At 70.6% G+C, this 57,271-nt stretch carries 46 protein-coding genes, 3 tRNA genes and 1 pseudogene (2 of these 50 only partly in view); 20 read left to right on the forward strand and 30 right to left on the reverse strand.

All coding sequences use genetic code 11. From position 1 onward, the window contains the following. Positions 1-417, forward strand: the 3' portion of a protein-coding gene (locus OG246_RS35895) for an enoyl-CoA hydratase/isomerase family protein (protein ID WP_266472922.1). Its footprint begins 339 nt before the window's first position; 417 of the gene's 756 nt are visible here — the last part of the coding sequence; its start codon lies beyond the left edge, outside the window; the stop codon is at positions 415-417. On the opposite strand, the gene OG246_RS35900 is transcribed toward OG246_RS35895, so the two are convergent. Next, complete coding sequence (locus OG246_RS35900; RefSeq protein ID WP_266472923.1) at positions 404-1,039, reverse strand: DJ-1/PfpI family protein; 636 nt, start codon at positions 1,037-1,039, stop codon at positions 404-406. The two genes, OG246_RS35895 and OG246_RS35900, sit on opposite strands and share 14 nt — an antisense overlap. A 10-nt stretch (positions 1,040-1,049) precedes the next feature. After that, positions 1,050-2,003 (reverse strand): GlxA family transcriptional regulator, encoded by a 954-nt coding sequence (locus OG246_RS35905; protein ID WP_266472925.1) that lies wholly within the window; start codon positions 2,001-2,003, stop codon positions 1,050-1,052. A 124-nt stretch (positions 2,004-2,127) separates the two neighbouring features. Between OG246_RS35905 and OG246_RS35910 the strand changes: the two genes are divergently transcribed. The 3 genes and pseudogenes from OG246_RS35910 to OG246_RS35920 all read left to right on the forward strand — a co-directional run. Then, positions 2,128-2,994, forward strand: a complete 867-nt coding sequence (locus tag OG246_RS35910; protein ID WP_266472926.1) for a hypothetical protein — start codon at positions 2,128-2,130, stop codon at positions 2,992-2,994. 121 nt (positions 2,995-3,115) lie between these two features. Beyond that, positions 3,116-5,494, forward strand: a complete 2,379-nt coding sequence (locus OG246_RS35915; protein WP_266472928.1) for a Tex family protein — start codon at positions 3,116-3,118, stop codon at positions 5,492-5,494. A 36-nt stretch (positions 5,495-5,530) separates the two neighbouring features. Continuing rightward, positions 5,531-5,687: pseudogene (locus OG246_RS35920) on the forward strand (cobyrinic acid a,c-diamide synthase); the annotation flags it as partial. 93 nt (positions 5,688-5,780) lie between these two features. Here OG246_RS35920 and OG246_RS35925 read toward each other — a convergent pair. Together OG246_RS35925 and OG246_RS35930 are read right to left on the reverse strand one after the other, a co-directional pair. Next, entirely contained in the window at positions 5,781-7,421 is a 1,641-nt protein-coding gene (locus OG246_RS35925) for an ABC-F family ATP-binding cassette domain-containing protein (protein ID WP_266472929.1), read from the reverse strand. A gap of 61 nt (positions 7,422-7,482) precedes the next feature. Continuing rightward, positions 7,483-8,502, reverse strand: a complete 1,020-nt coding sequence (locus tag OG246_RS35930) for an oxidoreductase (protein ID WP_266472930.1) — start codon at positions 8,500-8,502, stop codon at positions 7,483-7,485. Positions 8,503-8,568: 66 nt separating this feature from the next. Between OG246_RS35930 and OG246_RS35935 the strand changes: the two genes are divergently transcribed. Beyond that, positions 8,569-9,561, forward strand: coding sequence for an FAD-dependent oxidoreductase (locus OG246_RS35935; protein ID WP_266472931.1), 993 nt, complete (start codon positions 8,569-8,571; stop codon positions 9,559-9,561). A 60-nt stretch (positions 9,562-9,621) separates the two neighbouring features. On the opposite strand, the gene OG246_RS35940 is transcribed toward OG246_RS35935, so the two are convergent. From OG246_RS35940 to OG246_RS35950, 3 genes are all read right to left on the reverse strand, one after another. Next, entirely contained in the window at positions 9,622-11,295 is a 1,674-nt protein-coding gene (locus OG246_RS35940) for a BCCT family transporter (protein WP_266472932.1), read from the reverse strand. Positions 11,296-11,375: 80 nt separating this feature from the next. Next, positions 11,376-12,659 (reverse strand): M14 family metallocarboxypeptidase, encoded by a 1,284-nt coding sequence (locus OG246_RS35945; protein WP_266472933.1) that lies wholly within the window; start codon positions 12,657-12,659, stop codon positions 11,376-11,378. Further along, the gene (locus OG246_RS35950) at positions 12,656-14,617 is read right to left on the reverse strand and encodes a Xaa-Pro dipeptidyl-peptidase (protein ID WP_266472934.1); all 1,962 of its coding nucleotides are present in this window, start codon (positions 14,615-14,617) and stop codon (positions 12,656-12,658) included. Before OG246_RS35950 ends, OG246_RS35945 begins: the two co-directional genes overlap by 4 nt. A 182-nt stretch (positions 14,618-14,799) precedes the next feature. On the opposite strand from OG246_RS35950, the gene OG246_RS35955 reads away from it, so the two are divergent. Continuing rightward, positions 14,800-16,311, forward strand: a complete 1,512-nt coding sequence (locus tag OG246_RS35955; protein ID WP_266472935.1) for a M1 family metallopeptidase — start codon at positions 14,800-14,802, stop codon at positions 16,309-16,311. Here OG246_RS35955 and OG246_RS35960 read toward each other — a convergent pair. Continuing rightward, positions 16,305-17,246 (reverse strand): adenosine kinase, encoded by a 942-nt coding sequence (locus tag OG246_RS35960; protein ID WP_266472936.1) that lies wholly within the window; start codon positions 17,244-17,246, stop codon positions 16,305-16,307. The two genes, OG246_RS35955 and OG246_RS35960, sit on opposite strands and share 7 nt — an antisense overlap. A gap of 332 nt (positions 17,247-17,578) precedes the next feature. On the opposite strand from OG246_RS35960, the gene OG246_RS35965 reads away from it, so the two are divergent. Next, a complete protein-coding gene (locus tag OG246_RS35965) occupies positions 17,579-18,277 on the forward strand; it encodes a MerR family transcriptional regulator (protein ID WP_266472937.1) in 699 nt (232 codons plus the stop codon). A 21-nt stretch (positions 18,278-18,298) separates the two neighbouring features. Here OG246_RS35965 and OG246_RS35970 read toward each other — a convergent pair whose 3' ends face one another. Next, positions 18,299-19,024: an SDR family NAD(P)-dependent oxidoreductase gene (locus OG246_RS35970; RefSeq protein WP_266472938.1), complete on the reverse strand. Its 726-nt coding sequence runs from the start codon at positions 19,022-19,024 to the stop codon at positions 18,299-18,301. Positions 19,025-19,165: 141 nt separating this feature from the next. Between OG246_RS35970 and OG246_RS35975 the strand changes: the two genes are divergently transcribed. The 3 genes from OG246_RS35975 to OG246_RS35985 all read left to right on the forward strand — a co-directional run bounded on the left by OG246_RS35975 (position 19,166) and on the right by OG246_RS35985 (position 22,861). After that, on the forward strand, positions 19,166-20,224 hold the full coding sequence (locus tag OG246_RS35975; protein WP_266472939.1) for an ABC transporter permease: 1,059 nt from the start codon (positions 19,166-19,168) through the stop codon (positions 20,222-20,224). A 104-nt stretch (positions 20,225-20,328) separates the two neighbouring features. Then, a complete protein-coding gene (locus tag OG246_RS35980; protein WP_266472940.1) occupies positions 20,329-21,372 on the forward strand; it encodes a sugar ABC transporter substrate-binding protein in 1,044 nt (347 codons plus the stop codon). A gap of 1 nt (position 21,373) precedes the next feature. Further along, positions 21,374-22,861 (forward strand): sugar ABC transporter ATP-binding protein, encoded by a 1,488-nt coding sequence (locus OG246_RS35985; RefSeq protein ID WP_266472941.1) that lies wholly within the window; start codon positions 21,374-21,376, stop codon positions 22,859-22,861. Between the two features lie 142 nt (positions 22,862-23,003). On the opposite strand, the gene OG246_RS35990 is transcribed toward OG246_RS35985, so the two are convergent. The 7 genes from OG246_RS35990 to OG246_RS36020 form a co-directional block, all read right to left on the reverse strand. Next, positions 23,004-23,744 (reverse strand): IclR family transcriptional regulator, encoded by a 741-nt coding sequence (locus OG246_RS35990; protein WP_266472942.1) that lies wholly within the window; start codon positions 23,742-23,744, stop codon positions 23,004-23,006. 63 nt (positions 23,745-23,807) lie between these two features. Beyond that, positions 23,808-25,433, reverse strand: coding sequence for a thiamine pyrophosphate-binding protein (locus OG246_RS35995; RefSeq protein WP_266472943.1), 1,626 nt, complete (start codon positions 25,431-25,433; stop codon positions 23,808-23,810). A 107-nt stretch (positions 25,434-25,540) separates the two neighbouring features. Then, positions 25,541-27,757 carry a 3-hydroxyacyl-CoA dehydrogenase NAD-binding domain-containing protein gene (locus OG246_RS36000; RefSeq protein WP_266472944.1) on the reverse strand — a complete coding sequence of 739 codons (2,217 nt, stop codon included), beginning with the start codon at positions 27,755-27,757 and terminating at the stop codon, positions 25,541-25,543. Positions 27,758-27,789: 32 nt separating this feature from the next. Continuing rightward, a complete protein-coding gene (locus tag OG246_RS36005; RefSeq protein ID WP_266472945.1) occupies positions 27,790-29,004 on the reverse strand; it encodes an acetyl-CoA C-acetyltransferase in 1,215 nt (404 codons plus the stop codon). 21 nt (positions 29,005-29,025) lie between these two features. Beyond that, the gene (locus OG246_RS36010) at positions 29,026-30,168 is read right to left on the reverse strand and encodes an acyl-CoA dehydrogenase family protein (protein WP_266472946.1); all 1,143 of its coding nucleotides are present in this window, start codon (positions 30,166-30,168) and stop codon (positions 29,026-29,028) included. Beyond that, positions 30,165-31,304 carry a CaiB/BaiF CoA-transferase family protein gene (locus tag OG246_RS36015; protein WP_266472947.1) on the reverse strand — a complete coding sequence of 380 codons (1,140 nt, stop codon included), beginning with the start codon at positions 31,302-31,304 and terminating at the stop codon, positions 30,165-30,167. Before OG246_RS36015 ends, OG246_RS36010 begins: the two co-directional genes overlap by 4 nt. A 186-nt stretch (positions 31,305-31,490) precedes the next feature. Beyond that, entirely contained in the window at positions 31,491-31,871 is a 381-nt protein-coding gene (locus tag OG246_RS36020) for an MmcQ/YjbR family DNA-binding protein (protein ID WP_266472948.1), read from the reverse strand. A gap of 130 nt (positions 31,872-32,001) precedes the next feature. Here OG246_RS36020 and OG246_RS36025 point away from each other — a divergent pair, with 130 nt between their 5' ends. Next, positions 32,002-33,210, forward strand: coding sequence for a trans-acting enoyl reductase family protein (locus tag OG246_RS36025; RefSeq protein WP_266472949.1), 1,209 nt, complete (start codon positions 32,002-32,004; stop codon positions 33,208-33,210). Positions 33,211-33,246: 36 nt separating this feature from the next. Here OG246_RS36025 and mmpA read toward each other — a convergent pair whose 3' ends face one another. The 3 genes from mmpA to OG246_RS36040 all read right to left on the reverse strand — a co-directional run bounded on the left by mmpA (position 33,247) and on the right by OG246_RS36040 (position 35,312). Then, complete coding sequence (gene mmpA, locus OG246_RS36030) at positions 33,247-33,393, reverse strand: morphogenic membrane protein MmpA (protein WP_266475083.1); 147 nt, start codon at positions 33,391-33,393, stop codon at positions 33,247-33,249. 62 nt (positions 33,394-33,455) lie between these two features. After that, positions 33,456-34,175, reverse strand: coding sequence for an endonuclease V (locus OG246_RS36035; RefSeq protein WP_266472950.1), 720 nt, complete (start codon positions 34,173-34,175; stop codon positions 33,456-33,458). Between the two features lie 72 nt (positions 34,176-34,247). After that, on the reverse strand, positions 34,248-35,312 hold the full coding sequence (locus tag OG246_RS36040; RefSeq protein WP_266472951.1) for an oxidoreductase: 1,065 nt from the start codon (positions 35,310-35,312) through the stop codon (positions 34,248-34,250). A gap of 295 nt (positions 35,313-35,607) precedes the next feature. Here OG246_RS36040 and OG246_RS36045 point away from each other — a divergent pair, with 295 nt between their 5' ends. Then, positions 35,608-36,024, forward strand: a complete 417-nt coding sequence (locus OG246_RS36045) for an SsgA family sporulation/cell division regulator (RefSeq protein ID WP_266472952.1) — start codon at positions 35,608-35,610, stop codon at positions 36,022-36,024. Between the two features lie 141 nt (positions 36,025-36,165). Here OG246_RS36045 and OG246_RS36050 read toward each other — a convergent pair whose 3' ends face one another. Beyond that, positions 36,166-36,843, reverse strand: a complete 678-nt coding sequence (locus tag OG246_RS36050) for a GPP34 family phosphoprotein (protein ID WP_266472953.1) — start codon at positions 36,841-36,843, stop codon at positions 36,166-36,168. 338 nt (positions 36,844-37,181) lie between these two features. On the opposite strand from OG246_RS36050, the gene OG246_RS36055 reads away from it, so the two are divergent. The 3 genes from OG246_RS36055 (at position 37,182) to OG246_RS36065 (ending at position 40,947) form a co-directional block, all read left to right on the forward strand. Next, a complete protein-coding gene (locus OG246_RS36055) occupies positions 37,182-38,816 on the forward strand; it encodes an ABC-F family ATP-binding cassette domain-containing protein (RefSeq protein ID WP_266472954.1) in 1,635 nt (544 codons plus the stop codon). 152 nt (positions 38,817-38,968) lie between these two features. Then, on the forward strand, positions 38,969-39,745 hold the full coding sequence (ddaH, locus tag OG246_RS36060) for a dimethylargininase (protein WP_266472955.1): 777 nt from the start codon (positions 38,969-38,971) through the stop codon (positions 39,743-39,745). Between the two features lie 224 nt (positions 39,746-39,969). After that, the gene (locus OG246_RS36065; RefSeq protein ID WP_266472956.1) at positions 39,970-40,947 is read left to right on the forward strand and encodes an acyl-ACP desaturase; all 978 of its coding nucleotides are present in this window, start codon (positions 39,970-39,972) and stop codon (positions 40,945-40,947) included. A gap of 36 nt (positions 40,948-40,983) precedes the next feature. Here OG246_RS36065 and OG246_RS36070 read toward each other — a convergent pair whose 3' ends face one another. Next, a complete protein-coding gene (locus OG246_RS36070) occupies positions 40,984-44,661 on the reverse strand; it encodes a hypothetical protein (protein ID WP_266472957.1) in 3,678 nt (1,225 codons plus the stop codon). 83 nt (positions 44,662-44,744) lie between these two features. Here OG246_RS36070 and OG246_RS36075 point away from each other — a divergent pair, with 83 nt between their 5' ends. Then, positions 44,745-45,650 (forward strand): hypothetical protein, encoded by a 906-nt coding sequence (locus OG246_RS36075; RefSeq protein WP_266472958.1) that lies wholly within the window; start codon positions 44,745-44,747, stop codon positions 45,648-45,650. 44 nt (positions 45,651-45,694) lie between these two features. Here the strand turns inward: OG246_RS36075 and OG246_RS36080 are convergent. After that, positions 45,695-45,777 (reverse strand) — tRNA-Trp (locus OG246_RS36080). 87 nt (positions 45,778-45,864) lie between these two features. Here OG246_RS36080 and OG246_RS36085 point away from each other — a divergent pair. Then, positions 45,865-47,265, forward strand: a complete 1,401-nt coding sequence (locus OG246_RS36085; RefSeq protein WP_266472959.1) for a hypothetical protein — start codon at positions 45,865-45,867, stop codon at positions 47,263-47,265. A gap of 125 nt (positions 47,266-47,390) precedes the next feature. After that, complete coding sequence (locus tag OG246_RS36090) at positions 47,391-49,127, forward strand: AAA family ATPase (RefSeq protein ID WP_266474958.1); 1,737 nt, start codon at positions 47,391-47,393, stop codon at positions 49,125-49,127. 129 nt (positions 49,128-49,256) lie between these two features. Here the strand turns inward: OG246_RS36090 and OG246_RS36095 are convergent, their stop codons facing one another. The 3 genes from OG246_RS36095 to OG246_RS36105 all read right to left on the reverse strand — a co-directional run bounded on the left by OG246_RS36095 (position 49,257) and on the right by OG246_RS36105 (position 50,781). Then, positions 49,257-50,594, reverse strand: a complete 1,338-nt coding sequence (locus OG246_RS36095) for an SDR family NAD(P)-dependent oxidoreductase (protein WP_266472960.1) — start codon at positions 50,592-50,594, stop codon at positions 49,257-49,259. A 35-nt stretch (positions 50,595-50,629) separates the two neighbouring features. Further along, positions 50,630-50,701: transfer RNA gene (locus OG246_RS36100), tRNA-Asp, on the reverse strand. An 8-nt stretch (positions 50,702-50,709) separates the two neighbouring features. Next, positions 50,710-50,781: transfer RNA gene (locus tag OG246_RS36105), tRNA-Ser, on the reverse strand. A 187-nt stretch (positions 50,782-50,968) separates the two neighbouring features. Here OG246_RS36105 and OG246_RS36110 point away from each other — a divergent pair. Then, positions 50,969-51,544, forward strand: coding sequence for a hypothetical protein (locus OG246_RS36110; RefSeq protein WP_266472961.1), 576 nt, complete (start codon positions 50,969-50,971; stop codon positions 51,542-51,544). Positions 51,545-51,624: 80 nt separating this feature from the next. Here the strand turns inward: OG246_RS36110 and OG246_RS36115 are convergent, their stop codons facing one another. Both OG246_RS36115 and OG246_RS36120 read right to left on the reverse strand, forming a co-directional pair. After that, positions 51,625-51,873: a WhiB family transcriptional regulator gene (locus OG246_RS36115; protein WP_266472962.1), complete on the reverse strand. Its 249-nt coding sequence runs from the start codon at positions 51,871-51,873 to the stop codon at positions 51,625-51,627. A gap of 200 nt (positions 51,874-52,073) precedes the next feature. Next, the gene (locus tag OG246_RS36120; RefSeq protein WP_266472963.1) at positions 52,074-52,865 is read right to left on the reverse strand and encodes a VOC family protein; all 792 of its coding nucleotides are present in this window, start codon (positions 52,863-52,865) and stop codon (positions 52,074-52,076) included. Positions 52,866-52,959: 94 nt separating this feature from the next. On the opposite strand from OG246_RS36120, the gene OG246_RS36125 reads away from it, so the two are divergent. Further along, positions 52,960-54,426 carry a hypothetical protein gene (locus tag OG246_RS36125; protein WP_266472965.1) on the forward strand — a complete coding sequence of 489 codons (1,467 nt, stop codon included), beginning with the start codon at positions 52,960-52,962 and terminating at the stop codon, positions 54,424-54,426. 209 nt (positions 54,427-54,635) lie between these two features. On the opposite strand, the gene OG246_RS36130 is transcribed toward OG246_RS36125, so the two are convergent. The 3 genes from OG246_RS36130 to OG246_RS36140 all read right to left on the reverse strand — a co-directional run. Beyond that, the gene (locus OG246_RS36130; RefSeq protein WP_266472966.1) at positions 54,636-54,851 is read right to left on the reverse strand and encodes a DUF6243 family protein; all 216 of its coding nucleotides are present in this window, start codon (positions 54,849-54,851) and stop codon (positions 54,636-54,638) included. Between the two features lie 378 nt (positions 54,852-55,229). Continuing rightward, positions 55,230-56,276 carry a LacI family DNA-binding transcriptional regulator gene (locus OG246_RS36135; protein WP_266472968.1) on the reverse strand — a complete coding sequence of 349 codons (1,047 nt, stop codon included), beginning with the start codon at positions 56,274-56,276 and terminating at the stop codon, positions 55,230-55,232. 100 nt (positions 56,277-56,376) lie between these two features. After that, positions 56,377-57,271, reverse strand: partial view of a multicopper oxidase domain-containing protein gene (locus OG246_RS36140; protein ID WP_266472969.1) — the 3' portion only. 59 nt of this gene lie beyond the right edge of the window; only the last 895 of its 954 coding nucleotides appear in the window; its start codon lies beyond the right edge, outside the window — the gene reads right to left on this strand; it ends in the stop codon at positions 56,377-56,379.

Genomic DNA, 57,271 nt, shown 5'->3' on the forward strand with positions numbered 1-57,271 from the left:
GATCTGCGGTTCGCGGAGGAGGGGGCGCTGTTCGGGGTGACTCCGGCGAAGCTGGGGATCGTCTATCCGTCCTCCTCCACCCGGCGGTTGGTGTCGCTGGTGGGTCCGGCCACCGCGAAGTACCTGCTGTTCTCGGGCGAGTTGATCGACGCGGAGCGGGCCCTGCGTACCGGCCTCGTCGACGAGGTGCTGCCCGGGGGCGAACTCGACAAGCGCGTCGGGGAGTTCACGCGCGTACTGGCCGGGCGCTCGCTGCTGACACAGGCGGCGGCCAAGGAGTTCGCGAACGGGCGGACGGACCGGGACGCGTACTGGGCGGAGCGGGCGCGGGGCAGCGGCGACACCGCGGAGGGGGTCGCCGCCTTCCTGGAGCGCCGGCCGCCGCGCTTCACATGGAGTGTGTCTACGTCAGGGTGAAGCGGCTGTTGGCGCGGAACTCCTCGACGAGGTGCGCGGGCGCCTTCTGGGGGGATCCCGCGTCATAGGGCGGCTGGGGGTCGTACTCGGTCAACAGCTGTACGGCCTGGGCGTGTTCGTCGCCCGCGATCCGGCCGAGCAGGGTGAGGCCCATGTCGATGCCGGCCGAGACACCGGCCGCGGTCACGTACTTGCCGTCGAACACGACCCGCTCCCCCGTCGGCTCGGCACCGAACTGCTTGAGGAAGTCGAGCGCCAGCCAGTGCGAGGTGGCGCGGCGGCCATCGAGGAGCCCGGCGGCGGCGAGGAGCAGTGAGCCCGTGCACACCGATGTCGTCCAGGTGCTCGTGGCGTCGACGGCCCGCATCCAGTCCAGGAGGGCCCGGTTCTCCATCTGCGGGGTCTGGCCCGGGCCGCCGGGGACCACGACGATGTCGGGGTGCTCCACCTCGGCCAGAGTCTTGTCCGCGGTGAGCGCCAGGTTGCCCGTGTCGGTGCGGACGGGACCGGTCTGCTCGGCGACGAAGACGACCTCCGCGCCGGGCAGCCGGCCGAGGGTTTCGTACGGACCCACCGCGTCCAGGGCGGTGAAGCGGTCGAACAGGACGATGGCGATCTGCATGAGGTTCTCCTCAGCGGGTGGATGCCGGGCTGAACCGGCGTCGGTACTCGGCCGGTGCCGAGCCGAGGGTTTTGACGAAGGCGCGGCGCATCGCCTCAGGGGTGCGGTAGCCGCAGGTGCGGGAGATCTCCTCGATGCCGTCGGCGGTGTCCTCCATCAGGCGCCGGGCGTGTTCGAGGCGGACCCGTTCGACGTACCGGCCCGGCGTCATGCCGGTCTCGGCCTGGAAGGCGCGGGCGAAGTGGCGGGGCGAGAGCCGGGCGCGGGTGGCGAGGGACTCGACGCTCAGGTCGGCGTCGGGGTGTTCGGTGATCCACTGCTGGACTTCGCGCAGGGGTTCGCGCTGGGCCGTCTGGGCGGCGAGCTGGGCGCTGAACTGGGCCTGGTTGCCCGGACGCCGCAGGAAGACGACCAGGTAACGCGCCACCATGAGTGCGGCGTCCCGTCCCAGGTCCTCCTCGACGAGGGCTAGGGCCAGGTCGATGCCCGAGGTGACGCCCGCCGAGGTGGAGACCTGGCCGTCGCGTACGTAGATGGGGTCCGGGTCGACGTCGATCGCCGGGTGGTCGCGGGCGAGCTTGTCGCAGTACGCCCAGTGGGTGGTGGCGCGGCGGCCGTCCAGGAGACCCGCCGCGGCGAGCGGGATGGCTCCGGTGCAGACGGAGACGAGCCGCTCGGCGCGCGGCCCGTGCTCGCACAGCCAGTCGGTCAGGCGGGGGTCGAGGTGCCGGGTGCCCGCGCCGCCGGGGACGAGCAGGGTGTGCGGGGCGGGTGCGTCGGCGAGCGCGTGGTCCGGGACGAGGGTGAGGCCGCTGGAGGTGCGCACCGGGGCGCCGTCCAGGGAGGCGGTGAGGATGCGGTACGACCCGGCGCGGCCGCCCTCGGCGCCCGCGAACACCTCCACGGGGCCCGTGACGTCGAGGCTCTGTACGTTGTCGAAGAGGACGACCAGGACGGTTCGCATGTCCTCGATTGTTGGCGGGCACTGCGATGTCCGCAATGACGAGTACCCCTCCTTTCCTGCCATGTGCGTGCCCTTGGGTCCCCCGGGATTCCCCCCGTACCAACCAGTCGGTAACGTGCGGGGCATGACGACACCTCTGCCGGAGCGCGCCGGGCGGCGCTGCCACAACGTCCTCAATTCGATCGCGGCGACGCTGTACTTCTCACCCGACCTGGGCCGGGAACTGGCCGCTGTCGGGATCGAGGACAGCAACGGCGCGTACTTCGCGACGCGGGCGGCGGCCATGGGCGCGGTGGGCCCGGGCACGGTGACGGCGACGTTCTACAACTTCCGCCACGAGCTGATCGCTGAGCACGTGCCCGCGGTGTGGCAGGTGGCCTCCCCTGAGGCCGTGCTCGCGGCACGCACGCGTGCCGTCGACGCGACGCTGCGGCGGCTGCTCGGCGAGGACGTCATCGCCTCCAAGGAGCTGGCCGAGGCGGCGGACCTCGCGCTGCGGGCGGCCGAGGCCTGCGGCAGGTCCGCGCGCCCCCTGTACGCGGCCCACGCGGACCTGCCCGTCCCCGACGCGCCGCACCTCGCGCTCTACCACGCGGCCACCCTGCTGCGTGAGCACCGCGGCGACGGTCACCTCGCGGTGCTGCTCGACGCGGAACTCGACCCGGTCGAGGCCCTGGTGAGCCACACCGCCACCGGCAGGGGCATGACCCCGAAGTGGGCGCTCGGCACGCGCGGCTGGTCGCGCGGGGACTGGGAGGCGGCGGTCACACGGCTGCGGGAGCGCGGACTGCTCGACGCGGAGGGCGAGTTGACCGACGCCGGTACCGCCCTGCGCAAGGACATCGAGGCACGCACGGACCGCCTGGACCGTGCGCCGTACGAGCATCTCGGCGCCGCGGGCGTGGAACGGCTCACCGAGCTGGCGAAGGAACTGCTGATGACGGCGTTCGCCGCCGGTGCGTTCCCGGAGGGCATGATCGGCAAGGGGTGAGCCGCCGGCACCGCTCCGTTTCCGGGGCGGTCCCCGCGCCCCGTGCCGCCCTGATCCACCGTTGTCGGTGTCACCTGCCACAATTGCCGCGCAACCTCAGTGGAGAAGGCGGTACGGGATCGTGACGACACCCCTCGTAGGGTCCATCGAAGGCAGGATCGCCGAGGAACTCGGCGTACGGGAGCGGCAGGTCAAGGCCGCCGTCGACTTGCTCGACGGCGGATCGACGGTGCCCTTCATCGCCCGCTACCGCAAGGAAGCGACCGAGATGCTCGACGATGCGCAGCTGCGCACCCTCGATGAGCGGCTGCGCTATCTGCGGGAGCTGGAGGAACGGCGCACCGCGATCCTCGAGTCGGTGCGCGAGCAGGGCAAGCTCACGGAGGAGCTCGAGGCGCAGATCCGGGGCGCCGACACGAAGGCGCGTCTCGAGGACATCTATCTGCCGTTCAAGCCGAAGCGGCGCACGAAGGCGCAGATCGCGCGCGAGGCAGGCCTGGAGCCGCTGGCCGAGGGCCTGCTCGGCGATCCTTCGGTCGATCCGCTCGCCGCGGCCGCGGCCTTCGTCGACTCCGACAAGGGCGTCGCCGATCCGCAGGCCGCGCTCGACGGTGCCCGGTCGATCCTCACCGAGCGGTTCTCCGAGGACGCCGACCTGATCGGCGAGCTCCGTGAGCGCATGTGGGTGCGCGGACGGCTCGTCGCCAAGGTGCGGGACGGCAAGGAGGAGGCGGGCGCGAAGTTCTCCGACTACTTCGACTTCGCGGAGCCCTTCAAGGCGCTGCCCTCGCACCGTGTCCTGGCCATGCTGCGCGGCGAGAAGGAGGACGTCCTCGACCTCGTCCTGGAGCCCGAGGAGCCTGCCGAGCAGCCAGGACCGTCCTCGTACGAGGGGATCGTCGCCCACCGTTTCCAGATCGCCGACCGTGGCCGTCCCGGCGACAAGTGGCTCAAGGACACGGTCCGCTGGGCCTGGCGGACCCGCCTTCTGGTGCACCTCGGCATCGACCTGCGCCTGCGGTTGCGTACGGCCGCCGAGGACGAGGCGGTCAACGTGTTCGCGTCGAACCTGCGGGACCTGCTGCTGGCCGCCCCGGCGGGCACACGCGCGACGCTGGGCCTCGACCCCGGGTTCCGCACGGGCGTGAAGGTCGCCGTGGTCGACGCGACCGGCAAGGTCCTCGCCACGGACGTCATCTACCCACACGTCCCCGCCAACAAGTGGGACGAGGCCATCGCCAAGCTCGCACGGCTCGCCAAGGAGCACACGGTCGAGCTGATCGCGATCGGCAACGGCACGGCGTCCCGCGAGACGGACAAGCTCGCCGGTGAACTCATCACCAAGCACCCGGAGTTGAACCTCACCAAGGTGATGGTCTCCGAGGCCGGGGCGTCCGTGTACTCGGCGTCCGCGTTCGCCTCGCAGGAGCTGCCCGACATGGACGTGTCGCTGCGCGGCGCCGTGTCCATCGCCCGCCGGCTCCAGGACCCGCTGGCCGAGCTGGTGAAGATCGACCCGAAGTCCATCGGGGTCGGGCAGTACCAGCACGACCTGTCCGAGGTGAAGCTGTCCCGGTCCCTTGACGCGGTAGTCGAGGACTGTGTGAACGGCGTGGGTGTGGACGTGAACACCGCGTCGGCGCCGCTCCTCTCCCGCGTCTCCGGCATCACCTCCGGACTCGCCGAGAACATCGTGTCCCACCGTGACGCGAACGGGCCTTTCCGGTCCCGTACCTCCCTCAAGAACGTGGCCCGGCTCGGACCGAAGGCGTACGAGCAGTGCGCGGGCTTCCTGCGGATCCGCGGCGGGGACGATCCGCTGGACGCGTCCAGCGTGCACCCCGAGGCGTACCCCGTGGTGCGGCGCATGGTGAAGACGGCGGGGAACGAAGTCGCTTCCCTGATCGGCAACTCCGGGGTGCTGCGGTCGCTCAAGCCCGTCGACTTCGTGGACGAGAAGTTCGGTCTGCCGACCGTGACGGACATCCTGAAGGAGCTGGAGAAGCCCGGGCGTGACCCCCGGCCCGCCTTCAAGACGGCGACCTTCAAGGACGGCGTCGAGAAGCTGTCCGACCTCGTGTCCGGGATGGTGCTTGAGGGGGTCGTCACGAATGTCGCCGCGTTCGGGGCGTTCGTGGATGTGGGCGTCCACCAGGACGGGCTTGTGCACGTGTCCGCGATGTCCAAGACCTTCGTCAAGGATCCGCGGGATGTGGTGAAGCCTGGCGACATCGTCAAGGTGAAGGTGCTTGAGGTCGATATTCCGCGGAAGCGGATTTCGTTGACGCTGCGGTTGGATGACGAGGCGGTGGCTGCGGAGGCTCAGGGTGAGCGGCCTCAGCGTGGGGGGCGGCCGCCTCAGCAGCGGCAGCAGCAGGCGCGTCAGGGGCAGGGCCGTTCCGGCGGGGGGTCTCGGCAGGCGGCGCCGCCTGCCAACAGTGCGATGGCGGATGCTTTGCGGCGGGCGGGGTTGACGGATCCCAAGCGGGGGCGGGGCTGACGTTTCTGTGGCGCCGGGGCTGGGGTGGAGGGTTTTTCGCCCCCTCCGCCCCTACCCGTCCCGTTTCCGGGGGCTGCCGCCCCCAGACCCCCGCTTTCGGCCTGAACGGCCTCGTCCTCAAACGCCGGACGGGCTAAAAGATCCTCCCCGGCCGGGGCGAAAGATTTCAGCGGCGGCCGGGGAAATCTTCAGCCCCTCCAGCGTTTGAGGAGCGGGGGTTTGGGGGCGGAGCCCCCAAGCGACGGGAATGGGCAGGGGCGGAGGGGGCGAAAAACCCCACCCGCCGCTAGCGCTCGGTCACCTTGCCGGCCGCGACTTCCAGCCTTCGGGTCGTGTGGACCGCGTCCAGCATTCGGCGGTCGTGGGTGACCAGCAGGAGTGTGCCCTCGTACGAGTCGAGGGCCGATTCCAACTGCTCGATCGCCTGTAGGTCGAGGTGGTTCGTCGGTTCGTCCAGGACCAGGAGGTTGACGCCTCGGCCCTGGAGGAGGGCGAGGGCGGAGCGGGTGCGTTCGCCCGGGGAGAGGGTGGCTGCCGGGCGTAGGACGTGGTGGGACTTGAGGCCGAACTTGGCCAGGAGGGTGCGGACTTCGGCGGGCTCGGTGTCGGGGACGGCCGCGCAGAACGCGTCGAGCAGCGACTCGGTGCCGAGGAAGAGCTTGCGGGCCTGGTCGACCTCACCGACGACGACACCGGGGCCGAGGGAGGCATGGCCGGCGTCCAGCGGGACGCGGCCGAGCAGGGCACCCAGGAGCGTCGACTTGCCCGCACCGTTCGCGCCGGTGACCGCGACCCGGTCCGCCCAGTCGATCTGCAGCGTCACCGGGCCGAAGGCGAAGTCACCGCGACGCACCTCCGCGTCACGCAGCGTGGCGACGACCGCGCCGGATCGCGGTGCCGCCGCGATCTCCATGCGCAGCTCCCACTCCTTGCGCGGCTCCTCGACGACATCGAGCCGTTCGATCATGCGCTGGGTCTGCCGCGCCTTCGAGGCCTGCTTCTCGCTGGCCTCGCTGCGGAACTTGCGGCCGATCTTGTCGTTGTCGTTGCTCGCCTTGCGCCGGGCGTTCTTCACGCCCTTGTCCATCCAGGAGCGCTGCATCTGGGCTCGGCCTTCGAGCGCCGACCGCTTGTCGGCGTACTCGTCGAAGTCCTCGCGGGCGTGCCGTCGCGCGGTGTCGCGCTCTTCCAGGTATGCCTCGTAACCGCCGCCGTACAGCGTGATCTGCTGTTGCACCAGGTCGAGTTCGAGCACCTTGGTGACCGTCCGGGTCAGGAACTCGCGGTCGTGGCTGACGACGACCGTGCCCGCGCGCAGACCGCTCACGAATCGCTCGAGCCTCTCCAGGCCGTCCAGGTCCAGGTCGTTCGTCGGCTCGTCGAGGAGGAACACGTCGTAGCGGGAGAGCAGGAGCGAGGCGAGTCCGGCGCGGGCCGCCTGGCCGCCGGACAGGGAGGTCATCAGCTGGTCGAGGCCGACGCCGAGCCCGAGGGAGTCGGTGACCTCCTCGGCGCGCTCGTCGAGGTCTGCGCCGCCGAGGTCGAGCCAGCGCTCCAGACTGGTCCCGTACGCGTCGTCCGAGCCGGGCGCGCCGTCGACGAGCGCCTGCGTGGCCTCGTCCATCACACGCTGCGCCTCGGCCACACCCGTGCGGCGCGCGAGGAAGTCCCGTACGGTCTCGCCCTCCCGCCGCTCCGGTTCCTGCGGCAGGTGCCCGACGGTGGCGGACGGCGGGGAAAGCCGCAGCTCGCCCTGTTCGGGGGTGAGGAGACCGGCGAGCAGTCGGAGCAGCGTGGACTTGCCCGCGCCGTTGGCACCGACCAGCCCGATCACGTCGCCGGGCGCGACGACCAGGTCGAGCCCGGCGAAGAGGGAGCGGTCGCCATGTCCGGCGGCGAGATTCTTGGCGACGAGGGTGGCAGTCATCAGGAGGCCGATCCTAACGGCCCGGCCGCCCTCCCCTCGCCCCGGTTTTCCGTGCGCACAGTCAGTGGGCCATCGGCTCCACCAGCACACTCCCCGAGGTCCGCGCCACGATGAAGGACTCTCCCCGCACGGCCCTGGCATCCAGCGCGAGCCGGTGCCGGCCCGTCTCCAGGACTCCGTCGAAGACCTCCTGCGCGTGGGTGCGGTACAGGCGGTCGAGGCGGTACGCCGTCAGCTGGACGCGGCAGGTCGAGGTGACCTCGATGCCCGCCTCGCCGTCGGCGGCGACCAGGCGCGTGAGCCGGCGCAGCTCGCGCGGGCTGCGGTCCAGGGCGTGTTCTATCTGGGCGACGAGGAGCGGAATGATCGGGGCGAGGCCTTCGACGTACGCCACCTCGACGTTCGCATGTTCGAAGGAGCGGCGTACGGCGGCACGTTCCTCCTCTCCGACGGCCCGTCCGAAGGCCACCGCGCCGTATGTACGGAGTTCGTCGGCCGGGACGTTCGTGGCGTCCCGTGTGATGTCGGCGCCGATGCCGATGGTGCGCAGGGCGGCGGCGAGCTTGGCGAGGACGGCGACGCGCGCGCCGATGAGGAGGACGCGGCGGCGGGGTCCTGCGTCGCCGTTCAGCAGGGAGTTCAGGGCGCTGCGGTACTCGGCGCCGTGGAAGCGGAACGGCCCTATCCCGTGGTAGCCGTTGAGCTCCAGATCGGGCCGCTCGTCGGTCTGCCAGGCGAAGTCGCGCCACACATAGTCGTCGCCCGCCTTCTCGATGACGGCGGTGACGGCACCGCATTCGAGGCCCTCGCACTCAGGGCAGCCGTAGATGACGTACCGGCCGCCGGTGAGCGGAGCGTCGGCCTCCAGCAGGAGGCTGCGCACCTGCGCGGTGAAGATGGCGGGTGGTACGTCGGAGGCGAGCGGGGACACCGCGTCGAGGTCGGAGAGGTGGAAAAGCAGCGGGCGTCCGTCGACGATGAAGTCGACGAAGTCCCGGTGCACTTGGTAGTCACCGTTGGCGAGGACTCCACCGGCACGCATCGCCGGTGCCAGGCCGAAGGTCGCGTACTCGGCAGACATGGTGTGAGTATCCCCAGAGTGGGAGTGATCTGAGCACGGCATGACATATTCCGCTACCGTCCCCGCGTGGGGATCGATCCGAGCGGCGATGTGATCGTGGTGGGCGGCGGTGTCATCGGGCTGACGACGGCCGTGGTGCTGGCGGAGAGCGGCAGACGCGTACGGGTGTGGACGCGGGAGCCCGCCGAGCGGACCACCTCGGCGGTTGCGGGTGCGCTGTGGTGGCCGCACCTCATCCGGCCCAAGGCACTTGCCCGCCACTGGGCTCTTCAATCACTCTCCGTGTACGAGGAGTTGGCGGCGCGGCCCGAGGAGACGGGCGTACGCATGGTCGAGGGCGTACTGGGCGAGTCACGGCTGGACGAGCAGGGTCCATGGGCCGCCGCCCGGGTGCCTGGGCTGCGGGCCTCGACGGCCGAGGAGTACCCGGGGACCGGGCTGTGGGCCCGGCTGCCGCTGCTGGACATGCCGGTGCATCTGCGGTGGCTGCGTGAGCGGTTCCTGCGGGCGAGCGAAGCGAGATGGGGGTCCCCCCGGACGAAGTCTGGGGGAGGGGCGGTCGAGGTTCGCCTGGTGACCGACCTCGCGGACGTGGCGGCGCCCGTCGTCGTCAACTGCACGGGGCTCGGCGCCCGCGAGCTCGTCCCGGATCCGGCCGTACGGCCCGTGCGCGGGCAGCTCGTGATCGTGGAGAACCCCGGTGTCACCACCTGGCTCGCCTCGACCGATTCGGACACCGGGAACAGCACCTACTTCTTCCCGCACGGGGACCGGCTGGTCCTTGGCGGTACGGCGGATGAGGACAACTGGTCGCTGACGCCCGATCCGGCGGTGGCCGCCGAGATCGTCAAACGGTGTGCGGCGCTGCGCCCCGAGATCGCCGGGGCTCGTGTGCTCGGCCACCGGGTGGGGCTGCGGCCGGTGCGTGACACGGTCCGGCTGGAGCGTGAACCGCTGCCGGACGGCCGGGTGTTGGTGCACAACTACGGTCACGGCGGTGCGGGCGTCACGGTGGCGTGGGGGTGCGCGCGGGAGACGGCGGCGCTCGCCTCCCGCTGACGGTCGACTGCGATCACACCCGATGTCGCCGATCGCGGCGCCGCCGAAGAGCAGACCTGGTCACCCGTGGTCGTGACCGATCGGATCCCCCTCCGTGTCCGTACCGGGCCCCGGACCGATACTGATCTCGAACTCGCCGTCGTACTGCTTGTGGCCCTCGATCACGGCGAGTTCGATGGCCTCTGAGGCCATCTCCCCCCGCACCATGAGCGGGTCCTTGCGCAGGTCACGCATGAGCGCGACGCACATGCCGATCATGACGAGGACGAATGGGGCGGCGGCGAGGATCGTGAGGTTCTGGAGGCCGGTGAGCGCGTCGCCCTCGCTGCCGACGAGCAGCATGATGGCGGCGACGGCACCGGTCAGGACACCCCAGAACACCACGACGAACCGGCCGGGTTCGAGCGCGCCCTTCTGGGAGAGCGTGCCCATCACGATGGACGCGGCGTCTGCTCCGGAGACGAAGAAGATGCCGACCAGGATCATCACGAGGAGGCTGGTGGCGGTGGCGACGGGGAACTCGGCGAGCACACCGAAGAGTTGGCCCTCGGGTGTCGACTCCCCCGCGAGCTGTCCGCTCTCCTTCAGCTTCATCGCCGTACCGCCGAAGACCGCGAACCAGACCAGACTGACGGTGCTGGGGACGAGGATCACGCCGCCGACGAACTGCCGGATGGTGCGGCCGCGGCTGATGCGGGCGATGAACATGCCGACGAACGGCGTCCAGGAGATCCACCACGCCCAGTAGAAGACGGTCCAACTGCCCAGCCAGGCCGCGACGCCCTCGCCGCCGCTGGCCTCGGTGCGTCCGGCGAGCTGGGGCAGGTCACCGAGGTAGGCGAAGATCGAGGTGGGCAGCAGGTCGAGGACGATGATGGTCGGGCCCGCGATGAACACGAAGACCGCGAGGATCAGGGCCAGCACCATGTTGATGTTGGACAGCCACTGGATGCCCTTCTCGACGCCGGAGACGGCCGAGGCGACGAACGCCACCGTCAGCACGGCGATGATCGCGACGAGCAGACCGTCGCTCACCTTGTCCATCCAGTCCAGCTCGGTGAATCCGGATCCGATCTGGAGCGCGCCCAGGCCGAGGGAGGCGGCGGAGCCGAAGACGGTGGCGACGATCGCGAGGATGTCGATCACCCGGCCCGCGGCGCCGTTCGCGTGCCGCTCGCCGATGAGTGGGGTGAAGACCGCGCTGATCGTCTGGCGCCGGCGTTTGCGGAAGGTGCTGTAGGCGATGCCGAGGCCGACCACCGCGTAGATCGCCCAGGGGTGCAGTGTCCAGTGGAAGAGGGTCGTGGCCATCGCCGTCTCCATGCGCTCGCCGGAGTCGGCGGGGGTGGTGCCCGGCGGGGGCGTCGTGTAGTGCGACAGCGGCTCGCTCACGCCGTAGAACATCAGGCCGATTCCCATGACTGCGCTGAACATCATCGCGACCCACGACACCGTGCGGAACTCGGGTTCCTCGCCCTCGGCGCCCAGGTGGATCCTTCCGTAGCGGCTGATCGCGAGCCAGAGGGCGAAGACCACGAAGCAGGAGGCGGCCAGCATGAAGGCCCAACCGCCGTTGTGGATCAGCCCGTTGAGCATCCTGGTCGAGGCGCTCTCCAGCGAGTCCGTGGCGACCGAGCCCCAGATCACGAACGCCAGGGTGAGCACGGCGGTGACGCCGAACACCACGCGATCGGTCCGCCCGCCGTGGGCCGTCTCGTCTTCTTGCCCCGTCATGGGCAGCGCCTTTCGCGGTAGGGCGTATGGATGCTATTGCACCCATACGCCCTATCACAGGCACGGCCGTTCTCCGCGTCTCAGCAGTCGGTGTCGGGCTCCCCGGCCGTGAGGTGGTACGGAGCGCGCTCGTCGAGGAGCAGCGGGACGAGTGCGCGCAGGGACTGCCGAAGGGGTACGAGTACGCCGTCGGCCTCCTGCCGTACGCGGACGCCGTGGAGGGCGAGTTCGTCGCTCAGGTCCGTGTACTGGTCCGCCGTGAGCCGGTATCCGCAGGGCGGGTCCTGGATCACCTCGGCGGGTTCGGCCGGGTCGTTGTCCGCGCCGCCGAGGTAGACCGGGCCGGCGTCCAGATATCCCGCGAGCCGGGCGGCCGAGGTGGCTGCCTCGACCTGCTGCCGGCGCTCACCCGTGAAAGTGAACAGGCCCCCGAGCGCGGCCAGTTGGGAGTCGACTCGGCGACGGTTGTTCAGGGCCGGGTCGGCCTGTTCGGCATCCGTGAGGGGGTCGACGCGGCTCTCGATGAGGAGTCCCGCGGAGTGTTTGACGCCCGACATGTTCCGCAGGATGCGTTCCTGGCCGTCCCCCGCCACCTGCTGGATCGGATCGCCGGTCACGGGGTCGGTCCAGATGCCGTAAGTGCCCGTCGAGTACCCCTCCTCCTGGGCGGCGGGGCGGACGTAGTCCAGCGACAGGGTGTGCGCCTCGTCGTGCACGGCCGTGTCCGTGTTGAGGTTGCGCGGCCAGAGGTCGAAGAGGTCCTTGTCGTAGTACGGGGGCGTGGCGCCGTACTCGTGCAGGTCGTAGACGACGTCGGGTTCGCGGTCGCGGACGACCGCTGCCATCGCGCGGGCCTCGGCGGTCTGGAGCGCGAGGTGGTCGCGATTGACGTCGAGACCGTCACTGTTGCCGCGGGTGTCGGCGGCGCGGCCGTCAGGGTTGGCGGTGGGCACCACCAGCAGGGTGGTTCTCTGCAGGAAGCGCTGGGTGCTCTGGTCGTTCGCGTACGCCAGGTCGCGGATCGTGGTGAGACAGGCCTCGCGCCCGGACGGCTCGTCGCCGTGCTGGCTGCACACCAGGAGCACGGTGGTGGCCGCTCGTTGGGCGCCCACGCGGACCAGTTGCAGCGGGCGGCCCTGTTTGGTCGTGCCGATCCGGGCCACCGAGACGCGGTCGCTCGCCCGGTCGACGGCCGCCAGGAAGTCCTGCTCCTCGGGCTGGCTGGTCCAGCGGGCGCCGTCGGTCTGCTCGAAGCCGGTGCGCGGCGGGGTCTCCGCCGCGTACGCCGGTGCGGTCAGCAGGGGCGCGGCCAGGGCCGTGGCGGTGACCGCCACGGCCAGGGCGCTGATACGTAAGCCGGTCAACTGGTCTCTCCCGGGACTCGGAGGGCGGTGCTCGGGTCGCGTACGCCGTCGAGGACGGAGCCGCTCGGAGCCGCGACGGAACCCGACGTGGCCTTGGCGAAGGCCTTGGCGCCGCCGACCAGCGGGACCTTGGCCGAGGTACGGGCCAGGTCGAGCGTCAGGGTCGGCGTGCTCGACGGCGGGTCGATGAGGTCCTTGTCGGTACCCGCGACGATCAGGGCGAGCCGGTGGCCCTTGGGGACGACGTGGTCGGTGAAGGCGAGGTCGAGGGTGATCGTGTACGCCTTGCCGGGGGTGAGCGGGACGCCCTTCTTCGCCGAGGCATAGTTGCCGAGGTCGGCCCAGCCGCGGCTGAAGACCGTGTAGTCGACGTCCGCGTTCTTCGACTGCGTCACCTTGAAGCAGGAGCTGTCGCCGGTCGTGCTCGGGCCCCAGCAGGTGCGGTCGGTGAGGGTGCTGATGCCCTCACCGGAGGCGGCGTAGTCGCGGATGGTGTCCGGGCCGAGGTCGACAAGTACAGCGGTGAGATGGGCCGTTGAGGTCGTCGGGGTGGCGGTGACCGTCACCTTCGACGAGCCGGACAGACGCAGGTCCTTCGTCAGCGGCTGGGTGACGAACCCGGCCTTCTCGGGGGTCGGCTGGTCGATGTAGGCGGCCCAGTCGGTCTCGCTCAGCTGCGGGTTGTCGGTGAAGGTCTCGGTTCCGGAGCCCTTGGTCAGCCCGAGGGTGCCGACGCCTGCCGCGGAGCCCGTGGCCGGGCGGAGGGTGGTCGTGTCGGTGGCGCGCGGCGGCCAGACGCTGGAGGTCACCCACTGGTCGGGGTGGCGCTCGATGTCGGCCATGGGCTCGTCGTCGATGCCGTTGTCGTAGCCGAGGAGTTCGTGGTCGAACCAGCGGTGCAGGGTGTCGACCCACTCGGCGCGGCGGAAGTCGAAGGGGTCGACGTGGCCGGTCTGCGAGATCCAGATCTTGCGGTCGACGCCGTTCTCGGCGAGGGCGTCCCACCACGGGCCGACGTGCTGGGTGCGGACGTTGAGGTCCTGAGCGCCGTGGATCAGGAAGACGCTGGCCTTGACCTTGCTCGCGTCCTTCACGTAGTCGCGCTCGGTCCAGAACGGGGTCCAGTCACCGGTGCGCGGCGCCCCGTCGACGATCTTCTGCTGGACGGCGGCGCACTTGGTGCGGGCGTCGGGGCTGTCGACGTAGTCGGACAGCCAGTCCGGGCCGGAGTCGTAGAGCGGGGCGCCCTCGCTGAAGTAGTAGTCGTACCAGGAGGAGATGGCGCTGATCGGCACGATGGTTTCCAGGCCCTTGACGCCTGTGGCGGCAACGCCGTTGGCGATGGTGCCGTCCCAGCTCTTGCCGATCATGCCGGTCTTGCCGTTGGTCCAGGTGGCCTTGGACGTGGCGGTCCCGGTGCGGGTGGTGTACGCCTTGGCCCGGCCGTTGAGCCAGTCGACGACGGCCTTCGCGGACTGGATGTCGGAGCGGCCTCCCACGTCCACGCAGCCGTCGGAGCGGTTGGTGCCGGCCAGGTCGACGCCGACGAAGGCGTAGCCGCGGGGCACGAAGTAGTTGTCGTAGAACAGCGGCATCTGGACGACATTGCCGTTCGCGTCGTACGTCTTCTTCTGGCTCTCGTTGCCGCGTCCGCAGCACGAGTAGTAGGGACTGGCGTCCATGATCACGGGTATCTTGCGGCCCTGCGCGGCGAGTTCGCGGGGCCGGACGATGTCGACGGCGACGCGGTCGGCCTTCCCGTCGCTGTCGCCGTCGAGGCCGGTGTCCACCCACACGGATTCGCGGATCGCGTTGTCGTACGAGTAGATCGGGGTGCTCTCCCGCGGGGCACTGTGTGCAGCGACCGGGGTGAGCAGGGTTGCCATCAGGGCGGCCGTGGCCGCCGTCGCGAGCGTTCTCCAGGTCGTGAAGCGCATACGGCGCGCACGTATCGGCATGCGCGGAAGGTACCCCGGTCAACTCCCGTGCAAAAGAGGGTCCGTGAAAGGTCCCTGGGGCGGGATTGCTCATGACGGCCGAATGGCGATCGTGTGACAGGGGTGGCCGTGGACATGACCGGGGCCACAGGGTCTGAATAGGCTCCGAACAGACTTCACGGCCCTACGACTTGGAGCTTGACGTGCACCGCAGACTCATCGCCCCGGGCGCTCTCGCGGCCTCCTTCCTGCTGGCGATCCCAGCATCGGCGGCCAGCTACTCCCCCGGAGCGCCGGGCATCGGCGACCCCTACTACCCGGCCTACGGCAACGGTGGATACGACGTCTCGCACTACGATCTGCGGCTCCAGTACCAGCCGCAGACGGATGAGTTGGAGGGTACGGCGACCCTCCTGGCGACCACCAAGCAGGATCTCTCCCGCTTCAATCTGGACTTTCTGCTCGATGTGAGCGAGGTGCGGGTGAACGGCGTGAAGGCGTCGTTCGCCACGTCCGGCGAGCACGAGCTGGAGATCACCCCGAAGACGCCGCTGGCCAAGGGCAAGACCGTGACCATCGTGGTGCGTTACAGCGGTGTGCCGTCGTCGAAGACGGCGTACGGCTTCACCAGCTGGCACCGCACGCCGGACGGCGGCGTCGGCGCGAACGAGCCCGAGGCGGCGTGGTGGTGGTTCCCGAGCAACGACCACCCGCTCGACAAGGCGACGTACGACGTGTCCGTGGCCGTTCCCGACGGCACCCAGGCCATCTCCAACGGCACGCTCCAGTCGACCAGTTCACGGCTCGGCTGGACGCGCTACAACTGGCGGTCCAACAAGCCGCAGGCCACGTATCTCGCGACGCTCGCGGTGGGCAAGTTCGACATCACGACCGGGACGACCGAGAGCGGTATCCCGGTCATCAACGCGTACAGCAAGGACCTGGGCGACAACGCCGGGGCGGCGCGGGCGAGCATCGAGCGCACCGGTGAGGTCGCCGACTTCCTCACGGAGTACTTCGGTCCTTACCCCTTCAACGCGCTCGGCGGGTACGTCCCCAACACCACCACCGGGTACGCGCTGGAGACGCAGACGCGGCCGTTCTACAGCCCGCGCCAGTTCGCGAACGGCTCGAACGTGTCGGTCGTCGTCCATGAGCTCGCCCACCAGTGGTACGGGGACGAGGTGTCCGTCGCCGGGTGGAAGGACATCTGGATCAACGAGGGCTTCGCCCGGTACGCGCAGTGGCTGTGGTCGGAGCACGAGGGTGAGGGGACGGCGCAGGAGCTCGCGGACTACGTGTACGCGTCGCACCCGGCGGACGACGCCTTCTGGACGGTCGCGCCCGGGGATCCGGGTCCGGAGAACCAGTTCGACATCGCGGTCTACGACCGAGGGGCACTCGCCATTCAGGCGCTGCGCAACGAGATCGGGGACGACGCGTTCTTCGCCATCCTGAAGGGGTGGCCGAGCGAGCACGCGTACGGGAACGCGTCGGTCGGCGACTTCCAGAAGTACGCGGAGGACGTGTCCGGCCAGTCGCTCGGCTCGCTCTTCGACACCTGGCTGTTCCAGCCGTCGAAGCCGGGGGCGCCTGCGGCGCAGGGCGCGTCGATCCCTCGGGCCGCGGGGACGGACGGGGCTGCTTCGGGGACTCCTTCTCAGCCGAAGTCCTGGAAGAAGATCGCCGCGACCGACTCGGTGCACGATCACTGAGGTGTGACGTGAGGCGGGTGGGCGCCATCGGCTTCCAACTCCTTGACGCGGGTCAGGAGTTCGTCGCGGCTGATGGCGTCCGCCCGCGTCGACGGCACGGTGCAGGCGTGGGCGCCGGCCACCGCGCCGTACAGGGCGCAACGCCTGGGCGGCTCGCCGGCCAGCCATCCGAGGAGGAAGGCGGAGGCGAAGGCGTCGCCCGCGCCGTTGGAGTCCACCACCGGGGCGGGGGGTGTGACCGCCGGGATGTGGGTCACCTCGTTGTCCGCCAGCAGGTACGCGCCGTCGGCTCCCGCCATGGCGACGACCACCTCGGCCCGGCCCCGCTCGACGATCTGCCGCATCGTCCGCTCCGGGTCGGGCAGCGCGGTGGTGGATACGAACACGACGTCGGCGGCGTAGGCGAAGGGCTCGTGGTAGGGATTCTCGCCGTCCCAGTTGTGCAGGTCGGTCGAGAGGGTCACCCCGGCCTCCCGCAGCGCGGGGAGCGTGAAGGCGCACGGGTAGGTGATGACGACATGGGCGTGACGGCTGGCCCCGGCCAGCGCCCGGACCGTCTCCTCCGGGAGCCGGTCGGTCTCCCGCGAGCGGCTCTCGTCGTACAGCGACAGTCGCCGTCCTTCGGGGTCCACGAGATTGACCGCGCGCTTGGTGCCGCCGGGCTGGTGGACCTCGGTGAGCGGGATGCCCCGGTCGCGGTGCAGCGCGCGGATCAGCTCGCCCTCGTGGTCGTCGCCGATCATGTCGAGGTGGTGCGTGCGCAGGCCCAGGCTGTGCACGCCGAGGGCGACGAAGTCCCCGCTCTGGCCGGCGCGGGTCTCGATGCCGGGCCGGATCATGTAGCTGTCGGCGTACGGGAGCGGGAGTTCGGGGACGTACACGATCGTGTCCACGCCCGCGCCTCCCAGGACGAGGACGTCGATCTCGGTACTCATGGGGTTCCTCTCGGCTCTGAGCAGGTGAGTCAAGCAGGGTCCGCCAGGCCCGGCAATGACTTGCAGAATCTTTCCGCAAGTCATTTCTGTTGCTCTGCATGGCCGTTGGCGGTTCTCAGTCCCCGTGGTCGTACACCGTCACAGCGATCCCCGGCTTCACCAGCCGCTCCATGACGAGCTGCTCCACACCCAGCAGTCCGAGGGCGGCGTCAATGGCCTACTGACAGTGACTGTCGACCGGGCGGACAGCGGGGCGCGGCTTTCACAACACTGGTGAGACAGCAATACTGTTGCACCTGGCCGCTGTACAACCCGGAGAGGCAGGATCCGCCATGACCACGGACACCGAGGAGCCGGCGCTCACGGTCGATGAGCTGGCCGCGCGTGCGGGGGTCACGGTCCGTACGGTCCGTTTTTACAGCACCAAGGGGCTGCTGCCGCCGCCGGTGATCGGTCCTCGGCGCGTGGGGCACTACAGCCAGGAGCATCTGGCCCGGCTCGCGCTCATCGAGGAGTTGCAGCGCCAGGGCATGACGCTGGCCGCGATCGAGCGTCATCTCCAGCAGCTGCCGGCCGGCCTGAGCGCCCACGACCTCGCCATCCACCGTGCCGTGGTGGCCTCCTGGGCGCCCGACGCGGCGGAGGACGTGACGCGCGAGGAGTTGGAGCGGCGGGCAGGGCGCTCACTGGGCGAGGAGGAGCTGGACCGGCTCGCCGCGATGAGCGTCATCACTCGGACCGCGGACTCGTTCCGCGTGGACCCGGGGTTGCTGCGGCTCGGCGTACAGCTCCTCGACGTACCCATCGCGCACGAGACGATCCTCGCGGCCCGGACCGTACTCCTTGAGCACTCGCGCGCGGCGGCCCACGAGCTGTCCGCGCTGCTGCGTGACGCGGTGGGCAAGCGCGAGTCCGTGGCGGCGGTGAAGTCACTGTCGGCGCACATGCAGCCACTGGTGGTGCAGGCGCTGCTGACCACGTTCCAGCGCTCGCTGAAGGAAGAGCTCCGGGAGTGGCTCAAGGAGTCCTGAGCCACCCGGCTCCGCAAGCAACTACAAGTAGGCGGAACCGCCCGCCACATTGAGGGTCTGGCCGGTCAGGAAGCCGCTGCCCTCGTCGACGACGTACAGCAGGGTCGAGACGAGATCGGACGGCTCCTGGGTCCTGGGGACGGCCTGCTGGGCGCGGACGTGCTCGAAGCCGCCGTCCGCGCCGACGGTCCGCTCGGCGGTGGCGGTGCGGACCATGCTCGGCGCGATCGCGTTGACGGTGATCCCGCAGGGCCCGAGCGCGGAGGCCAGCGAGCGCGTGAAGCCGATCAGGCCCGCCTTCGAGGAGACGTACGCGACCATCGTCGGGGGCGCGGTCAGCACGGCCGCCGACACGATGTTCACGATCCGGCCCCAGCCCGCCTCCTTCAGATACGGCAGCACGGCGCGGGACAGCAGGAACGGCGCCTCCAGATTGACTCGCATGACCCGACGCCACTCCTCGGGCGTGGTGTCCTCGAAGTCCAACTCCGGGTACACGCCAGCGTTGTTGACGAGGACGTGCAGTGTCCCGAACCGGTCGATGACACGCTCCAGCGCGTCCCTGATCTGCTCCTCGTCGGTGACGTCGGCGATCAACTCCACGTAGTCCAGTACCCGTTTGGCCGTCTCGGGCTGCGGAACGAGATCGATCCCCGCGACTCGATAGCCACGCCCGGCGAGCGCGACGGCGAACTCCTGCCCGAGGCCCTGTGCCGCTCCGGTCACCAGGGCGGTACGTGTCTCCATGGGGCGAGTGTGATGAACCGTCAGTCGGTCGGCAAGAGCGCATTCCACTCGCCGGAACGGCCCTGTTGCCGCGGGCGTTTGAGAGGCCCAGTCTGCGGGGCGAACGCCCAGCCAGCGTCAGCCGTACGGGAGCCGTGCCCGATGACCGAGACCGAGCGTGCCGTGGACGACGCCGAGCGCGCCCGTGAACAGGGCGGCGACGAGCGGCGGTTGAGGCTGCCGTCCGGCTGGCCCCGGCCGCACTGGTCCCGAGTCCGGAGACTGGTCCCGGACGAGCTGGGCGTGCTGGTCGTCCTCGGGCTGCTGATCGCCGGGATCGGTATCCCGTACCCGGACTTCCTCGACACCGACAACCTGCTCACCACCGCCCACAACTCCGTCTACATCTCGCTGATGGCGTGCGGAATGGTGTTCGCGCTCGCCATGCGCGAGGTCGATCTGTCGGTGGGCGGCACCTACGCGATGTGCCTGGTCGTCGGGGCGCTGCTGATACGGGACGGCACGGCACCGTGGCTGGCGGTCCCCGCGATCCTGCTCACCGGGACCCTGCTCGGTGTCTTCAACGCGCTGGTCACGACGCTGCTCGCGCTGCCCTCGTTCATCGTGACGCTGGGCACGCTGATGCTGTTCCGGGGCGTGGGGCTCGCGCTCGCCGACGGCAAGCAGATCACCGATCTCCCGCTGAACGACTCATTCTTCACGCTCGCGGGCGGCGACGCGGGCGGGGTGCCGTTCGCCCTGTGGGTGCTGGTCGCGGTGGTCGTGGTGCTGACGGTCGTACTGACCCGGACGCGCTTCGGCGCCCGGGTACGGGCGATCGGATCCAACCCGGACGCCGCCGAGTTCAGCGGTATCCCCGTCGTCCGCACCCGTGTCCAGGCGCTCGCCCTGTCGGGGCTGACCACGGCCTGCGCGGCGTCGCTCGCGCTCGCGTTCTACGGCGCCGGTGACCCGACTCTGGGCCAGGGCTACGAGTTGCAGGCCATCGCCGCCTGCATCATCGGCGGCACTCCGCTCGCGGGAGGGCGCGGATCGGTGGTCGGGGCGGTGGCCGGAGCGATGATCCTGTCGGTCGTCGCCTCGGGGCTCGTGTTCTTCGAAGTACCCATCAACTGGACGTCGTTCGCGACCGGCGGAGTGATTCTCGTCGCCGTGGCGGCGGACAGCGCGCTGCGCCGCAGCGGACGGCGACGCCGATGAAGGCCGCCGGTCACAAGGACCAAGCACCGTCGGATGTGGACCGGTCACAAGGACCGTCTGATGTGGAGGCCGTGATGCACCCCCGATTGCGTACGTTGTTCGCCGTGCCCGCCGCGCTTGCTCTCCTCGCTGCCGCCGCCGGCTGCGGCGACGGGAACGGCTCGGGCTCAGGCTCGGGCGGAAAGCTGAACATGGGCATCGCGGTCGCCAACATCAGCCTGAACTTCGCCCATGAGATGGTCCTCGGCGCCGAGAGCGCGGCGGACCACGCGGGGAAGATCGACTTCAAGGCGGTCGGTCCGCCCAACACCGACGGGCCCGCCGAGGTGCAGCTCTTCCAGAACCTCACCGCACGCGCCAAGGACGGCATCGTCCTGGAGAACCTCGACCCGCCGATCTTCACCCGGCCCGCCGCGCGCGCCGTCGACCAGGGCATCCCGATCGTCGCCCTGGACACCTCGCCGACCGACGGAAGCAAGGTGAACTTCTATGTGGGCAACGACAATTACGCACTCGGCGAGCTCATGGCGACGGAGGCGCTGAAGCGGCTCGGCGGCGACCCGAAGGGCGAGATCGTCATCGGCGTGCCCAACCCGGGGACGCCAGTGCTCGACAACCGGGCCAAGGGCATCTCCGACACCTTCGCGAAGGAGGCCCCGAACGTGAAGGTCCTGGGCCCCTTCCAGACGTACAGCGACCCCGGGCAGAACTACAGCTCCTGGTCGGCGCAGGTGAACGCGCACCCCGACGCGCTCGCCTTCCTGGGCGTCGGTGACGCCGACAGCTACAACCTCGCGAAGATCAAGAAGGCCGAGCAGGGCACCTGGCTCACGGCGGGCTTCGACGTCGACCCGAAGACCCTCGACGCGGTCAAGGACGGCTCGAACTTCGTCACCATCGACCCGCAGCACTTCCTCAAGGGCTATCTGTCGACCGCGATGCTGATCGAGGCGGTGCGCGAGAACGACGGCAAGCTGCTCGACGGCTGGTTCCTGTCCCCCGGCGGGGTCGTGGACAAGACCAACATCGACGACATCATCGCGCGGCAGAAGACCCCAGAGGCGGCGTACGACTGGTACAAACCGACGATCGACAAGCTGCTCGGCGACCAGGAGGCCCAGCTCAAGCCCCTGAAGGACGCGCGCTGAGATGAGTGAAGGCGACGACATGCTCGTGGCGCGGGACCTGGTCAAGTCCTACGGCGGGGTCAAGGCGCTGGACGGAGCGGGCATCAGGCTGCGCGGCGGCGAAGTGCACGCGCTCGTCGGCGAGAACGGCGCCGGTAAGTCGACGCTGGTGCGGATCCTGTCGGGCACGGTGGCGGCGGACGCCGGGACCGTTGACCTCGCGGAGGAGGCGCGGGCGGGTGGAATCGCCGTCGTCTCCCAGGAGTTGAGCCTCTTCCCCGACCTCACCGTCCGCGAGAACCTCTACCCCTACCGGCCGCCCCGCCGCTTCGGCCTGCTCGACCGGCGCGCCATGGACCGCGCCGCCGGTCCGGTCCTCGCCGAGCTCGGACTCGACGTCGACCCCGGTGCGGGTCTCGGCGAACTCACCCTGGCCGACCAGCAGTTGACGGAGATCGCGCGGGCGCTGCTGCGGCGCCCCAAAGTACTGGTCCTCGACGAGCCGACCTCCGCACTGCCCGCCGCCGCCGTCGACCGCCTCGAACAGGTGCTGCGCACCCTCACCGGGCAGGGCATCGCGGTCCTGTACGTCACCCATTTCCTGGAGGAGGTGATGCGCTTCGCGCAGCGCGTGACCGTGATGCGGGACGGGCGCGTCGCACTGGCCGGTGCGCGTCGCGAGGAGGTCGACGTGCCGGAACTGGTGACGGCGATGCTGGGCGGACAGCCGCCTCCGCCCGTACGCCGCACGCGGGTCGTCGCCGACGGGCCGCCGCCGGTGGTGCTGTCCGAGGTGAGTGTGCCGGGGCGGCTCTCCGACGTCACCTTCACCGTGCGCGCCGGGGAGGTGGTCGGTGTGGCCGGGCTCCAAGGGGCGGGCCATCTCGACGCGTTGGAGGTGGTGTGCGGGCGTGCGTCGATCTCGGCGGGGCGTGTCGATGTGGGTGGCAAGGGGCTGCCGCGCTCTCTGCGGGACGCCGTCCGTGCGGGGGTCGCTTTCGTGCCCAGTGATCGTAAGCGGTATGGGCTGATGGCCGAGCGTACGGTCTGGGAGAACGCGACCTCGGTGAGCTGGCTGGCTCTGGGGCGTGGTGGAGTGCTCCCCTCGCAGGGTGAACTGGTCAGGCGTACCGGTGACTTGACGCAGCGGTTGCGGCTGCGTGGCGGTCCCTACGACGTCGTCGGCCGGCTGTCCGGGGGCAATCAGCAGAAGGTCGTCTTCGCCAAGTGGCTTGCCACCGAGCCGCGGGTTGTCGTTCTGGACGATCCGACGCGGGGTGTGGATGTCGGGGTGCGGGCCGAAATGCATCGCATCGTGGGTGAGTTGGCTGCGGGTGGGGCGGCGGTTCTGCTCGCGTCGACGGATTTGGCGGAGCTGACCGAGGTGTGCGATCGGGTGTTGGTGTTCGTGCGGGGGCGGGTGGTGGGTGAGGTGTACGGGGAGCGGCTCACGGAGCATGCGTTGGCTGTGGCGGTGCAGTCGGGGGTTGCGCGGTTGGCTGGGGGCTAGGTTTTTCGCCCCCTCCGCCCCTACCCGTCCCTTGTTCCTGGGGGCTGCCGCCCCCAGACCCCCGCTTCGGCCTGAACGGCCTCGTCCTCAAACGCCGGACGGGCTGAAAGATCTCCCCCGGACGGGCTAGAAGATTTCCAGCTCAAGCCGACAACGCTCGCGTCAGCGCCCGTGCCGCCGCGCACACCCGCGCGCTTATCCGGTCCACGTCCAAACGCCGCGTGCCCGCGGTGACGGAGATGGAGGCTATGGGGCGGGGGCCGCGGGCGCGTTCGTAGACCGGGGCGGCTACCGCGGAGATGCCGATCTCCGCTTCCTCCAGGTTGACGCCGTAGCCGCGGACTCGGGTCGCGGCGAGGTCGCGGGCGAGCTGGCCCGGCAGGGTGAGGGTGCGCGGGGTGAGGCGGGGCAGGGAGAGGTGCGGGGGTCTGGGGTCGTGGGCGAGGAAGACCTTGCCGGTGGCGGTGCAGTGGGCCGGGAGGCGGCCGCCGGCGCGCGAGACGATCGGGGTGGCGCGGCGGCCGGTGATCTTCTCCAGGAAGAGGGTGTCGGTCCCGTCGGGGACGGCGAGGTGCACGTTCTCGTGCGTCTCCTCATGGAGGTCGCCGAGGTAGGGCAGCGCGATGTCCCTCAACTCCCGTGCGGACGGCGCTGATTGGCCGAGTACGAAGAGGTCGAGCCCGATCCGGTAGTGGCCGTCGTCGGTGCGCTCGACGAGTTCGAGCCGGACCAGCTCGCCGATCAGGCGGTGCGCGGTCGGCTTGGGCAGCCCTGTGCGGAGTGCGAGCTCGGCGAGGCTCAGCGCACCCTCGGAGTCCCCGCAGGCACGTAGCAGCGCCGCTCCGCGAGCGAGCACCGACTTGGGCGCCGTCCCGTCCGTCATGGACCGATGGTGGGGCGCCCAGGGGAAGTTGACAAGGTGCGGGTCAGTGTTGGTCGGCCGCGCTCACCGAAGTGGTACGTCGATCAGCATGGGGCGGGTCAACTCGCCTGCGTCGGAGACGAGTTCGCGCAGCTGGTCCGCGCTCGCCGCCCGCACCGCGTCGATCCCGAAGAACCGTGCCGCCTGTGTGAAGTCGAGTGCGCCCAACTCGGTGCCGGGGCAGGGGCCCTGGCCGCCCATGGCCTCGTAGGTGTCCTGAAGGGTGCGGTAGGCGCCGTTGTTCAGCACCACGAACAGCACCGGTGCCGCACTGCGCGCCGCGCTCCACAGCCCCTGCAGCCCGAACAGCGCGCAGCCGTCGCCGAGTACCGCGACCACCGGCCGCTCCGGTTCGGCGAGAGCACGGCCGACAGCGGCCCCGATCCCCCAGCCGAGACCGCCGCCGACTGTGTGCGTATAGCTGCCGGGACGGTCGAGGCGCACGAGCCGCCGCAGCAACAGGCCCACGGTGATGGCCTCTTCGACGACCACGGCGTCGGGTGGCAGGCCGCGCGCCACGGCGTGGGCGGCGGCCCAGGGCGCGAGCGGCGCCGGGGAGTACGCGGCGCGGGCTGCAGCTTCCGTACGGTTGCGCTCGGCCGTGTGCCGTTCACCCGCCCGCAGCACCCGGGCCTTCGCGGTGTGCGCGGGCACTCGCTGGGCCAGCAGCTCGGCCAGCCGGTCGAGCGAGGGCGCGAGGGCGCCGACGAGCCCGGTGTCGGCGGGGAAGTTGCGGCCGATCTCGTCCGGGTCGGAGTCGAGCTGCACGACCGTGATGCCGGGCGGCAGCGGAGGGCCCGGGCTGTAGTGGTGCGGGGTGAACGCGTGCGCACCGGCGATGAGGACGGTGTCGTACGGCTTGAGGGCCTCGCGGATCGCCTCGTGACGCGGCGGCAGCATGCCCGCGTACAGGGCGTGTGTGGTCGGGAAGTCCAGGAAGTCGGCCATCGGCTGATGGTGGACGGGCGCGCCGCAGGCCTCGGCGGCGCGTACGAGCGCAGGGAGGGCGTTCTCCCGGCCCACGCCGTCCCCGGCGACGATCACCGGGCGGGCCGCGCCGCCGAGCAGGACGGCGGCACGGTCGAGGCCGACGGCCGCTCCGGTGCGGGGTGTCGGGGTGCGGGCCGGAACCTCGACCTCGGTGTCCTCGGTGAGCAGGTCCATGGGTACGGAGAGGAACACCGGCCCCGCGGGCGGCCGTACGGCGAGGGCGAAGGCGCGGCGCACGGCGAGTGGCAGGTCACGGGCGTGCTGGACATCGAAGGTGGCCTTCACGGCGGGTGCGGCGAGGCCGGTCAGATCGCCCGACAGCATGGGGTCCTGCTGGAGGTGGCGCCGGTCCTGCTGTCCCGCCATCACCACCAACGGGGTGCGGGAGCGGCGGGCGTTGAGCAGTCCGATGAGACCGTTGGCGAGCCCGGCCGCTATGTGCAGGCTGACGAACGCGGGCCGGCCGGTGGCGCGGGCGTACCCGTCGGCCATGGAGACAACGGCGCCCTCGTGGATGCCGAGGACGTACTCGGGTGCGTCCTCGGCGTCCATCAGCGCGGCGAGGAAGGGCAGTTCGGTGGTGCCGGGGTTGCCGAAGACGCGGTCCACGCCCTCGCCGCGCAGGATCTCCAGCAGGGCGAGGGCGGGGCGGCGACCCATGGGGAACTCCTCGGCAGGGGGCGGGGACCGGTTCGCGGTCAGCGTCGGGTCCCCGAACCACCGGGAGCAAGGGCGGCATGTCACTCAGCGACACGTCATCGCCGTCGTCAGCGGGCGTCGGTGAACCGCTCCCCCTTCTCCGCCTTCTCCACCAGCAGCGCCGGAGGCGTGAACCGCTCCCCGTAGCGCTCGGCGAGTTCACGCGCGCGTGCCACGAATCCCGGCAGGCCGGTACCGGCCCCGCCGCCCGTACCTGCCCCGGCGCCGCCGTCGTACCCGTTGATGTACTGCAGGACGCCGCCAGTCCAGCCCGGGAAGCCGATCCCGAAGATGGACCCGATGTTGGCGTCCGCGACGGAGGTCAGCACGCCCTCCTCCAGGAGCCGGACGGTGTCCAGCGCCTCGGAGAAGAGCATGCGCTCCTGCATGTCGCGGAAGGGGATCTCGGATCCCGGCTTCGTGAAGTGCTCGCGCAGGCCGGGCCACAGCTTGCCGCGCTTGCCGTCCGCGCCGTACTCGTAGAAGCCCGCGCCGCCGCTGCGGCCGGTGCGGCCGAACTCGTCGACCATGCGGTCGATGACCGCCTCGGCCGGGTGCGTCGTCCAGGTGCCGCCCGCCTCCTCGACGGCCTGCTTCGACTCCTTGCGGATCTTGCGCGGGAGCGTGAGCGTCAGCTCGTCCATGAGCGAGAGGACCTTGGCCGGGTAGCCGGCCTGGGCGGCCGCCTGCTCGACGGACGCGGGCTCGATGCCCTCGCCGACCATCGCGACACCCTCGTTGATGAAGTGCCCGATGACGCGCGAGGTGAAGAAGCCGCGCGAGTCGTTGACGACGATCGGCGTCTTGTTGATCTGCCGTACGAGGTCGAAGGCGCGGGCCAGCGCCTCGTCTCCGCTCCGCTCGCCCTTGATGATCTCGACGAGCGGCATCTTGTCGACCGGCGAGAAGAAGTGCAGTCCGATGAAGTCGGTCTGCCGCTCCACGCCCTCGGCGAGCACGGTGATCGGCAGGGTCGAGGTGTTGGAGCAGAGCAGCGCGTCGGGCTCGACGATGTGCTGGATCTCCTGGAACACCTTGTGCTTGAGCGAGGTGTCCTCGAAGACGGCCTCGATCACGGCGTCGCAGCCGGCCAGGCCGTGCGGGTCCGCGGTGGGCGTGATGCGGGCCAGGAGCGCATCGGCCTTCTCCTGGCTGGTACGTCCCCGGGAGACCGCCTTCGCGCAGAGCTTCTCGGAGTAGGCCTTGCCCTTGGCCGCCGCCTCGGCCGACACGTCCTTGAGGACGACGTCGATGCCCGCGCGGGCGCACGAGTACGCGATGCCCGCGCCCATCATCCCGGCGCCGAGGACGGCGACCCTGCGGACCTTGCGCGGCTCGATGTCCTTGGGGCGGTTGGCGCCGGAGTTGACCGCCTGGAGGTCGAAGAAGAACGCCTGGATCATGTTCTTCGCGGTCTGCCCGGTGACCAGCTCGGTGAAGTAGCGGGCCTCGATGACCAGCGCGGTCTCGAAGTCGACCTGGGAGCCCTCCACGGCGGCCGCGAGGATGTTGCGCGGCGCCGGGTAGGGGGCGCCGTTCAGCTGCTTCCTCAGGTTGGCCGGGAACGCGGGCAGGTTGGCGGCGAACTTCGGGTTCGCCGGCGTACCGCCCGGGATCCGGTAGCCCGGCTTGTCCCAGGGCTGGCTCGACTCGGGGTTGGCGTCGATGAAGGCGCGCGCCTTGGCGAGCAACTCCCCGGGGGTGGCCGCCACTTCGTGGACGAGGCCGTTCTCCAGGGCCCGCTGCGGGGAGTACTGGGTGCCCTGGAGCAGCACCTTAAGGAGCGCGTCCGCGATGCCCATCAGGCGGACGGTGCGGGTGACGCCGCCGCCCGCGGGGAGCAGACCGAGGGTGACCTCCGGGAGGCCGATCTTGGAGCCGGGGGCGTCGAGGGCGACGCGGTGGTGGGAGGCGAGGGCGATCTCGTAACCGCCGCCGAGGGCCGCGCCGTTGATGGCGGCGACGACCGGCTTGCCGAGGGTCTCGATGCGGCGCAGGGAGGACTTGATGGCCGTACCGGCGTCGAAGGCCTGCTGGGCGTCCTCCGGTCCGGCCTGGATCATCTCCTTGAGGTCGCCGCCCGCGAAGAAGGTCTTCTTGGCGGAGGTGTAGATGATCCCGCGGATGGAGTCCTTCTCGGCCTCGGCGCGTTCGGCGATCGCCGCGATCGAGGCCTTGAAGGCCTGGTTCATGGTGTTGGCGGACTGGTCGGGGTCGTCGAGGACGAGGGTGACGACGCCGGTCTCGTCCTGTTCCCAGCGGATGGTGGTGGGCTCAGTGCTCATCAGGGGATGCTCCGTTGATCCGTTGGGAGGGTTCAGACGCGTTCGACGATGGTCGCGATGCCCATGCCGCCGCCGACGCAGAGCGTGGCGAGGCCGTAGCGCTTGTCCTGGCGCTCGAGTTCGTCGACGAGCGTGCCGAGGATCATCGCGCCGGTGGCGCCCAGTGGGTGGCCGAGCGCGATCGCGCCGCCGTTGACGTTGACCTTGTCCAGGGACAGGCCCATGTCCCGCGCGAAGCGCAGGACGACCGCCGCGAAGGCCTCGTTGATCTCGACGAGGTCGATGTCGTCGATGGTCAGACCGGCCTTCGCGAGCGCCTTGCGGGTCGCGGGCGCGGGCCCGGTGAGCATGATGGTGGGCTCGGAGCCGGAGACGGCCGCGGAGACGATCCGCGCGCGCGGGGTGAGGCCGTGGCGCTCGCCGACCTCCTTCGAGCCGATGGCTACGAGGGACGCGCCGTCCACGATGCCGGAGGAGTTGCCCGCGTGGTGGACGTGGTCGATCGCCTCCACCCAGTGGTACTTCTGCAGCGCCACGGCGTCGAAGCCGCCCAGGTCGCCGATGTCGGCGAACGACGGCTTCAGCCTGGCGAGCGAGTCGGCGGTGGTGCCGGGGCGCAGGTGTTCGTCGTGGTCGAGGACGACGAGCCCGCTGCGGTCCTTCACCGGGACGACGGACTTCGCGAAGCGCCCGTCCTTCCATGCGGCGGCCGCCCGCTCCTGGGACAGCGCCGCGTACTCGTCGACATCGCGGCGTGTGAAGCCCTCGATGGTGGCGATGAGGTCGGCGCCGATGCCCTGCGGTACGAAGTTCGTGGCCAGGTTGGTCATCGGGTCGGCGAACCAGGCGCCGCCGTCCGAGGCCATCGGCACCCGCGACATCGACTCGACGCCGCCCGCGAGCACCAGGTCCTCCCAGCCCGAACGGACCTTCATCGCGGCCAGGTTGACGGCCTCCAGGCCCGAGGCGCAGAAGCGGTTCTCCTGGACGCCGGCGACCGTGTCGGGCAGTCCGGCGGCGATCGCGGCGATCCGGGCGATGTCGGAGCCCTGGTCGCCGACCGGGCCCACGACACCGAGCACGATGTCGTCGATCGCCGCGGGGTCGAGGCCGGGGAGGCGGCGCTGGACCTCGTGGATGAGCCCGACGACCAGGTCGATGGGCTTGGTGCCGTGCAGGGCGCCGTTCGCCTTGCCGCGGCCGCGCGGGGTGCGGATCGCGTCGTACACGTACGCTTCGGTGCTCACTGGTCAAGCCTTTCAGGAGGGTTAGCCGAGGAGGGAACGGCCGATGATCTCCTTCATGATCTCGGTGGTCCCGCCGTAGATGGTCTGGATGCGGCCGTCGGTGAAGGCCTTGGCAACGCGGTACTCGGTCATGTAGCCGTAGCCGCCGTGCAGTTGGAGACAGCGGTCCGCGACCCGCTTCTGCAGCTCGGTGGCCCACCACTTGGCCATCGAGGCGTGCACGGCGTCGAGTTCCCCGTTCGAGTGATCGACGATGCAGCGGTCGAGGAAGGTCCGGGTGACGGCGCACTCGGTGGCCATCTCGGCTATCTCGAAGCGGATGTGCTGGAGCTTGGACAGCGGCCGTCCGAAGGCCTCGCGCTCCTTGACGTACTCGGTGGTGATCTCCAGCAGGTGTTCGGCGGCGGCGATCCCGCCGACGGCGATGGTCATCCGCTCCTGCGCGAGGTTCGTCATCAGATGGACGAAGGCGCCGTTCAGCTCGCCGAGCAGGTTCTCCTTGGGCACGGTCACGTCGTTGAAGAACAACTCGGCCGTGTCCTGGGCCTTCTGGCCGATCTTGTCGAGGTTGCGTCCGCGCTCGAAGCCCGCCATGCCGCGCTCGACGACGAGCAGGGACAGTCCCTTCGCACCGCCCTCGGGAGTCGTCTTCGCCACCACGATCACCAGGTCGGCGAGGATCCCGTTGGAGATGAAGGTCTTGGAGCCGTTGAGCAGCCAGTGGTCGCCCCGGTCCTCCGCGTGTGTCGTGATGCCCTGGAGGTCGGATCCGGCGCCGGGTTCGGTCATGGCGATCGCCGTGATCAGCGAGCCGTCGCAGAACCCGGGCAGCCAGCGCCGCTTCTGCTCCTCGGTGGCCAGGCCCGTCAGATACGGCCCGATGATGTCGTTGTGCAGCCCGACCGCGATCCCGGCGGCTCCCGCGCGCGTGAACTCCTCGGCCAGTACGGCGCTGTAGCGGAAGTCGGCGTTGCCGCCGCCTCCGTACTCCTCGGGCACGGCGAACCCGAGGAGCCCCTGCTTCCCGGCCGCCAGCCAGGCGTCGCGCGAGACGATGCCGTCCTTCTCCCACTGTTCGTAGGACGGCAGCACCTCCTTGGCGAGGAAGGTGCGCACCGTCTCACGGAACGCGTCGTGCTCGGGCTCGAAGATCTGCCGCTTCATTCGGGACTGCCCTTCAGGAGGTCCGGTACGTCCCAGTCGTGGGCCACGTCCGCGACGTCGGCGCCCGGCTGGGCGGGGCCGCTGCGGACGGAGGTGTGGGTGACGGAGAAGCGGGGTGCGGGGGCGGGCTGGGTGATGCCGCCGTGGTCGGTGAAGGTGCCGCGGGCGGCGAGGTGCGGGTGGGCAGGGGCCTCGCGCAGCGAGAGGACCGGCGCCACGCACGCGTCGGAGCCCTCGAAGACGGCCGTCCACTCGTCCCTCGTACGGGTCTTGAAGCGGGCCGCGACCGTCCGGCGCAGCTCGGCCCAGCGGGTCCAGTCCTTGCGGGCGTCCGCGAATTCCGCGAGGCCGAGAAGGTCCACGAACCTGTCGTAGAACTGCGGCTCCAGGGCGCCCACCGCCATGTACTTCCCGTCGGCGGTCTCGTACGTCCCGTAGTACGGACAGCCGCCGTCGAGGAGGTTGGCGGCACGCCGGTCCTGCCAGCCGCCTGCGGCGAGCATGCCGTGGATCATCGTGGCGAGGTGGGCTGTGCCGTCGACGATGGCTGCGTCGACGACCTGGCCGGTGCCGGTGGCGCGCGCGTGGTGGAGGGCGGCGAGGACGCCGACGACCAGGTAGAGCGAGCCGCCCGCGTAGTCGCCGAGCAGGTTGGCAGGGGCGGGCGGGGGCTCCCCCGGGGTGCCGATCATGCCGAGGGTGCCGGTGAGCGCGATGTACGCGATGTCGTGCCCGGCGCGCTGAGCGAGGGGGCCGTCCTGGCCCCAGCCGGTCATCCGGCCGTAGACCAGCCGGGGGTTGCGGGCGTGGCAGGTCTCGGGGCCCACGCCGAGGCGCTCGGCGACGCCCGGGCGGTAGCCCTCGATCAGGATGTCGGCGCGGTCGACCAGGTCGAGGACGCGCGCGGCACCGTCGGGCGACTTCAGGTCGATCAGCACCGAGCGCTTGTTGCGGTTGGTGACGTCGTACTCGGGATTGACGGCGAGTCCGGCGCCGCCGGGCCGGTCCACCCGCACGACGTCGGCGCCGAGGTCGGCAAGGAGCATCGCGGCGAACGGGCCGGGCCCGATCCCCGCCAGCTCGACCACGCGCACCCCGGCGAGCGGACCGTGCGCTGCCGTACCTGTCACTGCCATCAAGCCCCCAGCGCTGTGACACTACTGATGTGACATCAGTGATGTTAAGAACGTGTTCCACATCGGGCAAGCCCCTGACGAGCAAGCGCTTAGTTAAATTCCAGTGCGATCGAGACGGCGGCAAGCGCGCGAACGCGCCCGCAAACACCCGACAGGCAACCGAGCACGGCGCCTCGGCGCCCGGTACTAGCGGGCGTCCAGCTCCGCGACCAGCTTCTTCGGAGCGATCACGCGATAGCTCTCCTCGACCCAGTCGCACAGCAGCTCCGCGGCCGGAGCCCCTTGCTCCTCCAGGGGTATGCGCACCCAGCCGGACTTTCCGAGGCCATAGCCGGCGGGCTCGGCGCCGGGCGAGGTCAGGGCGTGGGCGTGCGCCTCCTCGTCCTTGAGCTTCAGCGTGACGCCCAGCGGATAGCTGCCGTCGTCCATGCCGAGGAAGACGAACACCTTCTTGTTCACCTTGGCGACTGATTCGCTCCAGGGAAACTCCTCGGTGGCGCCGGGCAGCCCGAGGGCGAACTCGCGCACCTTCTCCCACTTCTTCAGCGCGCTCTTCGGCACCGCCACGGCTACCTCCGGCCTGTTCGTCCTGCCTCTTCTTCGGACCTCGTCGTTCGGCTGCTCGTACCTCACGCTAGCCTCAGCCACCGACAACGGCGCTTCGCGCACGGCTGGCCGGATCACGAGCAGGAGTGTCATGAGCAGGCTGAACGGGACGGATCACGCGGATCGCGCGTACGACATCGTGCTCTTCGGAGCCACGGGGTTCGTCGGGGCGCTCACCGCGGAGTACCTCGCCGCGCACGCGCCCGAGGGGCTGCGATGGGCGATCGCCGGGCGCAGCCTGGAGAAGCTGGAGCGGTTGCGGGAGCAGCTGGCCGGTGTCCCCGGCACCGCGACTGCGCCCAGTGTCCCCGGTGTCCTTCACGCGGACGTGTCCGATCCGGCGTCGCTGCGCGAACTCGCCCACCACGCGCGCGTGGTGGCCACGACGGTCGGGCCGTACATCACGTACGGCGAGGAACTGGTGGCCGCCTGCGCGGACGCCGGTACCGACTACGTCGACCTCACCGGTGAGCCTGAGTTCGTCGACCTGATGTACGTCCGGCACGACGCACGCGCGCGGGAGACCGGGGCACGGCTCGTGCACGCCTGCGGTTTCGACTCGGTCCCGCACGACCTGGGCGCCTACTTCACCGTGCGGCAGCTTCCCGAGGGCGTTCCGCTGCGGGTCGACGGGTACGTGCGCACCCACGCCATGTTCTCCGGCGGCACGTTCGCCTCGGCGCTCACCCAGTTCTCGCGCGGGCGGCACATTCTGGCCGCGGCGCGGGACCGCAGGCGGCACGAGCCGCGGCTGGTGGGCCGCCGGGCTTCCACGCCGGCGAGCGCACCGCGGTTCGCCAAGGAGGTCGGGGCGTGGGCGCTGCCGCTGCCCACGATCGACCCCCAGGTGGTGCAGCGGTCCGCACGGGCCCTGGAGCGGTACGGGCCCGACTTCCGTTACCGCCACTACGCGGCCGTCGAACGGCTGCCCATCGCGGTGGGCGGCGTCGCCGCGGCGGGTGCGGTCTTCGCGGCCGCCCAACTGCCGCCCGCACGCCGCTGGTTGTCCGACCGGTTCAAGCCCGGGGACGGACCGAGCGCCGCGCTGCGTGCGAAGAGCTCGTTCTCGGTGCGGTTCGTCGGTGAGGGCGGCGGGCGCCGCGTCTTCACGGAGGTCGCGGGTGGCGACCCCGGCTACGACGAGACCGCCAAGATGCTCGCGGAGGCCGCGCTGTCCCTGGCCTTCGACGAACTGCCGGAGACGGCCGGGCAGGTCACGACGGCGGTGGCGATGGGGGACGCGCTGACGGAGCGGCTGCGCGGGGCGGGGATCACGTTCCGGGTGGCGGCCACCCTCTGAACGGGCTCTGTTGGGCCCACTTGAACGGCTTGGGCTCTACTGGGCCCACCCGGTGACCGTGTAGATCATCCCGCCTATCCAGGCGACTCCGGCGATCACCGCGAGGAACAGCGCGCCCATCACGGCGCGCTCGACGGGCTGGGTGGGGTGGGCTTCGGGCTTCGGGGCGCGGTGCGTCGTCATGGGACACAGCCTGCCGATCATGACCGTGCCCCGACATCCGTACAGATACTCAGATCACGTACTCAGTCAACGGGGCGGCCTCCAGGAGTTGCCTCCTGGAGGGCCCGTCCGCAGAGGGAGTCCGCTCGTCGGGTGGACTCCGGGAGGCGGTACTTCGGGGTGAGCGCGAGCGTGTGCGCACACGCGTTGTCGAGGCTCACCCGGTGGCCGACCGACACGAAAACCGGCTTCACACCGTCCTGGGTGCGCAGGGCGCGTCCCACCTCGTCCTGGCCCGCGTCCTCGCCTGCGACGAGCGGGGACGCGCTGCCGCGCCGGGCGCCCGGCTCCTCGTACGAGAAGGTGAAGGGGTTCTTGGCGACCCCGATGGTGGGCAGCCCGGTGAGCACGCCGAGGTGGCTGGCGAGGCCGAAGCGCCGCGGGTGGGCCAGGCCGTAGCCGTCGCAGACGACGAGACCCGGTGCGCAGGGCAGGGCGTCGAGTGCGGCCAGGACGGTCGGGAGTTCACGGAAGGCGAGGAGTCCGGGAACGTATGGGAAGGAGACCTGGCCGACGGCGGTCGCCTCCGCGACGACATCGAGCGTCGCCGCGTCGAGCACGACGGCCGCGGCCACGACGACGTCCCGTTCGTCGTCGTACGCCACGTCGACACCGGTCACATGGCCGGTGCCGGGCGGCGGTCCCGGTTCACCGAGGACCACCCGCCCCCGCAACTCGTCCTGCACTGCGCGCGCTTGCTCTTCGGTGGCGGGCCAGCCCGCGGGGATCCTTACGGTCGTCATGGTGGGCACGAGCGTACGACCACGAAGCGGGCCGGTCGCGGCCTGTCCATGTCCGAGCGGCCGTGGATCAGGTCAGCGCTCCAGGCGTGCCACCCGGCCCTGTTCGCCGGATGCCCAGCAGCCGAGGTCGGGGGCGCAGTCCACGGTGTCGTACGAGCCGGTGTCCAGCGTGCGCCAGGTGCGGCCGCCGTCGGTCGTCAGGTCGGTGCCGGTGGGGCCGACGGCGAGCGCGGACGTGCGGCTGTGCGGGAGCCAGGTGACGCCGGAGCGGTAGGCGGGCGGCGGCTGTGCCGCGGGCGTCCAGGTGCGGCCGCCGTCGGGGGTGAGCGCCGCCGCCTGCGGGGAGGCCTGGTCGGCGCGGTAGTCGCCGCCGACCGCGAGGCCGTGGGTGCGGTCGCGGAAGGCGAGGGCGAAGACGCCGCGCGCCGGGTCGCCGGCCGGAATGGTCGTGTCGGCGGCCGTCCAGGTCAGGCCCCGGTCGGCGGAGTGCAGCACGCGCGCGCGTGCACCCCCGCCGGTGGCAAGCCACACGTCACGAGGCCCCGAGCTCACCAGGCACTGCCCGCCGGCCGCGAAGCCCGCCTCGCCTGCCTGGGCCGCGGGCATGCCGTCGTCGGGCAGAACCTTCCAGGAGCGGCCGCCGTCGCTCGTGGAAAGGATGCGGAACTTGCCGTCCACCGGGTCGCTCATCGCCAGACCGTGGCGGCTGTCGAAGAAGGTGACGCAGTCGTAGAAGGCTCTGGCGTCGGTGTTGCGGAACGACTCGGTCCAGGTCGCGCCGCCGTCATCGGTCCTGAACACCCGGGAGGCCTCGCCCTCACCGATGGCCAGGACCACGGCGCGCCGCGCGTCGAAGGCCTCGATGTCGCGGAACTGCAGGTCCTGGGCGCCGGGCGGCGAGACGTTCCGCCAGTTCGCGCCGCCGTCGACGGTACGCAGCACGGTGCCGCCGGAACCGGCCACCCAGGCGGTGTTCCGGCTGACGGCCGACAGCCCGCGGAAGCGTACGTCCGCGCCGCTGTCCTTCAGCTCCCAGTGGGGCATCTTCGCCGCCGCCTCCGCCACCGTTTGCGCCTGCGCGGGCGCCGCCGTCAGCACGGCGGCGAGTGCGGTCGCGCACAGTCCCACGGTGGCCATCCGACTCGTACGTCTCGTGCGTCGCGTCTTTCCCAAGCCCCTCATGGCGGGCGAAGCTAGCCCACTCCCCCGGTGACGTCCAGATGGCATCCTCCGGGAACCCGGAGACCTCTACTGGGTGTCCTCTTGGATGTCCGGACACCACAGGACGGGAACTGGATCACCACAGCAAATGAAAGCGGTGACACAGGTCACTCAGGTTTCATGTGCACGGATCGACTCGTTCTTTCGTCTCTTCAATTGACCGGCCTCATCCGCCCGGAGTTCGTTCAGCTGTCACAAAGGGAGCAAGGCGTTGTCCATCGTCATCGAGCAGCCCGTAGAGGCACGTCTCGTCGCCGCCGCGCCGAGGATGCCGAGCATTCCCGCAACCCTCCACTACGACCGAAGCGATCCCTTCGCCGTCCGTATGACCTTCCCCGCCCCGGCCACTCTGGAAGGCGTGGAGGTCTGCTGGACGTTCGCGCGCGAGCTTCTCGTGTCCGGACTGGAGGGCGCGGTGGGCTTCGGGGACGTACGCGTACGCCCGTACGGCTACGACCGCACCGTTCTTGAGTTCCACGCCCCCGAGGGCACCGCGGTGGTGCATGTGCGCTCGGGTGACGTACGGAGTTTCCTGAGCCGCAGCACTGACCTCGTGCCCGTGGGGCTCGAGCACCTCCAGGTGGACCTGGACCACGACCTCGCGGAGCTCATGCGCGGCCCCTGCTGAGCGGCTCCCGACCTTCCTCAGCAACTGCCACTCATCAGCGCGTCGAGCTCGGTGCGGTCGAGCCCTGCCGCCGGCGAGTCGTAGGTTCCCGTGCCCCGCAGCTCCCGCGCGGCACGAGACACCACGACGCGCCCGGCGTCCTCAACCGCCGGCGGCCCCCGTCGCCACCCCCGCGGTCACCGCGACCATCACCGCTGTGCGCACCTCCTGGATGACCTTCTTCAGGGCCGGAGCCGCCGCGCCGCTGCGTTCGGTCAGTTCCTCGATGCGGTCTTTGTAGAGCTTGCGGTCCTTGCCCGGCAGGAGGGTGCGGAGTTCGGCCGCGGCGGCGAGAGCCACCAGGGCCGCGTCGCGGTCGGAGACGTCGGCCACGGGCACCGGCCCCACCAGCACCTGCCGTGCCTCCGCGCGCAGTCCGTCAACGGCGGACGCCCGCGCCAGCTCGTACTCCACGGACGGGAACAGCCCGAGCACCCGCTTCTTCTCCGCCCGCAGGTATCCCTCGGCCACCAGCTGCGCGCGTACGGCGTCCAGGGTGACGCGCGCCCGAAGGGTCACCCACGCCTTCCATTTCCGTGGCCGGGACTCCTCGACGAGTTCCAGGAGGCCGTCCAGGACGAGATCCCCCGTGGAGGCGTCGGGATCGACGGGGGTGGCGATGCCCTCCACGTCCGCGAGGAGTCCGCGCTGCGCGAGTTCGGTGAGGGCGCCGGCGCGCACCAGGTGGTGGAGGTCGGTCGCGCCGGTGACCCTGAGCTTCTCGGTGTCCCAGGAAAGCAGGTAGAGCCGGGCGGGCAGCGAGAGCGAGTCGTCGGGCACAGGGTCTCCTTCGCGTCGTCTGACGGCCACGCTAATTCCTTTGACAGCGGTGAGGGCCCGCTCCTACCGTGTGTAGCGGTCCTGTTGCCGTCGATTGGAGAAGGACGTTGCTCGTCTGAGGTCTGAGACACCGCGTCACACACAGCTGGCTCCTGTCGGCCTCGGTGTGCGCAGCGTGCGACCTCGGCGTACGAGCCGTCCTTCCGGTACAGGGCCTTTTCGCTGCCCTCGGAACCGGATCCGTCCTCGGACTTGATCTGCCTCGTACCTTGGCCGTCCCACCTCGCGGTGTCCCCCACACGTGCCCCTGACCACACCCGGCAAACCGCGAGGCCACTTTGTCTACCTTCCCCACCTCCATCACCTGTACCTCCCTCACCTTCGCCTGGCCGGACGGCACCGCCGTCTTCGACGACCTCCAGATCGCCTTCGGCCCCGGCAGGACCGGACTCGTCGGTATCAACGGATCTGGGAAATCCACCCTGTTGAAGCTGATCGCCGGGGAACTCACCCCTGCGGACGGCACGGTGCGCGTGGCGGGCGAGGTCGGTTATCTGCCGCAGAACGTCACGCTCGACACGGGCCTGCGTGTCGACGAGGCGCTCGGCATCGCGGCCACCCGAGCCGCGCTGCACGCCATCGAGGCGGGCGACGCGTCCGAGGGGCACTTCGACGCCGTGGGAGACGACTGGGACGTCGAGGAGCGTGCGCTCGCGACACTGGGCGAACTCGGGCTCGGCCACATCGACTTGGACCGCACCATCGGTGAGGTGTCGGGCGGCGAGTCGGTACTGCTGCGGCTGGCCGCACTCCTGCTGCGCCGTCCCGACGTACTCCTGCTGGACGAACCGACCAACAACCTCGACCTGTACGCGCGTCGACGGCTGTACCCGGCCGTCGAGGCCTGGTCCGGCGTCATGGTCGTGGTCAGCCACGACCGCGAACTCCTCGACCTGGTCGACCAGATCGCCGATCTGCACTCCGGTGAGGTCACCTGGTACGGCGGCAACTTCTCCGCCTACGAGGAGGCGCTTGCCGTCGAGCAGGAGGCGGCCGAGCGCATGGTGCGCGTCGCCGAGTCCGACATGAAGAAGCAGAAGCGTGAACTGGTCGACGCCCAGGTCACTTTGGCCCGGCGCAAGCGGTACGGGCAGAAGATGTTCGACCAGAAGCGCGAGCCGAGAGCTGTCATGCGGGTGCGCAAACGCACGGCGCAGGTGTCAGCCGGCAAGTACCGCGGCCTGCACGAGGAGAAGCTCGCCGAGGCCAAGGAACGCCTCGACGAGGCGGTGGACGCCGTACGGGACGAGGACGAGATCCGCGTCGAGCTGCCGTACACGGCCGTGCCTCCGGGCCGTGAAGTCCTCACCCTCCAGGACCTGGAGCTGAGGTACGGCGCGCGTGTGGCCGGCGGTTTCGATCTGCGCGGGCCCGAGCGGATCGCGCTGATCGGGCGCAACGGCGCGGGCAAGACGACGCTGCTGCGCACGATCGCCGGGGAGCTGGACGCCGTGTCCGGAGAGGCGCGGGCCCATGTGCCGCTGCGGTTCCTGCCGCAACGGCTCGATGTCCTCGACGACGAGCTGAGCGTCGTCGAGAACGTGGCCCGCTTCGCGCCCGCCGCCACCAACAACCGGATCCGGGCGCGGCTGGCCCGCTTCCTGTTCAAGGGGGCGAAGGCCGACCAGTGCGCTGCGACGCTCTCCGGCGGCGAGCGCTTCCGCGCGGCGCTCGCTGCGCTGATGCTGGCCGAGCCCGCGCCGCAGCTCCTGATGCTCGACGAGCCGACGAACAACCTCGACATGGCGAGCGTCCGGCAGCTCACCACGGCCCTGGAGTCGTACGAGGGGGCGCTGATCATCGCCAGCCACGACATGCCGTTCCTCGAATCGGTAGGAATCACGCGCCGGCTGCTCATGGAAGGAGGAGAACTGAAAGAAATCGGGCGGGAAGCTGTGGGGTATCCCTCCTAGCGCCGGGCGCGGGGAACCGCATAGCTTCGGAGACAGGGGCCGCCCGGCCTCGCCTGCCATGACTGCCTCGCGTGGGTCCTGGGGGCTGTTGTCGGCGCGGATCGGCGCTGCATGATGTGCGCCGACGCCCCCTGCCGATTCGGAGACCGCACGTGCCCAGCCAGAAAGCGCTCATACGCCGGCCCAGCCCCCGCCTCGCCGAGGGGCTGGTGACGCACATCGAGCGCGAGAAGGTGGACGTCGACCTGGCGGTCGAGCAGTGGGAGGCGTACGCGGAGGCCCTGCGTACGCACGGCTGGGAGACCGTCGAGGTGGATCCGGCCGACGACTGCCCGGACTCCGTGTTCGTCGAGGACACCGTGGTCGTCTTCCGCAACGTCGCGCTGATCGCCCGCCCCGGCGCCGAGTCCCGGCGCGGCGAGACCGCCGGGGTCGAGGAGGCCGTGGCCCGTCTGGGCTGCTCGGTGAACTGGATCTGGCCCCCGGGCACCCTGGACGGCGGTGACATCCTGAAGGTCGGCGACACCGTGTACGTGGGCCGGGGCGGTCGCACCAACGCGGCCGGGGTCCAGCAGCTGCGGGCGGCGCTCGAACCGCTCGGGGCCCGGGTCGTCGCCGTACCGGTGAGCAAGGTGCTGCATCTGAAGTCCGCGGTGACGGCGCTGCCGGACGGGACGGTGATCGGCCACATCCCCGAGGTGGACACGCCTTCGCTGTTCCCGCGCTTCCTGCCGGTACCGGAGGAGTCCGGTGCGCACGTGGTACTGCTCGGCGGCGGAAAGCTGCTGATGGCGTCGAGCGCCCCGAAGACCGCGGAGCTGTTCGCGGACCTCGGCCATGAACCCGTTCTCGTGGACATCAGCGAGTTCGAAAAGCTCGAAGGCTGTGTGACATGCCTCTCGGTCCGGCTTCGGGATCTGTACGTCTGAACGGGTGATCGAGTCGCCCGTTCGGCCCCGTGAACTGCGGGTCCGAAGCCGGTTCGAACGAGTGCCGAAGGGTACTCGATCTCCAACGGAGACCCCTGCTGATCAGGGGGTCTTTACACAGTGCTTAACCTACGGTTTCGTAACCTACGGATACGTAGCCTACGATGCCGTAGGTTTCAAAACCGCTCAGCACCGCTCAACCCTCCCGTCCCCCTGGAGCCCCCGTGACGATCACTTCTCCCCACCTCGGCAGCCCGTCCTCCGACTGGACCGACGCTCGGCTGCTGTATGCGCTGGAGGAAGTGGTCGAGACGGAGCTCAACCGCCACCTCAAGGTGACCAAGGACTGGATGCCGCACGAGTACGTGCCGTGGAGCGACGCCCGTAACTTCCCCGGCTTCTTCGAGGACGGCGAGGCCTGGGGCAAGGAGCAGTCCAAGGTCACCGAGATCGGCCGGATCGCGCTGGTCGTCAACCTCCTCACCGAGGACAACCTGCCGAGCTATCACCACGAGATCGCCTCCCTCTTCGGCCGTGACGGCGCCTGGGGCACCTGGGTGCACCGCTGGACCGCGGAGGAGGGCCGCCACGGCATCGTGATGCGCGACTACCTGCTCGCCTCGCGCGCCGTGGACCCCGACCAGCTCGAAGCGTTCCGCATGATGCACATGAGTGAGGGCTTCGAGTCGGACAACCGCCACTCGATGCTGCACTCCGTCGCGTACGTCGCCTTCCAGGAGCTGGCGACCCGTGTCTCGCACCGCAACACCGGTCACCAGTCGGGCGACCCGGTCTGCGACCGCATGCTGGCGCGCATCGCGACCGACGAGAACCTGCACATGGTCTTCTACCGCAACCTCCTGAAGGCCTCGTTCGAGCTGGCCCCCGACCTCACCATGCAGGCCGTGCGTGACGTCGTCGTCAACTTCCGGATGCCCGGACACGGCATGCCCGGCTTCGAGCGTGCCGCCGCGCAGATGGCCATCGGCGAGGTCTACAACATGCGCATCCACCACGACGATGTGCTGCGGCCGGTACTGCGCCACCTGCGGGTCCTGGAGATGGAGGGCTTCGGCCCCGAGGGCCTGCGCGCCCAGGAGGAGCTCGGTCTCTACATGAACGGCCTGGACTCGGAAGCCTCGAAGTTCGACGAGAAGCTCGCGGCCCGCAAGGCCCGCATGGCAGCCCGCGCCGCCGGCTGACACCCCGCGCCTCCCGGACACCCTCCGGAGGTCACCTCACTCGTACGCCGTCACCTGGTCCAACGCCGCGTCCCGCACGTCGGCCACCGGGTGGCGGCGCAGTGCTCTCAGCTGCTCCCGCCAGGGCGCGGCCCAGCCCGTGCGGGTGCCGATCGCCCCGGTGAGGGCCGCTGCGAGCAGTCCCTCGCCGTGACCGCCGTGCGCGGTCAGCCGCCGGGCCATGTCGAGCAGCACTTGAGGATCACCTTCGTGCGCCTGTCCCCGTCCCCGCAGCCGCGTCGCGAGTTCCGCGGCCGTCCGGGCCCCGAGGGCCGGGCGGCCTTCGGTGAGCGCGGCCAGGCGGTCAAGGCCGCCCGGTTCCGCGTCCAGGTCCAGGTGGAACACCGTGATCGCGGCGGCCTGGGGCACGAAGGCGTCGTACCCGGCGAGCAGCTCGCCCGCGGCGAGGGCCGCGGGCCGGATGGGCCCCGGGGCCGTCCTCGCGTGCTCGGCCAGGCGGGCGACGAGGTACTCGACGCGTTGTCGAGCGGGGCGGTCACGGCGCTCGCCGGCTTCGGGGCCGGGTACGGGCACGGGTCCGGCTTCGGCATCGGCCTCCGCTCCGGCCCAGGCCCCCGCTCCGGCTCCGGCTCCGGCTCCGGCTCCGGCTCCGGCGTAACCGAGTGTTTCTGTGCTGGTGACAGTCCCGGTGTGCTCTTGGGTAGGCGGAACCTCGCGCTCCACGGCATCGGCGGAGTCGATCACCTCTGCTGAGGGAACGGTCCCGGCGAGGTCCGAGGCCGGACGAACGTCACGCTGTGCGTCACCGCCTGCGGACTCCGTATCCGACCGCCGCACTCCCCCGCCGGCAACCGCGTAGCGCGCCTCCGCCTCGGCGAGGGTCCGCAGCGCCTGCTGGAGGCCCACGCCACCCCGTGGCGAGCCGGCCGCCGCGGTCACCAGGCCGTTGGCCGCGGCACGCCAGCTCGTGCGTTCCGTCAGGTCGGTGGTGGCTTCGGCGAGGACCGTGGGGGCGTCCGAGGACCAGGGCGCCCAGCTCGCGAGCGCGTCGAAGGCGAGAGTGGCTGTCTGCGGGTCGTCGGTGGAGCAGACGTCGCGGATCAGGCGGGCGTAGCGCTCGCGAGCGGGTTCAGGCAGGTCCAGGGGCGATGTCCGCAGGACGGCGGTGCGGAGTACGGACTCGGCGCCGGCGGCGTCGCGCAGCAGGTCCCAGACCGGTTCCTCGGAGAGCAGCACGCCCGCGACGGCGACGCAGGCGGCACGGACGTCGAGGTGGGCGCCGGGTGCCGCGTACGCCTGTGTCACCAGCTCCGCCGCCCGCGGTAACGGGAGCCGTACGGCGGCGAGCCGGGCGGCCTCCTTCCGGCTGGTCACCTTGGCGTCCGGCGCCAGCAGCAGGGCGCGCAGCTGCTCGGCCAGCCGCGACGGCGCCGCGTACCGGGACGCCTGCGTGGCCGCGTACACGGCGACACGGGCGCGGTCACCACCCGCGTACGCCAGCAGTTCGGGCAGTGCCTCGGCGGGCCGGTCGGTGTCGGCGAGCGCGCCGAGGGCGGCCTCGGCGACCACCACCTCCGGGGAACCCGTCCAGCGGCGTACGAGATCGGCTCCTCGGCCTGGGATCAACGCGCACCGTGCGATCGCGGACGCCCGCTGGTACAGCGGCGATCCGGCATCCTCCGCCTCTGACGCCAACTGCCGGACCGCCGCCGCCTGTTGACGCGGCACCCAGCGCCGTACGTCCCGCCCGACGGGTGCGCTCCAGGTCGCGCCCTTGGTGAGGAAGCGCCCGTATGGCGGGGCGTCGGCCAGCAGCGGGTCGAGGAGATCGGTGCGGCGCCGGGTGACGACCTCGCGGACGGGCCACAGCGCGGCGGCGGAGGGTTCCAGCGCCAGGATCCGCGCCACCCGCTCGTCCCGCGTCGCGGGCGGCTCCAACCACAGGGCGACCGCCGTGCGCGCGGTGGCGTCGTTGCCGTACCGGACGGCCTGCCACAGGAGTTGCTGCAGCTCGGGCATGCCCGCGGCGCGGCGCCCCACGGCGCGGGCGAGCGCGAAGGCGAGGCTGTAGTCGACCCTCTCGGCGCCTGCCTCGATCCAGGGGCTCAGCGCCTCGTACACCTGGTGCTCCTGGCCACGGAGCAGCGTCGCGTCGAGCCTGCCGAGGTCAGCACCTCCGGTGTTGCCGGATATCCGGACCAGGGTGCGCAACGCCCAGTTCACCAGATCCCGTTGCCCGCCCGCCGCATGCTCACGCAGGACGACGAGGGCCAGCCGGCTGAGGTTCTGCCGGGTGCCGGGCGAGGAGTCGCGGGCCTCGACGGCGTCCGTGGTGATGCGGTCGAGGTGCGGCTCGGCGTCCTCGGTGAACAGCGTGGGCCGGACTCCGCAGAGCGCGTGGAGCGCGGCCGAGCGCACCGGGTCCTGTTCGTTGCGCAGCCGCGCCATCTCCTCCAGTACGGCGGTGATCGCGGCGGGATCGCCGGAGCGTGCGGCATTGGCGATGAGCAACGGCCAGGCCTTGGCGCGGTCTTCGGCGGCCGGGCGCCGGGTGGCCTCGACGAGCCGCTCGCGCACCTCGGTGACGGGCAGGAAGGAATCGGCGAGCAGCAGGGTGTCCCACAGGGCGCCGCGTTCACGGGCGACGGCGGCCATTCGCCGGGCCTCCTCGGCGACACAACTGCGCGGCAGCACTTCGAGCATGACCGCGTCGACGGTGACGGGTCCGGCTCCGTCGAGGGTGGCAGGTCCCGCTCCCCGGCCCTCGTGTGCGGCCCGGTAGAAGGCGTGCCGCTGGGCCGGCGGCAGCGCTTTCACGAGCGGCGCGAGTTCGCCCCACCCGGCCAGGATCTGTCCGCACGCGGCGAGTTCGGGTGCGCCGGAGCGGGCCAGCCGGCGCAGTACGGCGGGACTCAGGGCCCTGCCGCGCAGCGCGGCGAGTCCGGCCGGAGTGAGCAGCAGCCTCAGCAGTCGGCCCGGTTCGGCCGACGCGAACTCGCCGAAGCGGTCACGGAGTTGGTGCGGCAGGGTTGCGGGTGGCCCGAAACGTTCCAGCAGGTCGAACACCCGGAGCGGCTCCACTGCGACCGTGGCGGCCACGCCCCGCGCGTACCGGTCCCACCAGGTTTCGCGCAGCCCCTCGGGCAGCGTGCTCAACTCCCGTTCAGCGACGTCGAGAAGGGCGCCGGGGTGCCGTTCGGCGAGTGCCTTCCAACCGGTGACGGCGTGGAAGAGTTCGGGCAGCAGCCTGGCGACCGTCTCCGGCGCGCAGCCGGGCAGCAGCCGCGCCGCCTCCGCATCGCCCCATTCCCGCCGCAGCGCGTCCACCAGCCGGTCGGCGAGCGCGGTGCGCCGCCCCGCGACGATCGCGCGCAGCAGCTCTCTGCGGACCACCTCCGGGGCGTCGTCGAGCGCCGACTCGTAGGCGAAGTCCGGCACTTGGAGACTGTCGGCGACGCGCAGCGCATGGCCGCGTACGAACGCGTCCGGGTCTGCGATGCGCTCCGCGATCCACTCGTCGTCCCGGCCGACCGACGCCGCGACGACGGCGATCCCGCGCTCGTAGGGACCGCGTGCTTCGAGTGCTTCCAGCACCGGCCGCAACTGGTCCATCTCCCTGACCCGCAGGGCGAGTTCACGCATACGCTGCGGATGAGCGAGCGGATCGAGGGCGTTCAGCAAACTCTCGGCGCGCTGCTGCGGGGTGCGGGTCATGCCGGGGATTGTGCCTGCTCGGGACAGCACGGCGGACCGATTTCCCGGTGCGGACCCGGGCGCGCCTGCGGCATCATTCGGCCATGCATGACAACAGCACGACAGAACGGGCGGTCGAGTTCCTGCTCGGTCTGATCGAGGCCGAAGCGGCCGAGCGGGCACGGCAGCGGATGGGACTGCGACCGTTCCAGAGCAAGCAGCGGACAGGCCTGCGGTCGTTCCTGGGCAGGAAGTCCGAGGAGGACGAGCAGTCCGAGGACTCCTTGGACGCGCGCCGCAAGCTGTACTCCCGGTGGACGCAGACACCCGTGCCGTGCTCCGTGCTGCTGTGGGTTCTGGAGGAGGACGATCCGGAGCTGAACGCCATCGTGTGGCGGCACATGAACGCGGACGACGCGATGCGCCGGGCCATCGCGAGGGGAATCCCGTACGGCGCCGACCGCACGACCCCCGTACCGTTGACGCATCCCCTGAGCCGCAGCCAAGAGCCGCCGGTTCCCGAGCACTTCACCAAGTACGGGCTCATCGGCGCGCTGCGGGCGTCCACGTCCATGGCTCCGGCCAGGAGCGCGGGATCCATGGTCCTGGGAGCCGCCGACTGGCAGGCGGTCACAGAAGCAGATCAGGAGCATCCGCTGCCCGGCTATGCGCGCTGGGTCCTGGCCGTACGCCCCGACTGCCCGCCCGCTCTGCGCGCCCAGTTCGGCTCGCACGCGAAGTTCACTCACCGGGTGCGGCAGGCCGGCGTCATCGACAGCGCCGCGCAGTACGCGCTGTCCTGGAACCCCGCCGCCCAGGTGCTGCAAGTGCTGTCCCTTGGCCGGACGATGTTCCCGTCCCGCGTCGGGGAGGCCGAGGACGCGCTACGGCCGCTCGTGCGCGACCACTTGGGCGACCGCGAGGAGGCCTGGGCCGTACTCGCCCAGCTGATCGGGACCTACCACCGGACGATCCCGGAACTGGTGATCACGGCGGGGGCGATTGCCTGAGGGCGTTGTCCGAACGCTCTGGGATCCTTCTCCCGTACGGCAGATGGGGGGCGGGGCGGCTGGATTCGAACCAGCGTGTTCTGGTTTTGGAGACCGGTGCGCCTGCCTCTGCGCTACGGCCCCGCCCTTGGGGCCGAGCGTAATGCCTTGGCCCGATGTCAGTCGCACCTGGTACCAAGGAGGCAATGGGGGAGACACGACACGGGGGCGGGTCATGGCGTATGGAGTGCGGGGACGGCATCGCCCCGTGGTCGATCTGGCGGACCGCAGGGCGCTGGAGCGGTACCGCCCGGCCGATGCCGAGGTCATGGAGCAGGCGCGGCGGCTCAAGGAGGCCGCGCTGCTGGACTTCGGGCTGACGGAGTCGGCGGTGGCCTCCTGGCTGTACGCGAAGTGCCACCACCAGCTGGCGACCACGGCCGTGGACACGGCGGCGGTGGTGGCCTCGGGCGACGGCTCCTGCCTGCTGCTCTACAACCCGGACTTCTTCGTACGACTCGGCCTGGACGGCGTGAAGTTCGTGCTGTTCCACGAGGCCCGGCACCTGGTGCAGCGGCATCTGTTCGCCGACCCCGAGCTGCGTGCGGACCCCGTCTTCGAGGTAGCCACCGAGGTGTCCATCAACCATGTGGCGCTGGTGCGGCTCGGCCGGGAGGAAATGCCGCTCCTCGACGGCCGTCCGACGGGCATCGATCCACGCAAGGTCCACGAGGCGTACAGAGAGGATCTGCTCGGGCAGGGGCTGGAGCCGGTCACGTACGGCGAGTTCACCGAGACCGATCTGACGGTGTACGGCGAGCTGAAGAGGATGCGACAGCCGCCCGTGCCCGTGCGGCCGTCGTGCGCGCATCTGACGTCCGACGTGCCCGCCGACCAGGAGACCGTCGCCGAGGTGACCTCCTCCGCGCTGCTCAACTCTCTGCTCGCGGCCCGCCGTGGGCATGCCGGCGCCGAGCAGGAGCTGCTTGACCTGATGGGCCGTACCGAGGGCGCCTCGGCACGTGCCGCGAAGATCTGGGGGCAGCTGGGCGCCGGGATGCTGCGCGGCGAGACCACGCGGACGCGGACGGTCGACTGGTGGCAGCGCTGGCTGGTGGACGTGCTCGGTTCGAAGCTGCGTGACGGCGAGCGGCTGGTGTACCCGAAGAAGCGGGGCGCGCTGCTCGCGGCGCTCGGCCAGGACCCGATGCTGTCGCGCCGCGGCCCGGTGCGCGACAAGGTGCTCGTCATCGCGTACGACACCTCGGGCTCCATGCCGCACCGGGTGATCGAGTGGCTCACCGAACTCGTCGGACGGATCGACGGGGTCGAGGCGCACTGGCTGTCCTTCGACACCGTGGTGATGCCCTTCGCGGCGGGCGAACGCGTGTACGGCGGAGGCGGCACGAGCTTCCAGGCCGTCGCGGACTACGTGGAGGGGCGCACCGAGGTGAACGGCCGCCTCTGCGAGGCGAGTCCGGACGCCGTGGTCATGCTCACCGACGGATACGCCCCACCGATCACGCCGGCCGAGCCCGACAAGTGGATCTGGCTGATCACCGAGGGCGGTCATGAATGGCCCGAGACCCATACACCGGCCATGGACTGTCATCGCGTCACCACGGGATCGCGGTAACCCATCAACTCAGCACAGGATCAGGACGGATGACGACCGCCACCAACCCCAGGCCCAACTCACGGCCCAGCCCCAGCGGCGGCACCCCGCCCGCGCCCTCCCGGCTCGAGTCGTTCATCGACGCGATGATCGACATGGGGCAGACGGGTCAGATCTTCGGCGAGCACGGCATCGGAAAGACGGCGACGTTCTTCTCGCACGTGGCACGCAGCCGCCCCGACGCCACGCTGGTCTACGTGCCGGCGGCCAACCTCACACCGGACGACCTGCTGGTCAACGCTCCGGTACGGGACCCTCGGACCGGCGAACTCGTGCTGCGCCAGCTCGTGATGAGCCAGCTCAAGCCCGGCACCCCCTTCGTGCTGCTCATCGACGACTCGCTCCAGGCGGGCGAGACGATCCAGTCGCAGCTGATGCAGATCGCCTGCGACTGGACGCTCGGCGAGCACGATCTGCGCGCCCTGGGCTGCGTCGGCGTCTTCCTCACCGACAACGAGTCGCTGGCCGAGACCTCGGCGCGGCGCAGCGACCTCGCGCTCCTCGACCGCATGGTCACGATTCGGATCTCGGCGAACGACACCTCGTGGCGGAGCCAGCTGGCCGCCAAGTACCGGGAGTGGGACCTGAATCCGGTCTTCTCCCTGTGGGCGTCCCTCTCCCCCACGCTCCGCGAGCTGCTGTCGCCGCGCACCCTGGACCACGTCCTGGCGAACGCCCGCGAGGGTTTCCCACTGCGCTGGGGCCTGCCCCTGGTGGGCGGCGACCGGCTGCGCCTCGTCGAGCCCCGCCCGGACGTCAAGCCGGGGCAGAACCGTACGGCCGAGATCCTGGACCGGATCGCCGAGTACCTGGGCGTGTCCAATCCGGCGGCTATTCCCGATCCCGTACGCCAGGTGGTGCGAGCCGCACTGCGCAATCGCTGGACGGTGCTGCTCCAGGGCCCGCCGGGCTGCGGCAAGACGGAGCTCGTACGGGAGACGGTGCGCGACGCCCTTGGCCGGCCGCCGCTGTACTTCTCGCTGCCGGTGACCAACGTCGAGGACCTGTGCGCCCCGATCCCGTCGGCGGACGGCACCCTGGACAACCTGCTCGCGGCGAACTTCACCGGTCCCGAGCCGAAGGCGATCGTCTGGGACGAGTACAACCGGCCCAAGGACAAGGCGGCGTTCGCCAAACTGATGGAGATCACCCAGGAGTGGTCCCTCGCGGGGCGGCGGATCGAGAACCTGCGCGCGCAGATAGCCGTCCAGAATCCGCCCTACCACCTCGGCCGCAAGCTCCTGGTGTCCCGGAACAACATCGCCCAGGCGACCCGCTTCACGGCCTCGCTGACGGTCGATCCCGAGGACATCCCGGCCAACGAGTGGCTGCTCGCACGGTACGGCTCGGATGCCGAGACCGTCCTCGAGTGGTGGAAGCACGACATCGACGACGACGGCCGCGCCTGGATCACCAAGCGGACCCTGGAGCGGCTCATCAAGCTGCACCGGCGCGGGCTGCCGCTGGAGATGGGAACGGTCTACCTCGGCGACGGCGAGTACGCCCCCGTGCCGCTGACAGCCCTCATCGACCGGCTGCGCGGACGCCCCGTGACCGGCCTGCGCGAGCTCGCCCGCGAGGCGGACACCTGGGAGGCCCGGCTGCGCCGAGCGGCCGAGCACTCCGACGAGGGCGCCGACGACAGCGACGTGGTCCACCAGATCCTCGCCAACGCCGAACTGTCCCAGCTGAAGAAGCACCGGAAGGTGGTCGCCCGACTGGTGGCCCTACTGCCGCCGAAGCTACGGGCGACGTACCTGGTGGGGGCGACAGAGGGGCAGCAGCGATTCTGGACGGAGATATTCGTGGGGATGCGGCGCTGATCTTTCAGCCCGTCCGGCGTTTGAGGACGAGCGCGTCAGCGCGATGCGGGGGTCTGGGGGCGGCAGTCCCCAGGAACAAGGGAAGGGTAGGGGCGGAGGGGGCGAAAAACCCACCGCCTCACCCCCCACTCACCACTCCGCCACCCGGTAGTCCTTGAGGAACACCCCGGACACAGGCGCCCCCGCTTCCCCCCGCACGATCGGGTCGTACACCCTAGCCGCCCCGTCCACGATGTCCAAGGGCGTACGAAACCCGGCCCCCGCCATCCGCTCCTTCTTAGGAGCGGGGTTCTCATCAGTGATCCACCCGGTGTCCACGGCACACATGTGCACCCCCAACTCCGCGAGTTCACCGGCACTGGTACGCGTGAGCATGTTCAGCGCGGCCTTGGCCATGTTGGTGTGCGGATGCCCGGCCGTCTTATTACGGACGGCGAAGCGCCCCTCGACGGCCGTCACGTTGACGACATACCGGCGCGGGTGCGGCGAGGCGAGCAGCAGCGGCAGCAACCGGTCGCAGAGCAGGGCCGGGGCGAGCGCGTTGACCAACTGGGTCTCCAGCACCTCGGCAGGGTCCAGTTCACCCAGCCGGGCGGACCACGAGTTCTCCGGCGAGGGGTCGGGCAGCAGCCCGGCCTCGTCGGCCTCGTGAAGCATCACGGGCAGCGCGGAGGCACCGCCGCCCTCCAACGCCCGCATCGGCGTGAACCCGGGTGCATGCCGGGCGCCTTCGGGCAGTTCGGCGTACTCCCCCGCGGCCAGCACGGCGTACGACTCGGCAGGCCGCCGCACCGTCTGCGCCGCGTTGTTCACCAGGATGTCGAGCGGCTCACCCTCCTGCCTCAACTGCTCACACAGACCGAGGACTTGACGCGGATCCCGCAGATCCACAGCCAGCACGGTCAGCCGGTCCAGCCACTTCTCACTGCCCGCCTCGGCACGGAACCGGCGCACGGTGTCGTGCGGAAACCGGCTTGTGACCAGGAGTTCGACGCCGTCGCGCAGCATCATCAGGGCCAGCTGGAAGCCAATCTTGACCCTGCCGCCGGTGAGCAGGGCGCGGCGACCACTCAGGTCGGTGCTGAGCGCACGCCGGGCGGTGTTGTCGGCGGCGCAGTCCGGACACAGCCGGTGATAGAAGGAGTCGACCTGTCGATAGGGCGTCTTGCAGACGTAGCACGCACGCGGCTTCGCGAAGACACCCTGCGCGCCGGGCGTGTCCAGGGGCGCGTCCTCCCGCCGGTCGAGCGCGCCCGTCGCGGTCGCGGCCATCGCGGCCGCATCGGCCACGGTCACCTCGGCGCCGCGCGTCTTCCGCCGGCGCAACCGCCCGTCGCGCGCGAAGGATGCGGCGACCTGCTCGGCCCGCAGTCGCACGGGGTCGTCGACGGGCAGTGCCCGCAGCTTCCCGACCGTACGGTGGAAAGCCGCCAGTTCCTCCTCGGTGATCCCGTCGCCGTCGGCCATGCGTCCCGCCCCCCGCGTGTTGCTGGTGTTCTCGGTGGGCCCGGCCGGATTCGAACCGGCGTATCCGCCCTGACAAGGCGGTGAGTCTGCCTCTGCTCTACAGGCCCCCGCGTGATCCGGGCGACCGGATTCGAACCGGCGTGTTCGCCTGAGCAAGGCGGTGCGCCTGCCTCTGCGCTACGCCCGGACGCGCCCCCGGATCCTAACCGCACGCCCGTCGGGCCGCCGCATCGATTTACGGCGCCCTCCTGCGGTGCAACGGTTCTGTGCGGCGGCGTACTTCCATCCACTGCGCCTGCACATGGGCAGCAAGCTGGGCGACGATGTGGACCGCGCGGAACGCTTCACGCTCGACAGGATGTACGCGCACTTTCGTGACGGGCGGCTACCGTCACGAGGCGGCCTGGAACGCGTACGGGCCTTATCTGACCATGCAGTTGGCGCACGCGTATCTGCTGGCCGGTGATCCGGCGCGGATGGACGCGCTGCTCGACTGGGTGCTCGGCGCGGCATTCCCGGAGACCGCGGGACGGGCGGCGGCGCTGAGCGCGTGGAACGAGCAGCGTGCCTTCCCCGTCGCCTCGGACTTCGCCGAAGTCCCGTCCCGGCACTGGTACATGGGCGACATCCCGCACGGCTCGGCGGCGGCCGAGTACCTGCTGCTGATCCGCGACATCCTCTTCTTCGAGGCCGACGAGGACCGCGATCCGCACGTCTACATCGCGCCGGGGGCGCCCGGACTGAGCGCCGGCGGCGAACGAGTGGCGGTGGACGCGGCGCCCACGATATTCGGGGAGCCGTTCGGGTACCGGTTCACGCACAATCCGGACCAGCGGACGTTGACGGTGGACATCACGCAGGCGCCGCAGCGGGTGCGGTTCGTCCATCCGTGCCGGTTCGGCGCGGTGCGGTGCGGTCGGCGTCCGCGGACGGACGGGAGCTGCCGGTGACGGGGAACGACGTACAAGCTCCGGCCAGGACATGGCAGTTGACGGTGTCGTACGACTGAGGGACCAGCTGACGAACCCGGTCAGTTCTGGTCCGCGCGCCGGAGGCTGAGCCGTTCCTTCTCGGAGAGGCCGCCCCAGACTCCGAAGCGCTCGTCGTTGTTCAGGGCGTACTCGAGGCAGGCGGAGCGCATCGCGCACATACCGCAGATGCGCTTCGCTTCCCGGACCGAACTGCCCGGCTCGGGAAAGAAGAACTCGGCCCCGGTCTGCGCGCACAGCGCCTGGTCCTGCCAGGCGATGTCGGGCGGGGTGATGGTGTCGGTGTGCATGGCGAGGATCGTGCCGCCCGACGAAAAACGTTCGATCAATGACTCATCAACGCCGTGTCAATCCGGTGCCTACAGGCGCCACGACATCCGTGATGATGGCCCGGCGGGGGCAGGGCCCGCACGGCGGCGCGCGGCACGGTCGCCGAGTTTTCCCGGCGGCCGTGCCCGCCCCGCCCGCCCCCAAGTCCTGGGGCCGGCCGTCAGCCGTGCTGCGGCGCGCTCTTGATCACCGCGAAGCGTGCCCCGTACGGGTCGGCGAGCTTGGCGATGCGGCCCACGCCCTCCACGTCGATGGCGGGCATGCGGACCTTGCCGCCCAGTTCCTGGGTCTTGGCGACCGTGGCGTCCGCGTCCTCGACCTCGAAATACGGCAGCCAGTACGAGCCTGTCTCCACCTCGATCGGGTCGTCGGCCAGCGGGACCACACCGCCGAACATGTCCTCTTCCCCGGCACCCGCGGGGTTGATACAGGTGTACGTGCCACCAGGGAACGGCTGGGCCGAGGTCTCCCAGCCGAACACTGAGTTGTAGAAGACGGCCGACAAGGCGATGTCCTGGGTGTAGAGCTCGACCCAGCACAGCGAGCCGGGGTCCCCTGCCACGTCGATGCCCTTGAGCTGGTCCGGCTGCCAGATACCGAAGGGCACTCCCGCCTGGTCGGCCAGGATCGCCATGCGGCCCTCGCTCATCACGTCCATGGGCTGCATCAGCACCGAGCCCTTGGCCTGCTCGGTCGACTTGGCCGTGGCGTCCGCGTCGGGGGTCTGGAAATAGACGGTCCAGGAGGGCGGGCCCTGGTCCGGAGTGGTCTGCATACCGCCCGCCGCCGACTTTCCGGCGAGTTGGAAGAAGCCGTAGCCGCCGGATTCGGACCCTGCGGACTGGAACTGCCAGCCGAAGAGGCCTCCGTAGAAGGTGGTGGCGCCTTCGATGTCGGGTGTGCCGAGATCGACCCAGTTCGGAGCGCCGGTGACAAAACGGGTGGTGAGCATAATGCCCTCCTTTGAGGGGTCCCGTTGCCTGCACCGCCGAGTCTTCCACCGCCCACTGACAATCGCTGGCGGAGCCGCCACCTAGAATTCCCGGATGTTCTCTCGGCGCCGGGCACAGAAGCGACAGGAGCTCCTCCTCACCCTCTCCGAGCGGCTCAGGTCGCCCGACTCCACGGTCCGCGAGAAGGCCTCCGCCGAGGTCGCCGAGACGCGTGACCTGGAGTGGGCGCTGCGCGAACTGGCCCAGGCGCTCGATCACGAACCGTCACTGGACGCCTTCGTGGCGGCGACCGGAGCGTTCTCCGACGCGCTATGCCGGGATGAAGCACTCCGGGGGCGCGCGGTGCGGGTCTTCGCGCGGAACCTGGACGATCCCGAGGGCGTCCTGCGTGAGTGGACGGCACTGGTCGCGGAGCTGGGTGGAGCGCCGGCCCTGGAGGTGATCGACGCGGACCTCCGGCACGACGCCCGCCTGCGCCTCGAGGCCTTGCGGAAGCAGGGCTGGACGCCGGAGGGACTGCCCGGGGTCCAACCGGGAACATTTATATTCGAACTGCAATTCGGTATTGCCGTCTCAGCCATCCATGCCGCCGTACGCCGCGGATCGCCACTCTCCGAAGAAGACGCGCAGCTCACCCGCGTGGAAGCACGAGCCGTGTTCAAGAAGGCGCTGCCGCACCCTCGGGGCAGCACGGAAGGCGCCGATCAGCTCATGCCGCTGGCCGCGCTGCCCGACGAGGACTCGTGGTCGGACCGCGCCCGGACCGGTCTTCGCGTCGATGAGGCGCTCTCGCTCTGCGGGAGCGGCGAAGAGGACCTGGTGGCGTTGGGTATGGAGGTGCTGGGCTGTCTGGTGACGCTGCACGACGGGATCCGGCGGGACCGCGTGCGCGAAACCCTGGACGATCTCGCCTCGCGGGACCAGGAGCCGTTCACGCTCGGCGAGATCCTGGACTGCTACAGCCTCATGCACGCGGAGCTCCCGCTGCCCGACCCGCCGTTGAATCTCTTCCTGGACAAGGTCCGGCACCCGGCCGCCCAGGTCCGCAGCTCCGCGGCCCTCGGGCTCTCGCATCTCGCCCCGGGGCACCCGAAGGAGGCCTCGGCGGTGGACGCCCTGGTCCGTCTGCTGGACGAGGACGTGGATGACGAGGTGCGGCAGTGTGCCGCCGGCGCGCTGCACCGGGGCGAGTACAGCAGCCAGGACAACGCGAGCGCCGCGTCCTCAGCCCTGGCCCGCCACGCCGACTCGGCCGTCCCCGCCATTCGCGCCCAGAGCCTGGCCGACCGGCTCGGCCAAGGCGCGCCGGACGCGTTCCCCAGACTGCTGACCGAGCTCGAACTCCCCGACCCGCACTGGCGGTTCATGCCGGTCGTCGCCCTCGCCGCCACGCGGACTTCGGACCCTCGGATGCCGCGCCCGATCCGCACCGCTCTGATCAAACGCGTCGCCCACCTGCAGAAGACCGGCTGGGCCGACCGGCACGCCGACCCCGTCCACCCCGACGCGCAGGACCGGGCGGAGCTGTTGGAGGACGCCTTGACGAACCTTCGCGCCTAGGGCCTGTCCGGCGGATCATGCCGGAGACGCGGGGTGGTGGCGGTGACGGGGCTGCCGAATCTGCGGCTGTCCCGGGTGGTCGGCTGAGACGCGGGTGGTCGGCCGAGAGCTGAGCGGGACCGGCCGCGCCCGGTACGGAAGCAGGGCCCGGACCGCGACACGCGGTCCGGGCCCTGCCCCGTGCGGTGCCGCCCGGCGGCGGCGGCGCGTCAGCTCTGTGCGGTGTCGTCGCCCGCCTGCGCGGCGCCCTCAGCTGCGCCTGTCTTCTCACGCATCTTGCGCACCAGCTCCGCCTTCTTGTCGGCTGCACTCTGGCGGTCGAGGTTGCGGTGCGGACCGTGGTTCTGCCGTTCGGCGCGGGACTGCTTCTTGCGCTGGCCGCCGCCCATGCCCACGGGGTTGTTGATGTTCTTGCTCACGGTCACGGGTTCTCCCGGTAGTGATGTGAAGTGATCTACGGATTCATCGGTGGGGGACGGGCGGCGACGTCGAACGACGTCAGCAGGGGCCCATCACGCTCTCACTCGTAAATCGGCGCCTGGAAGAACATGACAAGGACGTTACCCGGTTCCGTCGGCCCCGCACACCAACCTCTTCGCCGCCCCGGCGTCGGCGGGGCCTTCGGCGAGCGCCCGAGGTCAGCCTTTTCCTTCCGGGAATCTCAGCACCGCCGGCACCCGCCGGTGGTCGCCGCCCGGCCGGGGCAGGTCCAGATGGGCGTTACTGGGCCGCCTTTAGGAGTCCTCTCCGGCCGATCGATTCTGCCGCAGAAGCGTGTCCGGTGCACGGGCGACACCACGTCCCTACGCCGAAACGCGTCGCACCAGTGTCGTCGGCAGCACCACGCTGGACGGCGCGCCTCCCAGACCCGCCTCGCCGCCCCGGCGGTCGAGGCCGCGCAGCAGCAGCCTGGCCATCAACCGGCCCATTTCCTCTATGTCCTGACGGACCGTCGTAAGAGGCGGGTCCGTTTGTTCGGCGACCGGCAGCATGTCGTCGAAGCCGATCACGGCGACGTCCTCGGGCACCTGGCGCCCCTGGTCGCGCAGGACGCGCAGGGCGCCGGAGGCCGACAGGTCGTTCGCGACGAACACCGCGTCGATGTCGGGGCGGCGCTCCAGGAGCTCCCGCATCGCGCGCTCGCCACCCGCGGGCGTGAAGTCGCCCTCGGCGATGAGACCCGGGTCGCCGTCGACCATGACGTCCCGGAACCCGTCGAGCCGGTCCACCGCCGACGTCTGGTCGAGGGCGCCGGTGATGTGGGCGATGCGCGTACGCCCGAGCCCGACGAGGTGACGTACGGCCTCGCGGGCGCCGCCCCGGTTGTCGGAGTCGACGTAGACGGCCGATACGGCGTTCCGGGGAACGTCGCCCCAGCCGGGTCGCCCGCCGAACACGGTGGGCACGCCCGCGCCATGGATCAGGCCGGGCAGCGGGTCGTCGAGGTGCAGCGAGAACACGAGCGCGCCGTCGACATGGCCGCCGGCGAGATAGCGGCCGACGCGGGCGTGGTCGTCGCGGCCCTCTGTGAGCAGCAGCACGAGTTGCGAGTCGTGTGCCGTCAACTCCTTGCTGATGCCGCGGAGTTGGAGTGCGAAGAAGGGGTCCGCGAAGACCCTGGTCTCCGGTTCGGCGACCACGACGGCCACCGCGTCATGGCGCCGGGTGACGAGACTGCGGGCGGCCTGGTTGGGGACGTATCCCAGTTCTTCGACGGCCCGCCTGACTCGCTCGACGAGCGGTTCGCGCACCCCGTCGCCCCCGTTCACGACGCGCGACACGGTGGCCCGGGAGACCCCGGCCCGCGCGGCCACGGCCTCCAACGTGGGGCGCGACGCTGTCTCGGTCACCTCTGGGCACCTCCTCGACGGATGCCGATCAGGATAGCCGCGCCGCCGCCCACGTGTGAGAGCGCTCTCGGATCACCGAAGGCCCGTTGGGGACATCCGCCTAGTGATCGTGCGGTTCGTACCCCGGAATCGTCCCGTCCGTCTTCTTCACCAGGAACAGCCCCACCATCCCCATGTCGGAGTGGCTCTGCACGTGGCAGTGGTACATCCACGCCCCCGCTCCGACCCCCTCCCCCGCGATCACCTGGAAGCCGAACGAGTCGGCGGGTCCGACGATCTTGTTGTCGATGACCTGGCTCGGGTCCTCGGGGCCGGTCAGCAACCCCGTGCGGTTGTCGGCCCAGCGGTGACCGTGCATGTGGAAGGTGTGGTAGTACTCGCCGTGCGTGATCATCACGATCTCCACGCGATCCCCCACCGTGGCCTCGAAGTTGGGGCCCGAGTGGGCGGGCTTGTTGTTGATCAGCATGTCGTTGAAGACGATCGTGAAGGTCGCATCGGGCAGGATGTCGCCCTTGCGGCGGACGATCACCGGGCCGTAGAGGCCCTTGCGGATGCCGCCCGTGCCGTGCTCGGTGCCGACGACGTGGTCGTGGTAGTGCCAGTACCCCGCGCTGCCCGCGCGCCAGGTGCCGTCGGCGCGGCGGCCCGGCGCATGGGTGCGCCAGGTGTAGGTGCGGGTGCCGCCCGGCTCGACGTCGCTCCTGTTCAACTTCGTTCCGTCGCTGGAGATTTCGTAGTCGAGACCGTGGACATGAAGGCTCGCCGCCACGTCCATCGTGTTCTCGAACTCGATGTGCAGCGTGTCGCCCTCGTTGAGCTCGATCAACGGGCCCGGTATCGACGCCTTGCCCTTCTCGAACCCGTAGCCCATCTGCCCGTCGGCGAGCTTCTCGGCGTACAGCTTGATGTGCCGGACCTCGCCGCCGGCCGGCGCGGTCCGCACCGGACCACCGGCGCTCACGGCCTGTGTGGCCGAGGACAACGATGTCGCA

Source organism: Streptomyces sp. NBC_00620, from assembly GCF_026341825.1.
Lineage (GTDB): Bacteria > Actinomycetota > Actinomycetes > Streptomycetales > Streptomycetaceae > Streptomyces.

What these genes read in the sequence shown, in the direction of transcription:
- OG246_RS35900 (WP_266472923.1), bottom strand. Translation starts at nt 1,039, where the DNA reads ATGCAGATCGCCATCGTCCTGTTCGACCGCTTCACCGCCCTGGACGCG.
- OG246_RS35905 (WP_266472925.1), bottom strand. Translation starts at nt 2,003, where the DNA reads ATGCGAACCGTCCTGGTCGTCCTCTTCGACAACGTACAGAGCCTCGAC.
- OG246_RS35910 (WP_266472926.1), top strand. Translation starts at nt 2,128, where the DNA reads ATGACGACACCTCTGCCGGAGCGCGCCGGGCGGCGCTGCCACAACGTC.
- OG246_RS35925 (WP_266472929.1), bottom strand. Translation starts at nt 7,421, where the DNA reads ATGACTGCCACCCTCGTCGCCAAGAATCTCGCCGCCGGACATGGCGAC.
- OG246_RS35930 (WP_266472930.1), bottom strand. Translation starts at nt 8,502, where the DNA reads ATGTCTGCCGAGTACGCGACCTTCGGCCTGGCACCGGCGATGCGTGCC.
- OG246_RS35940 (WP_266472932.1), bottom strand. Translation starts at nt 11,295, where the DNA reads ATGACGGGGCAAGAAGACGAGACGGCCCACGGCGGGCGGACCGATCGC.
- OG246_RS35950 (WP_266472934.1), bottom strand. Translation starts at nt 14,617, where the DNA reads ATGCCGATACGTGCGCGCCGTATGCGCTTCACGACCTGGAGAACGCTC.
- OG246_RS35960 (WP_266472936.1), bottom strand. Translation starts at nt 17,246, where the DNA reads ATGAGTACCGAGATCGACGTCCTCGTCCTGGGAGGCGCGGGCGTGGAC.
- OG246_RS35965 (WP_266472937.1), top strand. Translation starts at nt 17,579, where the DNA reads ATGACCACGGACACCGAGGAGCCGGCGCTCACGGTCGATGAGCTGGCC.
- OG246_RS35970 (WP_266472938.1), bottom strand. Translation starts at nt 19,024, where the DNA reads ATGGAGACACGTACCGCCCTGGTGACCGGAGCGGCACAGGGCCTCGGG.
- OG246_RS35975 (WP_266472939.1), top strand. Translation starts at nt 19,166, where the DNA reads ATGACCGAGACCGAGCGTGCCGTGGACGACGCCGAGCGCGCCCGTGAA.
- OG246_RS35985 (WP_266472941.1), top strand. Translation starts at nt 21,374, where the DNA reads ATGAGTGAAGGCGACGACATGCTCGTGGCGCGGGACCTGGTCAAGTCC.
- OG246_RS35990 (WP_266472942.1), bottom strand. Translation starts at nt 23,744, where the DNA reads ATGACGGACGGGACGGCGCCCAAGTCGGTGCTCGCTCGCGGAGCGGCG.
- OG246_RS35995 (WP_266472943.1), bottom strand. Translation starts at nt 25,433, where the DNA reads ATGGGTCGCCGCCCCGCCCTCGCCCTGCTGGAGATCCTGCGCGGCGAG.
- OG246_RS36000 (WP_266472944.1), bottom strand. Translation starts at nt 27,757, where the DNA reads ATGAGCACTGAGCCCACCACCATCCGCTGGGAACAGGACGAGACCGGC.
- OG246_RS36010 (WP_266472946.1), bottom strand. Translation starts at nt 30,168, where the DNA reads ATGAAGCGGCAGATCTTCGAGCCCGAGCACGACGCGTTCCGTGAGACG.
- OG246_RS36015 (WP_266472947.1), bottom strand. Translation starts at nt 31,304, where the DNA reads ATGGCAGTGACAGGTACGGCAGCGCACGGTCCGCTCGCCGGGGTGCGC.
- OG246_RS36025 (WP_266472949.1), top strand. Translation starts at nt 32,002, where the DNA reads ATGAGCAGGCTGAACGGGACGGATCACGCGGATCGCGCGTACGACATC.
- mmpA (WP_266475083.1), bottom strand. Translation starts at nt 33,393, where the DNA reads ATGACGACGCACCGCGCCCCGAAGCCCGAAGCCCACCCCACCCAGCCC.
- OG246_RS36035 (WP_266472950.1), bottom strand. Translation starts at nt 34,175, where the DNA reads ATGACGACCGTAAGGATCCCCGCGGGCTGGCCCGCCACCGAAGAGCAA.
- OG246_RS36040 (WP_266472951.1), bottom strand. Translation starts at nt 35,312, where the DNA reads ATGGCCACCGTGGGACTGTGCGCGACCGCACTCGCCGCCGTGCTGACG.
- OG246_RS36070 (WP_266472957.1), bottom strand. Translation starts at nt 44,661, where the DNA reads ATGACCCGCACCCCGCAGCAGCGCGCCGAGAGTTTGCTGAACGCCCTC.
- OG246_RS36075 (WP_266472958.1), top strand. Translation starts at nt 44,745, where the DNA reads ATGCATGACAACAGCACGACAGAACGGGCGGTCGAGTTCCTGCTCGGT.
- OG246_RS36085 (WP_266472959.1), top strand. Translation starts at nt 45,865, where the DNA reads ATGGCGTATGGAGTGCGGGGACGGCATCGCCCCGTGGTCGATCTGGCG.
- OG246_RS36090 (WP_266474958.1), top strand. Translation starts at nt 47,391, where the DNA reads ATGATCGACATGGGGCAGACGGGTCAGATCTTCGGCGAGCACGGCATC.
- OG246_RS36095 (WP_266472960.1), bottom strand. Translation starts at nt 50,594, where the DNA reads ATGGCCGACGGCGACGGGATCACCGAGGAGGAACTGGCGGCTTTCCAC.
- OG246_RS36115 (WP_266472962.1), bottom strand. Translation starts at nt 51,873, where the DNA reads ATGCACACCGACACCATCACCCCGCCCGACATCGCCTGGCAGGACCAG.
- OG246_RS36120 (WP_266472963.1), bottom strand. Translation starts at nt 52,865, where the DNA reads ATGCTCACCACCCGTTTTGTCACCGGCGCTCCGAACTGGGTCGATCTC.
- OG246_RS36125 (WP_266472965.1), top strand. Translation starts at nt 52,960, where the DNA reads ATGTTCTCTCGGCGCCGGGCACAGAAGCGACAGGAGCTCCTCCTCACC.